General features: G+C 59.1%; 59 protein-coding genes and 1 other RNA gene (1 of these 60 running past the window's edge). 12 read left to right on the top strand and 48 right to left on the bottom strand.

Translation table 11 applies throughout. The features are described 5' to 3' along the window. Positions 1-272: the beginning of an NAD(P)H-dependent oxidoreductase gene (locus EV700_RS16655; protein ID WP_130415929.1), read on the bottom strand. It extends 439 nt beyond the left edge of the window; 272 of the gene's 711 nt are visible here — the first part of the coding sequence; it begins with the start codon at positions 270-272; the stop codon falls past the left edge of the window. A gap of 166 nt (positions 273-438) precedes the next feature. Here EV700_RS16655 and EV700_RS16650 point away from each other — a divergent pair, with 166 nt between their 5' ends. From EV700_RS16650 to EV700_RS16640, 3 genes are all read left to right on the top strand, one after another. Further along, positions 439-1,314 carry a crotonase/enoyl-CoA hydratase family protein gene (locus tag EV700_RS16650; RefSeq protein ID WP_130415927.1) on the top strand — a complete coding sequence of 292 codons (876 nt, stop codon included), beginning with the start codon at positions 439-441 and terminating at the stop codon, positions 1,312-1,314. Between the two features lie 96 nt (positions 1,315-1,410). Beyond that, a complete protein-coding gene (locus EV700_RS16645; RefSeq protein ID WP_130415977.1) occupies positions 1,411-2,742 on the top strand; it encodes a deoxyguanosinetriphosphate triphosphohydrolase in 1,332 nt (443 codons plus the stop codon). 101 nt (positions 2,743-2,843) lie between these two features. Next, positions 2,844-3,206, top strand: a complete 363-nt coding sequence (locus tag EV700_RS16640) for a response regulator (RefSeq protein ID WP_130415925.1) — start codon at positions 2,844-2,846, stop codon at positions 3,204-3,206. Here the strand turns inward: EV700_RS16640 and EV700_RS16635 are convergent. The 4 genes from EV700_RS16635 to EV700_RS16620 form a co-directional block, all read right to left on the bottom strand. Then, the gene (locus EV700_RS16635; RefSeq protein WP_242610303.1) at positions 3,192-4,142 is read right to left on the bottom strand and encodes a Nudix family hydrolase; all 951 of its coding nucleotides are present in this window, start codon (positions 4,140-4,142) and stop codon (positions 3,192-3,194) included. The genes EV700_RS16640 and EV700_RS16635 overlap by 15 nt on opposite strands. Positions 4,143-4,215: 73 nt before the next feature. Continuing rightward, positions 4,216-5,436, bottom strand: coding sequence for a bifunctional glutamate N-acetyltransferase/amino-acid acetyltransferase ArgJ (gene argJ / locus EV700_RS16630; protein ID WP_130415921.1), 1,221 nt, complete (start codon positions 5,434-5,436; stop codon positions 4,216-4,218). Positions 5,437-5,520: 84 nt separating this feature from the next. Continuing rightward, a complete protein-coding gene (gene secA / locus EV700_RS16625) occupies positions 5,521-8,247 on the bottom strand; it encodes a preprotein translocase subunit SecA (protein ID WP_130415919.1) in 2,727 nt (908 codons plus the stop codon). Positions 8,248-8,442: 195 nt separating this feature from the next. Beyond that, positions 8,443-9,345 (bottom strand): M23 family metallopeptidase, encoded by a 903-nt coding sequence (locus EV700_RS16620; RefSeq protein ID WP_130415917.1) that lies wholly within the window; start codon positions 9,343-9,345, stop codon positions 8,443-8,445. Between the two features lie 103 nt (positions 9,346-9,448). On the opposite strand from EV700_RS16620, the gene EV700_RS16615 reads away from it, so the two are divergent. Continuing rightward, positions 9,449-9,901, top strand: coding sequence for a DciA family protein (locus EV700_RS16615; protein WP_130415915.1), 453 nt, complete (start codon positions 9,449-9,451; stop codon positions 9,899-9,901). 41 nt (positions 9,902-9,942) lie between these two features. On the opposite strand, the gene lpxC is transcribed toward EV700_RS16615, so the two are convergent. The 17 genes from lpxC to rsmI all read right to left on the bottom strand — a co-directional run bounded on the left by lpxC (position 9,943) and on the right by rsmI (position 28,925). Next, on the bottom strand, positions 9,943-10,863 hold the full coding sequence (gene lpxC, locus EV700_RS16610) for a UDP-3-O-acyl-N-acetylglucosamine deacetylase (protein ID WP_130415913.1): 921 nt from the start codon (positions 10,861-10,863) through the stop codon (positions 9,943-9,945). 174 nt (positions 10,864-11,037) lie between these two features. Then, a complete protein-coding gene (ftsZ, locus tag EV700_RS16605; protein WP_242610302.1) occupies positions 11,038-12,255 on the bottom strand; it encodes a cell division protein FtsZ in 1,218 nt (405 codons plus the stop codon). A gap of 51 nt (positions 12,256-12,306) precedes the next feature. Further along, positions 12,307-13,554 (bottom strand): cell division protein FtsA, encoded by a 1,248-nt coding sequence (gene ftsA, locus EV700_RS16600; protein ID WP_130415911.1) that lies wholly within the window; start codon positions 13,552-13,554, stop codon positions 12,307-12,309. After that, complete coding sequence (locus tag EV700_RS16595) at positions 13,544-14,371, bottom strand: cell division protein FtsQ/DivIB (RefSeq protein WP_130415909.1); 828 nt, start codon at positions 14,369-14,371, stop codon at positions 13,544-13,546. Before EV700_RS16595 ends, ftsA begins: the two co-directional genes overlap by 11 nt. Before the next feature lie 5 nt (positions 14,372-14,376). After that, the gene (locus tag EV700_RS16590) at positions 14,377-15,303 is read right to left on the bottom strand and encodes a D-alanine--D-alanine ligase (protein ID WP_130415907.1); all 927 of its coding nucleotides are present in this window, start codon (positions 15,301-15,303) and stop codon (positions 14,377-14,379) included. Between the two features lie 27 nt (positions 15,304-15,330). After that, positions 15,331-16,788, bottom strand: a complete 1,458-nt coding sequence (gene murC, locus EV700_RS16585; protein WP_130415905.1) for a UDP-N-acetylmuramate--L-alanine ligase — start codon at positions 16,786-16,788, stop codon at positions 15,331-15,333. Between the two features lie 13 nt (positions 16,789-16,801). Then, complete coding sequence (gene murG, locus EV700_RS16580) at positions 16,802-17,878, bottom strand: undecaprenyldiphospho-muramoylpentapeptide beta-N-acetylglucosaminyltransferase (RefSeq protein ID WP_130415903.1); 1,077 nt, start codon at positions 17,876-17,878, stop codon at positions 16,802-16,804. Further along, positions 17,868-19,058, bottom strand: coding sequence for a putative lipid II flippase FtsW (gene ftsW, locus EV700_RS16575; RefSeq protein ID WP_130415901.1), 1,191 nt, complete (start codon positions 19,056-19,058; stop codon positions 17,868-17,870). The genes murG and ftsW overlap by 11 nt, the downstream gene beginning before the upstream one ends. Then, the gene (murD, locus tag EV700_RS16570; RefSeq protein ID WP_242610301.1) at positions 19,055-20,416 is read right to left on the bottom strand and encodes a UDP-N-acetylmuramoyl-L-alanine--D-glutamate ligase; all 1,362 of its coding nucleotides are present in this window, start codon (positions 20,414-20,416) and stop codon (positions 19,055-19,057) included. Before murD ends, ftsW begins: the two co-directional genes overlap by 4 nt. A gap of 9 nt (positions 20,417-20,425) precedes the next feature. After that, complete coding sequence (gene mraY / locus EV700_RS16565; RefSeq protein ID WP_130415899.1) at positions 20,426-21,508, bottom strand: phospho-N-acetylmuramoyl-pentapeptide-transferase; 1,083 nt, start codon at positions 21,506-21,508, stop codon at positions 20,426-20,428. Further along, positions 21,508-22,854, bottom strand: a complete 1,347-nt coding sequence (locus tag EV700_RS16560) for a UDP-N-acetylmuramoyl-tripeptide--D-alanyl-D-alanine ligase (RefSeq protein WP_165391534.1) — start codon at positions 22,852-22,854, stop codon at positions 21,508-21,510. Before EV700_RS16560 ends, mraY begins: the two co-directional genes overlap by 1 nt. Next, entirely contained in the window at positions 22,844-24,340 is a 1,497-nt protein-coding gene (locus EV700_RS16555) for a UDP-N-acetylmuramoyl-L-alanyl-D-glutamate--2,6-diaminopimelate ligase (protein WP_130415895.1), read from the bottom strand. Before EV700_RS16555 ends, EV700_RS16560 begins: the two co-directional genes overlap by 11 nt. Continuing rightward, on the bottom strand, positions 24,337-26,136 hold the full coding sequence (locus EV700_RS16550; protein WP_130415893.1) for a peptidoglycan D,D-transpeptidase FtsI family protein: 1,800 nt from the start codon (positions 26,134-26,136) through the stop codon (positions 24,337-24,339). The genes EV700_RS16555 and EV700_RS16550 overlap by 4 nt, the downstream gene beginning before the upstream one ends. Beyond that, positions 26,136-26,435 carry a cell division protein FtsL gene (gene ftsL, locus EV700_RS16545; RefSeq protein WP_207224715.1) on the bottom strand — a complete coding sequence of 100 codons (300 nt, stop codon included), beginning with the start codon at positions 26,433-26,435 and terminating at the stop codon, positions 26,136-26,138. The genes EV700_RS16550 and ftsL overlap by 1 nt, the downstream gene beginning before the upstream one ends. Continuing rightward, the gene (gene rsmH / locus EV700_RS16540) at positions 26,432-27,373 is read right to left on the bottom strand and encodes a 16S rRNA (cytosine(1402)-N(4))-methyltransferase RsmH (RefSeq protein WP_130415890.1); all 942 of its coding nucleotides are present in this window, start codon (positions 27,371-27,373) and stop codon (positions 26,432-26,434) included. Before rsmH ends, ftsL begins: the two co-directional genes overlap by 4 nt. 289 nt (positions 27,374-27,662) lie before the next feature. Continuing rightward, positions 27,663-28,016: RNase P RNA component class A (rnpB, locus tag EV700_RS16535), an RNA gene on the bottom strand. A 57-nt stretch (positions 28,017-28,073) separates the two neighbouring features. Beyond that, entirely contained in the window at positions 28,074-28,925 is an 852-nt protein-coding gene (gene rsmI / locus EV700_RS16530) for a 16S rRNA (cytidine(1402)-2'-O)-methyltransferase (protein WP_130415888.1), read from the bottom strand. Positions 28,926-28,943: 18 nt separating this feature from the next. On the opposite strand from rsmI, the gene EV700_RS16525 reads away from it, so the two are divergent. Genes EV700_RS16525 through EV700_RS16510 form a run of 4 tightly spaced genes read left to right on the top strand, consistent with a single transcriptional unit; the run spans position 28,944 to position 31,510 of the window. Beyond that, positions 28,944-29,996, top strand: coding sequence for a penicillin-binding protein activator (locus tag EV700_RS16525; protein WP_165391533.1), 1,053 nt, complete (start codon positions 28,944-28,946; stop codon positions 29,994-29,996). Next, positions 29,950-30,327, top strand: a complete 378-nt coding sequence (locus EV700_RS16520; protein WP_130415884.1) for a YraN family protein — start codon at positions 29,950-29,952, stop codon at positions 30,325-30,327. The genes EV700_RS16525 and EV700_RS16520 overlap by 47 nt, the downstream gene beginning before the upstream one ends. Positions 30,328-30,336: 9 nt before the next feature. Then, positions 30,337-30,933, top strand: a complete 597-nt coding sequence (locus EV700_RS16515) for a D-sedoheptulose-7-phosphate isomerase (RefSeq protein ID WP_130415882.1) — start codon at positions 30,337-30,339, stop codon at positions 30,931-30,933. Beyond that, positions 30,911-31,510, top strand: coding sequence for a BON domain-containing protein (locus EV700_RS16510; RefSeq protein WP_130415880.1), 600 nt, complete (start codon positions 30,911-30,913; stop codon positions 31,508-31,510). Before EV700_RS16515 ends, EV700_RS16510 begins: the two co-directional genes overlap by 23 nt. 10 nt (positions 31,511-31,520) lie before the next feature. Here the strand turns inward: EV700_RS16510 and EV700_RS16505 are convergent, their stop codons facing one another. The 11 genes from EV700_RS16505 to EV700_RS16455 form a co-directional block, all read right to left on the bottom strand. Further along, positions 31,521-32,003, bottom strand: coding sequence for a ClpXP protease specificity-enhancing factor (locus EV700_RS16505; RefSeq protein WP_130415878.1), 483 nt, complete (start codon positions 32,001-32,003; stop codon positions 31,521-31,523). Between the two features lie 30 nt (positions 32,004-32,033). After that, positions 32,034-33,524, bottom strand: coding sequence for a GGDEF domain-containing protein (locus EV700_RS16500; protein WP_130415876.1), 1,491 nt, complete (start codon positions 33,522-33,524; stop codon positions 32,034-32,036). Between the two features lie 69 nt (positions 33,525-33,593). Then, the gene (locus tag EV700_RS16495; protein ID WP_207224714.1) at positions 33,594-34,226 is read right to left on the bottom strand and encodes a glutathione S-transferase N-terminal domain-containing protein; all 633 of its coding nucleotides are present in this window, start codon (positions 34,224-34,226) and stop codon (positions 33,594-33,596) included. Positions 34,227-34,327: 101 nt separating this feature from the next. After that, complete coding sequence (locus EV700_RS16490; RefSeq protein ID WP_130415874.1) at positions 34,328-34,993, bottom strand: cytochrome c1; 666 nt, start codon at positions 34,991-34,993, stop codon at positions 34,328-34,330. Further along, positions 34,993-36,201, bottom strand: a complete 1,209-nt coding sequence (locus EV700_RS16485; protein ID WP_130415967.1) for a cytochrome b — start codon at positions 36,199-36,201, stop codon at positions 34,993-34,995. The genes EV700_RS16490 and EV700_RS16485 overlap by 1 nt, the downstream gene beginning before the upstream one ends. A 23-nt stretch (positions 36,202-36,224) precedes the next feature. Next, positions 36,225-36,809 (bottom strand): ubiquinol-cytochrome c reductase iron-sulfur subunit, encoded by a 585-nt coding sequence (petA, locus tag EV700_RS16480; protein WP_130415872.1) that lies wholly within the window; start codon positions 36,807-36,809, stop codon positions 36,225-36,227. 212 nt (positions 36,810-37,021) lie between these two features. Beyond that, complete coding sequence (gene rpsI, locus EV700_RS16475) at positions 37,022-37,414, bottom strand: 30S ribosomal protein S9 (RefSeq protein WP_130415870.1); 393 nt, start codon at positions 37,412-37,414, stop codon at positions 37,022-37,024. Positions 37,415-37,424: 10 nt separating this feature from the next. Beyond that, positions 37,425-37,853, bottom strand: a complete 429-nt coding sequence (gene rplM / locus EV700_RS16470) for a 50S ribosomal protein L13 (RefSeq protein WP_130415868.1) — start codon at positions 37,851-37,853, stop codon at positions 37,425-37,427. 128 nt (positions 37,854-37,981) lie between these two features. Next, the gene (locus EV700_RS16465) at positions 37,982-38,821 is read right to left on the bottom strand and encodes an EcsC family protein (protein WP_130415866.1); all 840 of its coding nucleotides are present in this window, start codon (positions 38,819-38,821) and stop codon (positions 37,982-37,984) included. 29 nt (positions 38,822-38,850) lie between these two features. Beyond that, positions 38,851-39,963 (bottom strand): cell division protein ZapE, encoded by a 1,113-nt coding sequence (zapE, locus tag EV700_RS16460; RefSeq protein ID WP_130415864.1) that lies wholly within the window; start codon positions 39,961-39,963, stop codon positions 38,851-38,853. Further along, the gene (locus tag EV700_RS16455; RefSeq protein WP_130415862.1) at positions 39,960-40,577 is read right to left on the bottom strand and encodes an alpha/beta hydrolase; all 618 of its coding nucleotides are present in this window, start codon (positions 40,575-40,577) and stop codon (positions 39,960-39,962) included. Before EV700_RS16455 ends, zapE begins: the two co-directional genes overlap by 4 nt. A 91-nt stretch (positions 40,578-40,668) precedes the next feature. Here EV700_RS16455 and EV700_RS16450 point away from each other — a divergent pair, with 91 nt between their 5' ends. The 3 genes from EV700_RS16450 to rlmM all read left to right on the top strand — a co-directional run bounded on the left by EV700_RS16450 (position 40,669) and on the right by rlmM (position 43,311). Further along, the gene (locus tag EV700_RS16450) at positions 40,669-41,115 is read left to right on the top strand and encodes a Z-ring associated ZapG family protein (RefSeq protein WP_165391532.1); all 447 of its coding nucleotides are present in this window, start codon (positions 40,669-40,671) and stop codon (positions 41,113-41,115) included. Between the two features lie 18 nt (positions 41,116-41,133). After that, positions 41,134-42,177 (top strand): 1-aminocyclopropane-1-carboxylate deaminase/D-cysteine desulfhydrase, encoded by a 1,044-nt coding sequence (locus EV700_RS16445; RefSeq protein WP_130415857.1) that lies wholly within the window; start codon positions 41,134-41,136, stop codon positions 42,175-42,177. 72 nt (positions 42,178-42,249) lie between these two features. Continuing rightward, positions 42,250-43,311, top strand: coding sequence for a 23S rRNA (cytidine(2498)-2'-O)-methyltransferase RlmM (rlmM, locus tag EV700_RS16440; protein WP_130415855.1), 1,062 nt, complete (start codon positions 42,250-42,252; stop codon positions 43,309-43,311). 3 nt (positions 43,312-43,314) lie between these two features. On the opposite strand, the gene EV700_RS16435 is transcribed toward rlmM, so the two are convergent. Further along, complete coding sequence (locus EV700_RS16435; protein WP_130415853.1) at positions 43,315-44,073, bottom strand: Nif3-like dinuclear metal center hexameric protein; 759 nt, start codon at positions 44,071-44,073, stop codon at positions 43,315-43,317. An 84-nt stretch (positions 44,074-44,157) separates the two neighbouring features. Between EV700_RS16435 and EV700_RS16430 the strand changes: the two genes are divergently transcribed. Further along, a complete protein-coding gene (locus EV700_RS16430) occupies positions 44,158-45,327 on the top strand; it encodes a trypsin-like peptidase domain-containing protein (protein WP_130415851.1) in 1,170 nt (389 codons plus the stop codon). A 45-nt stretch (positions 45,328-45,372) separates the two neighbouring features. Here EV700_RS16430 and hisC read toward each other — a convergent pair whose 3' ends face one another. Genes hisC through EV700_RS16360 form a run of 14 tightly spaced genes read right to left on the bottom strand, consistent with a single transcriptional unit; the run spans position 45,373 to position 55,730 of the window. Beyond that, the gene (hisC, locus tag EV700_RS16425; RefSeq protein WP_130415849.1) at positions 45,373-46,443 is read right to left on the bottom strand and encodes a histidinol-phosphate transaminase; all 1,071 of its coding nucleotides are present in this window, start codon (positions 46,441-46,443) and stop codon (positions 45,373-45,375) included. Positions 46,444-46,485: 42 nt separating this feature from the next. Next, positions 46,486-46,734 (bottom strand): hypothetical protein, encoded by a 249-nt coding sequence (locus tag EV700_RS16420; protein WP_130415847.1) that lies wholly within the window; start codon positions 46,732-46,734, stop codon positions 46,486-46,488. A gap of 1 nt (position 46,735) precedes the next feature. Further along, positions 46,736-48,040, bottom strand: coding sequence for a histidinol dehydrogenase (gene hisD / locus EV700_RS16415; RefSeq protein ID WP_242610306.1), 1,305 nt, complete (start codon positions 48,038-48,040; stop codon positions 46,736-46,738). 40 nt (positions 48,041-48,080) lie between these two features. Then, complete coding sequence (gene hisG / locus EV700_RS16410; RefSeq protein WP_130415843.1) at positions 48,081-48,722, bottom strand: ATP phosphoribosyltransferase; 642 nt, start codon at positions 48,720-48,722, stop codon at positions 48,081-48,083. Then, complete coding sequence (murA, locus tag EV700_RS16405) at positions 48,722-49,996, bottom strand: UDP-N-acetylglucosamine 1-carboxyvinyltransferase (RefSeq protein ID WP_130415841.1); 1,275 nt, start codon at positions 49,994-49,996, stop codon at positions 48,722-48,724. Before murA ends, hisG begins: the two co-directional genes overlap by 1 nt. 15 nt (positions 49,997-50,011) lie before the next feature. Continuing rightward, a complete protein-coding gene (locus EV700_RS16400; RefSeq protein ID WP_130415839.1) occupies positions 50,012-50,263 on the bottom strand; it encodes a BolA family protein in 252 nt (83 codons plus the stop codon). Positions 50,264-50,275: 12 nt separating this feature from the next. After that, the gene (locus EV700_RS16395) at positions 50,276-50,578 is read right to left on the bottom strand and encodes an STAS domain-containing protein (protein WP_130415837.1); all 303 of its coding nucleotides are present in this window, start codon (positions 50,576-50,578) and stop codon (positions 50,276-50,278) included. A 4-nt stretch (positions 50,579-50,582) separates the two neighbouring features. Then, positions 50,583-51,215: an MlaC/ttg2D family ABC transporter substrate-binding protein gene (locus tag EV700_RS16390; protein WP_130415835.1), complete on the bottom strand. Its 633-nt coding sequence runs from the start codon at positions 51,213-51,215 to the stop codon at positions 50,583-50,585. A gap of 11 nt (positions 51,216-51,226) precedes the next feature. Continuing rightward, positions 51,227-51,727 carry an outer membrane lipid asymmetry maintenance protein MlaD gene (mlaD, locus tag EV700_RS16385; RefSeq protein WP_130415833.1) on the bottom strand — a complete coding sequence of 167 codons (501 nt, stop codon included), beginning with the start codon at positions 51,725-51,727 and terminating at the stop codon, positions 51,227-51,229. Continuing rightward, the gene (gene mlaE, locus EV700_RS16380; RefSeq protein WP_423201221.1) at positions 51,727-52,506 is read right to left on the bottom strand and encodes a lipid asymmetry maintenance ABC transporter permease subunit MlaE; all 780 of its coding nucleotides are present in this window, start codon (positions 52,504-52,506) and stop codon (positions 51,727-51,729) included. The genes mlaD and mlaE overlap by 1 nt, the downstream gene beginning before the upstream one ends. After that, positions 52,502-53,314 carry an ATP-binding cassette domain-containing protein gene (locus EV700_RS16375; RefSeq protein WP_130415829.1) on the bottom strand — a complete coding sequence of 271 codons (813 nt, stop codon included), beginning with the start codon at positions 53,312-53,314 and terminating at the stop codon, positions 52,502-52,504. Before EV700_RS16375 ends, mlaE begins: the two co-directional genes overlap by 5 nt. A gap of 21 nt (positions 53,315-53,335) precedes the next feature. Continuing rightward, entirely contained in the window at positions 53,336-54,004 is a 669-nt protein-coding gene (locus EV700_RS16370) for an SPOR domain-containing protein (protein WP_165391531.1), read from the bottom strand. Between the two features lie 17 nt (positions 54,005-54,021). Further along, positions 54,022-54,771 (bottom strand): type III pantothenate kinase, encoded by a 750-nt coding sequence (locus tag EV700_RS16365; protein WP_130415825.1) that lies wholly within the window; start codon positions 54,769-54,771, stop codon positions 54,022-54,024. Next, on the bottom strand, positions 54,768-55,730 hold the full coding sequence (locus tag EV700_RS16360) for a biotin--[acetyl-CoA-carboxylase] ligase (protein ID WP_130415823.1): 963 nt from the start codon (positions 55,728-55,730) through the stop codon (positions 54,768-54,770). The genes EV700_RS16365 and EV700_RS16360 overlap by 4 nt, the downstream gene beginning before the upstream one ends. Between the last annotated feature and the right edge of the window lie 159 nt (positions 55,731-55,889).

Genomic DNA, 55,889 nt, shown 5'->3' with positions numbered 1-55,889 from the left:
GCGCGCTTCAGCTTTTCAATCTCGGCGGCGATGTCCGGCGCAATCGACCCGGACTCGTAGCCATGACGCTGTTCCAGCGCATAGGTCATGTACTCCGGATTCTTGCGGCCGGAAAAATCCGCGTCGGACGCCACCGGATTCCAGCCCATGGCATACAGATCCGACACTTCCACCGTATGTCCGGCGGCGGTCAGGGTCTCCGCCGCCAGCGACTTCATTGCTGTGTTGAAGGATTGGGGTTCGGGATGGGCATGCACAATCAGGACATTCATGGAATCGGCTCGGTCTTGTCAGTGAAGAATGGCAAGGATTTGACCACAAATGCCCGGCCCCGACAATTGACGGCAAAAAGAAGTCCGGACGACCCGAAATGCCATTTCCCGCCGCGCGCAACAATGCTAAACAGAAGCACCGCTTTCCGACCGAGACCATAAGATCATGGATTACCAGACCCTGCGCTACGAGACTGCCGACCGTATCCTGACCCTGACGCTGAACCGCCCCGACCAACTCAACAGCTTCACCGTCGAAATGGCGAACGAGCTGGAACACGCCTTCCGCCGCGCCAGCGAGGATGATGACGTCGGCGCGATTGTCGTCACCGGCGCCGGCCGCGCCTTCTGCGCAGGCATGGATCTCAGCAAGCCCGGCAATGTTTTCGGTCTGGATGAAAGCCAGCGCCCCACCGTCGCCGACATGCACACCCGGCTGGACGACCCCGCCATCCATGACGGCGTGCGCGACACCGGCGGCCGCGTCACGCTGGCCATTTACGATTGCAAGAAGCCGGTCATCGGCGCCATCAACGGCGCAGCGGTCGGCATCGGCGCCACGATGACGCTGGCCATGGATATCCGCCTCGCCTCGGAAAAGGCGCGGATCGGCTTTGTTTTCGGCAAGATCGGCGTGGTGCCGGAAGCCTGTTCCAGCTGGTTCCTGCCGCGCATCGTCGGCATCCAGCAGGCATTGGAATGGGTCTACAGCGGCGACATCCTTGACGCCCAGGAAGCCCTGCGCGGCAAGCTGGTCAAGGCCGTGGTGCCGCCGGAACAGTTGCTCCCGGAAGCCTACGCCCTCGCCCGCAAGTTCATTGCCAACCGTTCCCCGGTCGCCATCGCCTTCGCCCGGCAGATGATGTACCGCAACGCCGCGCAACCGCACCCGATCGAAGCCCACCGCATCGACTCGCTGGCGATGTTCTACACCAGTCTCGGTGATGGCAAGGAAGGCGTGCAATCCTTCCTGGAAAAGCGCGACCCGCAGTACACCGGCAAGGCCAGCGACATGCCGCCGGTCTACCCGTGGTGGAAATGATCGGAAACCCCGACCGGCGGGCGCCGCCTTGCTTGCGCCCGCCCCGAAAATCCCGACAATAGGCCGCAGCCCATTACCGGAATCCGCTCCATGCCCATGTCCTGGGAACGCCTGCTCAACCCCGCCCGCCTCGGCAGCCGCAAGGCGCATGATGAAACCGCGCGCAGCCCTTTCCACAAGGATTACGACCGCATCGTCTTCTCGGGCGCGTTCCGGCAGCTGAACCGCAAAACGCAGGTGCATCCGCTCTCGCTGCATGACACCGTCCACACCCGGCTGACCCACAGCCTGGAAGTGTCCTGTGTCGGCCGCAGCATGGGCATGCTGGCGGCGGAAAAGATCCGCGACCGCCTGCCCGAACGCATCAATCCGGCCGACATCGGCGCCATCATCCAGGCGGCCTGCCTCGCCCACGACATCGGCAACCCACCCTTCGGCCACGCCGGGGAATACGCCATCCGCGACTGGTTCCTCCACGCCGGGCAATCCTCGCTGATTGCGTGGCTGGCACCCGCCCAAGCCGCCGACCTCTGCCAGTTTGAAGGCAACGCCCAGGGCCTGCGCATCCTCACCCAGCTGGAATACCACCCTGGCCAGGGCGGCATGCGCCTGACCTACGCCACGCTCGGCGCTTACCTCAAGTACCCGTGGCTGTCGCAACCGCTGACCGGCGGCGTCGCCAGCCACAAGCGCGCCAAATTCGGCTGCTACCACACCGAAAAACAGATCCTCACCACCATTGCCGAACAGCTGGGATTGATCCAGCATGGCGAATACCGCTGGTGCCGCCATCCGCTGGCCTACCTGATGGAAGCCGCCGACGACATCTGCTACACGCTGATCGATCTGGAGGATGGCATCACGCTGGGCATGCTGCGCTACGAGGAAGTGGAACCCCTGTTCCTGCAACTGCTGGACGACCTGCCCTCGCCGCCGGAACTGCGCCAGCCCGGCTCACAGCCGCAGAAGATCGCGGCGCTGCGCGGCAAGGCCATCGAAAAGTTGGTCAATGCCGTCACGGACGCTTTCGCCGACAATCAGGACTTGTTGCTGGAAGGAAAACTGGAAGGCAGCCTGCTCGATTACTGTTCCCCGACACTGTCGGAGGGCATCAACACCGCCAAGCAGCTGGCGCGGGAACGCATCTTCAACCACCCGCAAAAGGCGCAACTGGAACTGGCTGCCTACGCCAGCCTGCATTCGCTGCTGGACTCCTTCTCGGAGCTGGTCGCCTCCGCTTACCGCCAGCAACCGTTGTCCTTCAAGCAGCAGCGCCTGCAGCAACTGCTGGGCGGCCACACCCTGCAACACGACGACCTCTACCTGGGGCTGATGCACATGCTGGACTTCATTTCCAGCCTGTCGGACCACCACGCCCTGACGTTATCGCAAAGCCTGCAAGGCATGCAGTCCGCCGCAAGCGGCTGATTCATCCGGTTTTTTGGCATGAGGCATTGAGAAAATACGCCGGGGTTACTAAGATGACTCCAACTACACAAAAACCACCTGCTGCGACTCACGAGGCAAACATGGCATGCGTTCTGATTATTGATGACTCTCCCACCGAACAGGTCGGCCTGAGCCAGATGCTCCACAAGCACGGTCACAGCTGCACTTTCGCCAGCACCGGCGCCGCCGGCATTAATGCCGCCAAAGCCAGCAAGCCCGATGTCATCCTGATGGATGTGGTGATGCCCGATACCAACGGTTATCAGGCTACCCGCAAAATCAGCACCGACCCGGAAACCAAGGATATTCCCATCATCATCGTCAGCACCAAGAACCAGCCCACCGACCGGGTCTGGGGCCTGCGTCAGGGCGCCAAGGAATACCTGACCAAGCCGGTGGAGGAGTCGGCGTTGATCGCCGCCATTGCCTCAGTCCTGAAATAAGCCGCGAATACCGGCTATGCCCTGGCCGCCGTACCGGTGGGCCAGGGTGACATCCTCCCGGCGCATGCCGCCCAAGGCATACACGGGGACTCCCGCCCCTACCGCCAGACTTCCCCAGCATTCCCAGCCCATACCCGGCATCCCCGGATGGGATGGCGTCTCCCGTACCGGTGACAGCGTCACCATATCCGCGCCCAATCGCCAGGCTTTATCCAGCTCTGCCTGGTCATGGGTGGAAAAGGACAGGTAATGCTCCGCGCCGATCCCTGAATCGCCTCGCCGCCATCCTTCCGGCAAGGCCTTGAGGGTCGAAGCGGTCAGATGCACTCCGTGTCCCGGCAATTGCGCCAACAGATCCGGGCGATCGTGCAACATCAACCGCGCCCCGCAGGCCTGACATAAGCCGGCAATTTCAGCCGCCAACCCGGCATACGACTCCGCGGACAGCGAGCGTGCGCGCAGCAATAGCCATTGGCCCTCCCGCAGGCGCGGCGTTAACCAACCAGGGAGGTCGCCGCCAATATCCAAAGGGTCGGGCGTAATCGCATAAACCTCCGGCAATACCGCCGCCTTCAGGATTGGGGTATTGGCAGCGGGAAAGTCGTATTCCGCCAGCCGCGCCGGCGGCACCCACGCCACCGGTTGCCCTTCCGCGCCGTGGGCCTCGCCGTCAAAGCCGGTTACCCGCCACACCTCCAGCCGCACCGACTTGTCCGGGTAGTGATGCTCCACGATCAGCAGCGGCCGGAATGACGTCGGGGTAATCCCCAGTTCCTCCTGCAGCTCGCGGATCAGCGCGTGCGCGGCTTCCTCCCCGTCCTCGAGCTTGCCGCCGGGAAACTCCCACAACCCGCCCTGATGCTTGTGCAAGGGACGACGGGCGATCAGGATTTCTCCCTGCGGATTATGAATGATAGCGGCAACCACTCTCAGCATGGCGATATTTCCAGCAAAGCCAAATGAAAACTCCCGCCAGAGCGGGAGCCGTCACAACAGAACATCTTGCGGATCAGGACCGGTAATCGGCGTTGATCTTCACATAATCGTACGAGAAGTCGCAGGTCCAGACCGTGTCGCTGGCCTGCCCGCGTCCCAGCACGATACGGATGGTGATTTCGGGCTGCTTCATCACCGCCGCGCCCAGTTCCTCGCGGTAACTGGCGGCCGCGCCGCCGTTCTCGCAAATGCAGACATCATCCAGATAAACGTTGATCTTGCTGACATCCAGTCCCGGCACGCCCGAGCGGCCGATGGCGGCGAGGATGCGCCCCCAGTTGGGATCGGACGCGAAAAACGCCGTCTTGATCAGCGGTGAATGCGCCACGGCATAGGCCACGTCACAGCATTCCTGGGTGTTGCCGCCCTCTTCCACCTTGACAGTAATGAACTTGGTGGCGCCTTCGCCGTCACGGACGATCAGTTGCGCCAGACGCAGGAAGACCCGGCTCAGCGCGGCGCTAAACGCTTCGTAAAGCGCCCCGGAGCGGCTGGTCAGCGGCGTATTGCCCGCCTTGCCGGTCGCCACCAGCACGCAGGCGTCATTGGTGGACGTGTCGCCGTCGATAGTGACGCGGTTGAAGGACTGTTCGGTGACTTCGCGCAGCAATTCTTGCAGGAAGCCGCGTTCCACGGCCACATCCGTCGCCACGAAACCCAGCATGGTCGCCATGTTCGGACGGATCATGCCCGCACCCTTGGAGATGCCGGTCAGTGTGTAGGTCACGCCATCCACCGTAAACTGCTCGGAAGCGCCCTTGGGCAGGGTATCGGTCGTCATGATGCCGGTGGCGGCGGCAGGCCAGTTATCAGCCTGCAACGCGGCCAGCGCGCCCGGCAGGCCCGCTTCCAGCTTGGCGATCGGCAACTGCTCGCCGATCACGCCGGTCGAGAAGGGCAGCACAGCCTCGGCGGGCACGTTGGCCAGCTCCCCCAGAGCGGCGCAGCTGCGCAGGGCGCTGGCCATGCCGGTCGGGCCGGTGCCGGCGTTGGCGTTACCGGTATTGATCACCAGATAGCGGGTCTTGGCGGCGGCCAGATTCTGGCGGGCCACCTGCACCGGCGCGGCGCAAAAGGCGTTGGTCGTGAAGACGGCGGCGGTCTCGGCGCCGTCGGCCAGTTCGAACACCACCAGGTCGCGGCGGTTCTTGTAGCGGATATAGGCTTCGGTAATCCCGATGCGCACCCCGTTCACCGGATGCATGACTGGCATGGACAAATCGCCGACGGCCATGATGACCTCCTCTCCTGGACTGAATGACAGAAGGCCACCCCCGGCATGCCGGGGGTGGCCCATGGGGTTAGCGAAAGCGACGGCTCAGGCGATCTGGCCGTGGCAATGCTTGTACTTCTTGCCGGAACCGCAAGGGCACGGATCGTTGCGGCCAACGCGGGCATCCGCGAACGGATTGGCGGAGGTCGGCTCTTCTGCCGGCTGCAGCGGCAGATTGCCGTCCTCGTCCGGCAAACCGGCAACCTGGGCGTGCTCGAAGTGCATGTCGATCCCGGCGGCTTCGGCGGCCTGCTGGGCTTCCATCATCGCGATTTCTTCCTCGGTAGGAATGGCGATGCGCGACAAGGTCTGGATGACTTCCAGGTTGACCGCGCCGATCAACTGCTGGAAGAGCTGGAAGGCTTCACGCTTGTATTCCTGCTCCGGGTTCTTCTGGGCATAGCCGCGCAGGTGGATACCCTGACGCAGGTAATCCATTGCCGCCAGATGCTCCTTCCAGTGACGGTCGAGGATTTGCAGCATCAGTTGCTTCTCGATGGAATCCGCCACCTCTTCGCCCATGCGGGTGCGACGCTCACGGTAATTCTGCTGGGCGCTTTCCGCAATACGCTTGCGCAGGCGCGTTTCCTCAAGGCTGGTATCCTGTTTCAGCCAGTCGGCAATCGGCAAGTCCAGTCCGAAATCCGCCTTCAGCGACTGCTCCAGACCGGAAATATCCCACTGGTCCTCAATGGTTTGCGGCGGAATGAACTCGGTAATGACCGTATTCATCACGTCTTCGTGCAGGAACTCCATGTAATCCACCAGCGTGGTCGAAGACAGGATGTCATCCCGCTGGCCGTAAATGGCGCGGCGCTGCTCATTGGCGACATCATCATACTTCAGCAGGTTCTTGCGGATATCGAAGTTGCGGGCTTCCACCTTGCGCTGGGCGCCTTCAATGGACCGGGTCACCCAGCGGTGCTCGATCGCTTCGCCGCGCTGCATGCCCAGGGAGCGCATCATGTTACGCACCCGGTCGCTGGCGAAGATCCGCATCAGGTCATCTTCCAGCGACAAATAGAAACGGCTGACGCCGGGGTCGCCCTGACGACCGGAACGGCCGCGCAGCTGGTTATCGATACGGCGGGACTCGTGACGTTCGGTACCGATAATGTGCAGGCCGCCGGATTGCAGCACCTGGGCATGGCTGGCCATCCACTCGGCCTTCAACGCCTCGATCTGCGCCTCGGTCGGGCTCTCCAGCTTGGCGGCCTCGGCTTTCCAGTTGCCGCCCAACACGATGTCGGTGCCGCGACCGGCCATGTTGGTGGCGATGGTGACCGTTCCCGGCCGACCGGCCTGGGCAATGATCTCGGCTTCCTGGGCGTGGAACTTGGCGTTCAGCACCCGGTGCTCGATTTTCTCACGGGTCAGCAGATGCGACAGGTACTCGCTGGTCTCAATCGTCGCCGTACCCACCAGGACCGGAGCTTTCTTGTCCTGGCATTCCTTGATGTCGCGGATGATGGCTTCAAACTTTTCATCCTTGCTCAGGTAGACCAAGTCCTCCAGATCCTTGCGCACCATCGGTTTGTGGGTTGGGATCACCACCACGTCCAGACCATAAATCTGGCGAAATTCCGGCGCTTCGGTGTCGGCGGTGCCGGTCATGCCGGACAGTTTCTTGTACAGTCGGAAATAATTCTGGAACGTCGTGGTGGCGAGCGTCTGGTTCTCGTTCTGGATTTCCACGCGCTCTTTGGCCTCAACAGCCTGATGCAGTCCCTCGGACCAACGACGGCCCGGCATGGTGCGGCCGGTATGCTCGTCAACGATGATGACTTCGTTATCCTGGACAATGTAATGGACATCGCGCTGGAAGAGCTGATGAGCCTTCAGCGCCGCCAGCACATGATGCAGCAACGCCAGCTTGCTGGCGGAATACAGGCTTTCGCCCTCGCCCAGCAGTCCCAGTTCGCCCAGCATGCGCTCAACGTTTTCATAGCCGGTTTCCGTCAGCTCGATCTGGCGATGCTTTTCATCCAGCCAGAAATCGGAACCGTCGGGAACCTTCTCTTCTTTCTGCCGAGTCAGCTTGGGGGCAATGGTGTTGATCATCTCGTACAGGCGGGAAGAACCTTCGCTGGCGCCGGAAATGATCAGCGGCGTGCGCGCTTCATCAATCAGGATCGAGTCGACTTCGTCAATAATGGCGAAGGCCAGACCGCGCTGGAACTTGTCTTCCAGACGGAAGGCCATGTTGTCGCGCAGGTAATCAAAGCCGAACTCGTTGTTGGTACCGTAGGTGATGTCCGCCTGGTAAGCGGCATGCTTTTCCTCATTCGGCTGCATCGAGCGGATGACACCCACCGACAGGCCCAGATATTCAAACAACGGGCGGTTCAGGTCGGCGTCACGGCGGGCCAGATAATCATTGACCGTCACCACATGCACCCCTTGCCCGGACAAGGCGTTCAGGTAGCACGGCAGGGTCGCCATCAGTGTCTTGCCTTCACCGGTACGCATTTCGGCAATACGGCCTTCATGCAGGGTCATGCCGCCGATCAGCTGCACATCAAAGTGGCGCATGCCCAATACGCGGCGGGACGCCTCGCGGCAGACCGCAAACGCCTCGGGCAGCAACTGGTCGAGCGTCTCCCCTTTCTGGAAGCGTTCGCGGAAATCGGTGGTCTTGGCGGTCAGCGCCGCATCATCCAGGCCTTGCAAACCGGCTTCGAGGGCATTGATCGCTTCCACGACCTTGCGCATCCGTTTCAGTTCCCGCTCGTTCTTTGTTCCGACAATTCCGCTTAAAAGGCGTGCAAACATAAAAGCCACTCAATCGATCAATAAGGCAGGCAGTGCGAATCTTGCTGTGGTGGGGACACGAGCGGCACTTTACAAGTCCCAGAAGAAGGACCGGCCAAAACGAGGGGCATTCTAACCTGAATCGGGGAGGGGAAAAATGGGGGATGACAAAAGAGAAAAGAAGAAGCCCGCCGCTGTCGCGGCGGGATACAGCGCTTACTTGCGCAGGGCAAGATGAACAAAGGTCGCCGGGTCGATCTGGCGGTTGTTCTGCAATACTTCGTAATGAAGATGCGTCCCGGTGGATCGCCCTGTATTACCCATCAAGGCGATCAGCTGGTCCTTGGCCACCCGGTCGCCGACACGCGCCAAGAGGCTGCGGGCATGGGCGTAACGGGTCACGTAACCGTTACCGTGATCAATCTCGACCACGTTGCCGTAACCGGTGCGTTCACCTGCATAAACCACCACTCCGGGAGCCACGGCATAAATATCCGTACCTTCCGGCCCGGAAAAATCCATGCCGGGATGGAATGCGGCATGACCGGTAAACGGATCGGTCCGATACCCGAAAGTCGACGTCACCGTACCCTGACGCACCGGCAAATTGCCCAGGTATTGGCGGTTGTCCTGAAGGCGCTTGCCCGCCAGGACGCTGTCCAGCGCCTGCAGTTGGTTTTCACGGCGCTCAATCTCGGAAGACAGCACCTGCAAGCGATCACGGATATCCGGGTGGCTGCCCATGACCGACAAGTCCTGGACCAAAGGACCGCCGGAAGGTCCCTTGGGATCAAAGTTGAACTCGCCGCTCTTGAGGTTGGCGGATTCAGCCAGATGCTGCCCCAACGCATCCAGGCGCATCATACGGGCCTGAAGCTCGGCAATCCGCTGGTTCATCACCTGGATCTGCTGATCACGCGCGACAGCCGGCGCCACGGCGACAGCTGGGATAACGGGTTTGGCGGCAGTGGTCGTATGGTGGGCGCCGACGGCATAGCCGATTGCCCCACCCGCGAGAGAAAGGAAAGCAAGAACCGTAGCAAAAGTGCCCAACGCGGCAGGCGTCAGCCGCAGCGTCAACGGTTTGATGGCGTATCGTCGCCAGGACGGGAATTTCACGGGTCGTGATCTCCTGCTGTTTGCATGGCTGCTGACAGTTCTCCTTGCCTGTCAACTCCGAGCAGAGTAGCCTTTTTACAAGACTTTCCACTTGGGGACTGCGATGCGCTATGGTCGTGCTGCCAGCAGCAACGAGATTTTCACCTCACCGCTGCTCCGGCAACTGCATGCGCAGGCCCGTTTGCTGGCCCGGCTGGACGCGATTGTCGCGGCCCGCCTGACCGTCCTGAAAAACGCCTGCCGTGTGGCAGCCTACAAGGAGGGCGTACTGACGCTAAGCACCGGCAACAGCGCCCTCACAGGACAGATTCGTTACATGCAGGCCAGCCTGCTGGCCAATTTGCGGCAAACACCCGAGTTCGCTGAAATCACGCAAATACGGGTTATCGACTGCGAACCGGCACCGGCCAGAAAACCTGCCAGGCCACCCCTTCCCCCGCTCTCCCACTCCGTCGGGACTCTGTTAAGGGAAACGGCTGACCTGTTGGACGATGCGGAGCTTAGCGAAGCCTTTCGGCGTTTGGCAAGCCATGCGTCGGACAAGCCGACAAGTTGACCGGACGTTCTCCGGCCTAGCATTCATGACAAGTTGTTGAATTAATGGGCGTCCCGCGGCGGCTGGGCGTTGATATACGCGATCGGAGCCTGGTTTTCGTCATCAAATGTCACAATTTCCCAGGCATCAGGCTGCTCAAGAAGGGCGCGCAGCAGGGCATTGTTCAGTCCGTGGCCGGATTTGTAGCCCTTGTATTCCCCGATGATTCCATAGCCCAGCAAGTAGAGATCGCCGATGGCGTCAAGCATCTTGTGGCGCACAAACTCATCTTCGTAGCGCAGTCCATCGGCATTCATCACGCCTTCATCATTCAGGACAATGGCGTTTTCCATACTGCCGCCGCGCGCCAGATTCTTCGACCACAGGTATTCGATGTCCCGCATGAAGCCGAAGGTACGGGCGCGGCTGACTTCCTTGACGTAGGCGGTGGTCGAGAAGTCCACGCAGGCATCCTTGTGGTCTTCATGAAAGGCAGGATGGTCAAAGTCAATGGTGAACGCGACCCGGAACCCGTTATAGGGCAAAAAGGCGGCGTATTTGTCGCCTTCACGGACTTCCACCGGCTTGAGTATCCGCACCAGCTTTTTGGGCGCGTGCTGTTCAATGATCCCGGCGGCCTGCAACAGGAACACAAACGGACCCGCACTGCCATCCATGATCGGGATTTCGGCGGCGCTCACTTCGACAACCGCATTGTCGATGCCCAGCCCGGCCATGGCCGACATCAAATGCTCCACGGTCCCGACTTTGACTCCGTCCTTGACCAGATTGGTGGACATGACGGTATCGTTCACCAGCAGCGCATTGGCAGGGATCTCCACGGGCGGATTGACATCCGTCCGGCGGAAGCGGATACCGGAATCGATTTCGCCGGGCTTCAAGGTCAGATAGACCTTATTGCCGCTGTGCAAGCCGATGCCGGTCGCGCGGATGATGTTCTTCAGGGTACGTTGACGAAGCATTGTGTCAAAATGTTTCAGGAGCAAAATCGCATAGTAACACGTCCCGACCAGAGTGCAAGGCTTGTTGGTCGGCCACTCGGATAAGTGACTGATTTAAAAGCCTTCACAATAATGTTTCCGGCCAAAAAAAAGGACGCCTCAGGGGCGTCCTTTTCGCAACCACCGACCGCGATGTTACTGGTCGGAGTTCTGCTGACGGCGCAGGAAAGCCGGCACATTCAGCAGGTCGCTGGTCTTGGCGCCCGGCGTCGCGGGCTTGGCGGCAGCGGGAGCCGGGGCGCGACGATTGATCGCGGGCTCTTCGTAGTCATCGTAGCTGGGGCGCGGCGCGGGCTGCGGAGCGACCGACGGAGCACCGCCCAGCGGCGCCACACGCGGACGCGACGTAGCGGCCGCCTGAGAACCGGCGACCGCACGGGGGGCGGTCTTGCTCAGGCCGGTGGCCACAACGGTCACACGGATTTCATCACCCAGATCCGGATCCAGAATGGTGCCGATGACCACATTGGCTTCGGAAGAGGTCAGTTGATTGACGATTTCACCCACCGTGTTGTATTCGTCCAGCCCCATGCTTTCGTTCGCGGCGACCGAGACCAGCAGACCGCGCGCGCCTTCCAGCTTGATGTCATCCAGCAGCGGGCTGTGAATAGCCAGTTCCGTGGCGATGCGGGCGCGGTCTTCGCCCTTGGCAGAGCCGGTACCCATCATGGCCAGTCCCTGCTCGGACATCACGGTACGCACGTCGGCAAAGTCGACGTTGATCAGACCCGGACGGGTGATCATGTCGGAAATGCCCTGCACAGCGTTCAGCAGCACGTTGTTGGCGGCCTTGAAGGCCTCCAGCAGCGAAACCTTGCCCAGAACGGTCAACAGCTTGGCATTGGGGATGGTGATCAGCGAGTCCACATGCTGGGCCAGTTCGTCGATGCCGTGCTCGGCCAGCTTCATGCGCTTGCCTTCGAACGGGAATGGCTTGGTGACGACGCCCACGGTCAGGATACCCATTTCACGGGCCACTTCCGCCACCACGGGAGCACCGCCGGTACCCGTACCGCCGCCCATGCCGGCGGTGATGAACACCATGTCGGCGCCGGTCAGCGACTCGCGGATGCGGTCACGATCTTCCAGCGCGGCCTGACGGCCGACTTCCGGTTGTGCACCCGCGCCGAGACCGCGCGTCAGTTCGCCGCCCAATTGCAACAAGGTGGGCGCATTCATCTTCTTCAGCGCCTGCATGTCGGTGTTGGCGCAGATGAACTGAACTCCCTTCAGTCCCGAACGCACCATGTGATCCACGGCGTTGCCGCCGCCGCCGCCGATACCGAAAACCTTGATGACGGCATTGCCGGTGAAGTTGTCGGCGTGATCGTCTGCCATTTGGAAAATACTCATTATGTTACTCCTGCCCAGGAATTATCTTGCCTCGCCCTGCCCCAGCCCACTTCAGAAATGCATTTCCAGCCATTGGCGCAATTTCTGAAACATACCGTTACCACCTGATGTGCTGCGCCGAGTCGGGAGCACCTCGCGCACTTCCAGCAGCTTTTGCTTGCCGAACATCAGGAGACCTACGCCGGTGGCGTAGACCGGATTCTTGAGAATGTCGCCCATTCCACCCGACTTAATGCCGTTGGGCATGCCGATGCGCACCGGCATGGCCAACACGGATTCCGCCAGCGGAGCAGCACCTTCGATTCGGGAGGCGCCGCCCGTCAGGACAATCCCGGCGCCCATGTGTCCCAGCAATCCCGCATGCACCAGCTCTTCCTGGACCATGCGGAAAATTTCCTCGTAACGCGCTTCAACCACGGACGCCAGGAAATGGCGTTGCAGTTTGCGCAGCGGGCGATCGCCCATGCCGGGAACATTGATCATGTCATCCCGGTTTACCAGGCGGGCTTGCGCGCAGGCATGCTTCACCTTAAGTTCTTCCGCTTCTGTGGTCGGCGTATGCAGGGTAATGGCGACATCATTGGTCACCTGGTCTCCCGCCACGGGCAGGATCGCCGTGTGACGCAGCGCGCCGTGGGCGTACACCGCAATATCCGTAGTGCCCGCGCCGATATCCACCAGGCAGACACCCAAATGCTTTTCATCTTCGGTGAGGACGGCATCGGCGGCGGCCAAGGGCTCCAGCACCATGTCGTCAATGCCGATACCGCATCCGCGCACGCACTTCTCCAGGTTCTGCCAGGCGTTCAGGGCGCAGGAAACCATATGGTGATGGCCTTCCAGCCGCACGCCGGACATACCCAGCGGATTACGGACATCGCTCTGCTGGTCGACAATGAATTCCTGCGGCAGCACGTGGAGCACCTTGTGGTCCGGCATGACCGCCCCGGTCTTGGCCGCTTCGAGGACTCGCTCGATATCCGACGGCGTCACTTCACCGTTAGGAATGGCGACAACGCCGTGCAGGTTGCGGCTCATGATATGCGAACCGGCAATACCGACAAACACCGAATGGATGCTGCAGTCCGCCATGCCTTCCGCTTCGCTGATAGCCGCCTGGATTGCCTGGGTGGTCTGCTCGATATTGACGACCATGCCGCGCTTCAGACCGCGCGAAGCTTTCTTGCCGATACCGATCACTTCAAGCAGGCCGTCCTGGGAGACCTGGGCGATCAACGCCACTACCTTGGACGTGCCGACATCAAGCGCCACGATCAGGTCTTGCTGATTATCTGCCATCTTGCGTTGCCACCTGTTCCAGCTTCTTTAATTGATTATTCACCACCGGTACGCTCATGCCGTCTTTCCACGACACGGCAAGCCCGTTCCGGTATCTCAGATCCACGCGGGCAATCCGATCCGCATAAGGTTTCAGTTGCTTTTCATACAACCAGAAGAAACGCTGCAGTTTGTCATTGAACTGGCTCTGGTCAATGATGATCTCCGTGCCGGACGCCAATTTCAGGAACCAGGTCATCCGCTCGGTCAAATGCAACTCGACCACCTGCTGCTTCAATGGCCGGAAACGCTCATTCAGGCTGCGGTACTGTTCCATGACGTATGCCGCTTTCCCGGTGGGTCCGAACAACAAGGGCAACCCGCTGTCGCTTTCACCCGGCTTGGGCTGGAATATCTCGCCACGGGCGCTAAGGTAATTCTTTTCACCCCATCGCGCTACTGCCTTTTTTTCAATCACCAATACCCGGATACCATCCGGCCAGCGCCGCTGCACCGACATGCTTTCCACCCAAGGAGAAGCAATCACGACATCACGGATGGCGACCAGGTCAGTACCGAAATAACTGCCGCGGACGGTCGCTTTCAAACGACGCGCCAATTCGTCCCGATCGGAGGAATTGATGTCCCCTTCCACTTGGATAATGGCCAACGGCGCCTTGTGTACGAGGACGGAATACAGGCCGAACATGCCCCAGAGCAGGGCAACCAGTCCCGCCAGCAGCCAGGCCAGACTGAAAAAGCGACCAAGCACGAGCACCCAATTCCGGAACGGGATGTTCCGGAACGGGTTGCGACTGGCCGGCGCTTGCGATTGCATGATCTTCAGACTCCCGCCCCGTCCAGGGTTTGCGAAAGGATGGCCAAGGCCAGGGTGCTGAAATCCAGACCGGCAGCCCGGGCCGCCATCGGCACCAGGGAATGATCAGTCATGCCGGGAACTGTGTTGACTTCCAGCAGCCAGAAATTACCGTCCTGATCCTGCATCGCGTCGATACGCCCCCAACCGCGCGCGCCAACGGCGGCGAAAGCCTCAAGCGCCAGGGCCTGAAGCCGCGCCTCATCCGCCTCCGCCAGCCCGCACGGGCACAGGTATTGGGTGTCATTGGCATGGTACTTGGCTTCAAAATCATAAAAGCCATGGCTTTGATGCGGTTGCAGGCGGATCACCGGCAGCGCCCGGTCACCCAAAATGACAATGGTGTACTCGCGACCGGTAATCCAGCGCTCGGCAATGATTTCATCATCGAACTGGGCGGCGAAGGTAAAGGCGGGCTGCAAGTCTTCCAGCACTTCAACCTTGCGCATGCCGATACTGGATCCTTCGCGCACCGGCTTCACCATCACGGGCAGCCCCAGCTCCGCAACGACGGCGGCCCAATCGGAGTCAGCCGACAGGCGGCGATATGCCGGGGTCGGCAGGCCGCAGCCCAGCCACAACTGCTTGGTCCGGGCCTTGTCCATGCCCAATGCTGACGCCAGTACGCCGCTGCCGGTGTAGGGCACACCCAGCAAGTCCAGCGCGCCCTGCATGGTGCCGTCCTCACCGCCGCGACCGTGCAAAACGATGAAGGCGCGATCATATGCCGTGACTTCAGCAATCGGGCGTTCGGCCGGATCAAAGGCTTCCGCATTGACGCCTGCGGCCCGCAACGCATCCAGAACGGCCTGCCCGCTGATCAGGGAAATTTCACGCTCTGCCGAGGTGCCTCCGAAAAGTACCGCGACACGTCCGAACTGCTCTTGCTTCACGCTTGCGCTCCTGTGGAATCGGCTGGATCAGGCCGGACGGCTTTCGCCGGCCTGCAGATAGAGTTGGTGGGTAGCCAGATCGGAAGCAATCGCTCCGACATTACCGGCGCCCTGGGTCAGCAGCAGATCATTCGACTGCAGTATCGCCTTAAGCACGGTCGGCAGGTCTTCATGCTGTTGGACAAAAACCGGATTGACCTGCCCCAGCAGGCGGATGCTGCGCGCCAGGGTTCGGCCGTCCGCTCCCGGAATCGGCTTTTCCCCGGCAGGATAGACATCCAGCAGCACCAGCACATCTACATCCGACAGCACCCGGACGAAGTCTTCGAAGCAATCGCGGGTCCGCGTATAACGGTGCGGCTGGAACAGCAATACCAGCCGACGGTCCGGGTAACTTTGACGCGCGGCCTTGATGGTTGCCTCGACTTCGCGCGGATGATGGCCATAGTCATCCACCAGACACACATCACCATCGTCACAGGCAAAACGCCCGTAATGCTGGAAGCGGCGGCCGACGCCCTCAAAGCGGACCAGCGCTCGCTGGATGGCTTCATCGCTGACGCCTTCATCCGTGGCGATGCTGATGGCGGCCAGCGAGTTCAGGACATTATGGAGTCCCGGCTGGTTCAGGGTGATCGCCAACGGTTCACGGCCGGGACGACACACGCTAAATCGGGTTTGCATGCCGTCCTGATGAATATCCACCGCCCGCACATCATTTTCCGCGTCAAAACCATAGGTGATGGTAGACCGACCGATACGCGGCAACAGCGAGCGCACCACAGGATCATCACCGCACACTACCGCCAAACCGTAGAACGGCAGGTTATGCAGGAACTCGATGAATGTGTCCTTCAGTTTTTCGAAGTCACCGCCGTAGGTGTCCATATGGTCGGCGTCAATATTGGTGACCACGGCCGCCATGGGCAGCAAGTGCAGGAAGGAAGCGTCGCTCTCATCCGCCTCGGCCACCAGATAACGACTGCCGCCGAGCTTGGCATTGGTTCCGGCGCTGTTGAGCAGACCGCCGATAACAAAGGTCGGATCCATGCCCGCTTCGGCCAGGATCGACGTTACCAGGCTGGTGGTGGTGGTCTTGCCATGCGTGCCGGCGATGGCAATGCCATGACGCCAGCGCATCAGTTCACCCAGCATTTCAGCGCGGCGAACCAGAGGGATACGCGCTTCGCGAGCGGCGACCACTTCGGGGTTGGCGTTGTCGATGGCGGTGGAAACCACCAGCACGTCCACACCTTCCACATGCGTTGCTTCATGACCAATGAAAATTTTGGCGCCCAGCTTCTGCAGGCGTGCCGTCGTTTCGCCATGCTTGGCGTCAGAACCGGATACCGCATAGCCCTGGTTCAGCAACACCTCGGCAATACCGCACATACCGGCGCCGCCGATACCGACAAAATGAATGCGGTTGACCCGGCGCATTTCCGGGATTTCAATCAAACGACCACGTCCGTTACCTTGGCTCATCTTCTTTTTCGCCTCATGCAGAAGGTTGCAGACAGCAGGCCGCCACGGTGGCGGTAGCCTCGGGTCGGGCCTGACCGCGGGCCTTGACGGCCATCGCGAGCAAGGCATCACGCTGCCAGACGGACTGTAGCGCTTGCGCAAGCCCCTCCGGCGTCAAATCTTTCTGCGGACAGAGCAACGCAGCGCCGGCATCCGTCAGATAACGGGCATTGGCTGTCTGGTGGTCATCCACGGCAAACGGGTACGGCACCAGAACCGAAGCCACGCCGACAGCCGCGATTTCACTGACGGTCAAGGCTCCCGAACGGCAGATCACGAGATCGGCCCAGGCATACGCCGCCGCCATATCGTCAATGAACGGCAGAACCTCCGCATCCACGCCGGCCGCCGTAAAATTGGCTTGAGTTGTCTCTACCTGCTTGCGCCCCGTCTGGTGGCGTAATTGCGGACGGCTTTCAGACGGCAACAAGGCCATCGCAGCGGGAATCAACGCGTTCAGGGCCACCGCGCCCTGACTTCCCCCCAACACCAGCACCCGCAAGGGCCCGGACCGACCGGCAAAGCGCTCCTCGGGAGTCGTAACCGCGCAAATCTCCGGACGCACCGGATTGCCGGTCGTGCGAACGGCGGGACCCGGCGGGAACGCGCCGGGAAACGCCTGCAACACCAATGTAGCGATATTTGACAGCATCCGGTTGGTGAATCCGGCAATGGCGTTTTGCTCGTGGATCACCAGCGGTTTGCCCAAAAGCCTGGCCGCCAGACCGCCCGGACCGGTCACATACCCCCCCAGCCCGATCACGCAGTCCGCCTGGACCTGACGCATGACGCGCATGGCGGCCAGGGTCGCGGCGATAATCTTGAACGGAGCCAGCAACAGCCGCGCCGCGCCCTGCCCGCGCACGCCCCTGACGTCCAGATACGTAATCGACAACTGGTTGCGCGGGACAATATCCGCTTCAATCCCCGCTGCCGTACCCAGCCAATGGATACGGATGCCCTGCTGCTCCAATTGCTTGGCTACCGCGAGCGCGGGGAAAACGTGGCCGCCGGTACCGCCGGCCATCACCACCACGGACTTAACGGCCATGCGCCTTCCCCTTGAATCCCTGACGGGTTTCCATATCAATGCGCAGCAAAAGACCCAGCATCGTGAACACGACAATCAGGCTACTGCCGCCATAGCTGACCATCGGCAGCGTCAACCCCTTGGTCGGGAAGAAGCCGGTGTTGACCCCGATATTGATGACGGCCTGCATGATGATCAGGAAGGAAATGCCGTACGCCAGATATGCCTCAAAAAAGCGACCGGTCTGCTCGGCGGCGCGACCGATGCGCAGCCCCGAATTGATCAGGATCCAGAACATCGACATCAGGAACAACACGCCGACCAGGCCAAACTCTTCCGCATAAACGGCAAACACAAAGTCGGTATGGGCTTCCGGCAAATAGAAAAGCTTCTGGACGCTATGCCCCAACCCCACCCCGAACCAGTCTCCCCGACCGAAGGCGATCAGGCTCTGCGACAGCTGATAATCCGATCCGTATTGGTCATCCCAGGGATCCGTAAACGACATCACCCGGCGGAGGCGATAAGGCTCGAAGACAATGGCGGCGATCCCCCCGGCAACCACGGCCGAAACCAGGCCGCCGAACTGGATCATCGGGGCGCCAGCGAGGAACAACATGCCCAGCACCGCCGTCATCAACACCAGGCTGGCGCCAAAATCGGGCTCACTGAGAAACAGCGCAATGGCCGTCCCGACAATCATCATGGCGCGCAGGAAGCCGCGCACATAGGTTGTCCGGACCTCTTCCTGACGACGCACCAGATAGCCCGCCATGAAGAGGACCACGGCAAACTTGCCGATTTCCGAAGGCTGGATCGTAAACGGCCCGACGCCCAGCCAGCGCGCACTGCCGTTAATGCGTTTCCCGATGTGCGGAATCAGCACCAGCACCAGCAGGACAAAGGCAAAAACCAGCAGGTGCCAACTGAAGCGCTGCCAGAAATGCATGGGAATATTGACGACAACAATGGCGGAAGAAACGCCCAGCAGCACGTACAGCAAATGACGGACGAAGAAGTAGAAAGGATGCCCGAAGGTAGCCTCGGCCACGCCCATTGATGCCGAAGCCACCATGATGACGCCGATACAGGCCAGCATGCCCGCGGACAGCATCAACAATCGGGCAGGCGTGAACTCCGCCTCCCAGTTCGGCACCACCCAGTGCCGTGGAATCGAGACGCGCGGCAAGGCGAACTTCATGCAGCCTCCACGTGACGGTTGACGGCCTCGACAAAGCGATGGCCGCGATCTTCATAACTACGGAACATGTCGAAGCTGGCGCATGCTGGCGACAACAGGACGGCGTCCCCCGGAACGGCATCCGCAGCCGCGAGGCGGATGGCCTCATCCAGCGTGCCGGCCTTGAAGCGGCGGATATCGGGAAACAGGGCCGCTTCAATCCTGGAGGCATCTTCACCCATCAGGATGACGGACTTGCCGAATTCGCGTAGCGCCGGCGCCAATGGCGAAAAATCCTGCCCTTTACCCTGCCCGCCGGCAATCAGAATGACCTTGCCGCTGATAGCGGGACCCAGGCCGCTGAGCGCCGCCAAGGTGGCTCCGACATTGGTGCCCTTGGAGTCGTTGTACCAGGCCACGCCCCCGGACCGGGTCACCAATTGACAGCGGTGCGGCAGGCCCCGGAAATCCCGAAGGGTTGACAGCATCACTTCCATCGGAATATTGACGGCATTGCCCAGCGCCAGAGCGGCCAGGGCATTAGCGATATTATGCTCGCCGAAAATACCCATTTCCGAGGCGCGCATCAGCTTTTCATGACCGTGGGCAAGCCAGACCGTATCGGCCTCGCGAATCACTCCCCAAGTAGACTGGTCGGGCATGTCAGTTCCAAAACTGCTGTGCGGCACGGATTCAGGCAATAACGGAACGGTCAGGTCGTCCTGACGGTTGGTTATATAAAACTGGCAGTTTCTGAAAATACGGTGCTTGGCGCGATGGTATTCCTGCATATTTTTGTAACGATCCATGTGGTCCTCGCTGATATTGAGAACCACGGCCGCCGCCGCCTTCAGGGAGTGCGTGGTTTCCAGTTGAAAACTGGATAATTCGAGCACATAAAGGGTATTTTCGGGTTTGAGTAACTCCAGCACCGGCGTACCCAGATTCCCACCGATTCCCACCGTGATCCCGGCATTTCCCGCCATGAGGCCCACCAGCGTCGTTACCGTACTTTTGGCATTGGATCCGGTTATGGCGACAATCGGGGCGGCGGCATAGCGGCAAAACAGCTCGATATCGCCAATGACCGGAATCCCGGCATTCATCCGGGCGGACAGGATTGCCGGCTCGTTAATCGAAATTCCCGGGCTGGCGACGATTTCTTTCGCTTGCAACAGCAGGTTCTCATCCAGACCGCCAAGGCTGTACTTCACTTCGGGGAATTCGCGACGCAATTCCTCCAGTCCGGGCGGCTGGGTCCGGGTATCGTTCACGGCGACGGAATAGCCGTGGCTGCGCAGGAAGCGCACGCACGACAAACCGGTTTTACCCAGACCGATGACCACCCGTAATCCTTCGTGCTGCATGCTGTTTTCCATGGTCTTTTCCTAACGGATCTTCAAGGAAGCCAGTCCCAGCAGAACCAGGATAAAACTGATAATCCAGAAACGAACCACCACCTTGGTTTCGGGCCAGCCTTTCAACTCATAATGATGGTGAATCGGGGCCATCCGGAAAATGCGTTTCCCGGTCAGTTTGAAAGAGCCGACCTGCAACATTACCGAGATCGTTTCCAGCACAAAAACACCGCCCATGACAAACAGGATTATTTCCTGACGGACGATAACCGCAATAACCCCCAACACTGCCCCCAAGGCCAGGGCACCGACATCCCCCATGAAAACCTGGGCCGGATAAGCGTTGAACCAGAGAAATCCCAGCCCGGCGCCGATAATCGAACCGCAGATCACAATCAGTTCACCGGCACCGGCCACATGGGGAATATGCAAATAGGTCGCAAATTTATAATTGCCGGACACATAGGCGAAAATCGCGAGCGCACCGGCAACCATTACCGTCGGCATGATGGCCAGCCCGTCGAGGCCGTCCGTCAGATTGACGGCGTTGCTGCTGCCGACAATCACCAGATAGGTCAGCACGATATAAAAAACGCCCAACGGAATAACCAGATCCTTGAAAAAGGGGAAAATCAGACTGGTTTCCACCGGCGTGCGGGCGATGTAATACAGGAAACCCGCCGCACCGAGGCCGGCCACGGACTGCCACAAATATTTCCATTTGGCGGGAAGACCACGGGAATTCTTTTCCACGACCTTGCGGTAGTCATCCACCCAGCCGACAGCGCCAAATACCGCCATCACGGCCAAAACCACCCAGATATAAGGGTTCGAGAGGTTGCCCCACATCAGGGTGCTTGCGGCGATGGCCACCAGGATGAGCGCTCCGCCCATGGTCGGGGTGCCGGATTTGACCAGATGACTCTGCGGACCATCCGTACGCACAGCCTGCCCGAACTTCATCACGCGCAGCTTCTCGATCATCCAGGGCCCCAGCCACAGGGATATTCCCAGCGCCGTCAGGACGCTCAGAATGGCGCGGAGGGTCAGATAATGAAAAACCTGAAACGATTTCAGGTATTGGGCAAGAAAATCCGCCAGCCAGACGAGCATCAGCGTCGCTCCTCAATCAATTTTTGGACGACCCGCTCCATGCGGGCGCTGCGAGAACCCTTGACCAGCACGGTCGCCGGTCCGGAAATGATGGCCGGCAGGGCCGCCAGCAACTCATCCTGCGTGGCAAAGCCCTGGACAGCGCCTTCACCAAAACCACGGAGGGTATGTTCATGGAAATGACCGACCGCAAGCAGGAGGTCAAGACCTTGTTCGCGGGCGTAACGGCCGACATCCGCATGCAACTCGGGCGCACCGTCACCCAGCTCGCCCATGCCGCCCAGAATGGCGATGCGACGGCCATCGCAGGCCGCCAGCATGTCAATCGCTGCTTTCATCGATCCCGGATTGGCGTTGTAGGTATCATCAATCACGGCCAGATTGCCGCAGGTATGCAACTCCAGACGACCGGGCGCGGCCTTGGCATCTTCCAGACCGGTGCGGATTTTCTCGGGAGGAATACCGCAAGCCAGGGCCAGCGCAGCCGCCGCCAAGGCATTGCCGACATTGTGACGGCCCAGCACGCACAAGGCGACCGGCAACACCTGGCCATCCAGATGAAGATCAAACGCCCAGGCGCCGCCCGGCAACATCCGGGCACCTGACGCCGTGACATCCGCGGCGTGATTGACCGAGAACGTCAGAATGCGGCGACCCGTATTCAGGGAACGATGGTAATCGGCAAAATCGTCATCCAGATTGATGACCGCCACGCCTCCCGGCATCAGCCCGCTGAAGATTTCTCCCTTGGCCTCGGCGATCCCCTGCCGGCTGCCAAAACCCTCAAGATGCGCGGTGCCGACATTGTTGATCACGGCGGCATGCGGCTGCACCAGACCACTGGTGTACGCAATCTCACCACGATGATTTGCACCCAGCTCGAACACGCCGTACTGATGCCCGGCCTGCAGGCGGAGCAAGGTCAACGGCACCCCGATCTCGTTATTCTTGTTGCCCAGCGTCGCCAGCGTTTCGCCCGCCTGCCGGAAAATACTTGCCACCATTTCTTTCGTCGTGGTTTTCCCGCTGCTGCCGGTAATCGCCACCCGAACCGGATCAAATTGCTCCCGCCAGGCGCGAGCCAACCGCCCCAGGGCCTCGCGAGTATCGGTCACCACTATTTGCGGCAGGGGGACATCCGGCGACAAGCGCGACACCAGCGCACCACTGGCTCCCTGCTCCGCCGCCTTGAGCACAAAGGCGTTGGCGTCAAAATTCTCACCGCTCAGGGCCACAAAAAAATCACCGGCGGACAACTGCCGGGTATCCGTCGAAAATGTTGTGGCGTTTCCATCCTGACCACGCAGGATCCCGCCGGTGACATCGGCTATCGTGCTAAACCGCATTTGCGCCCCCTGAGTCATTATTATTGTCAGGCATCAAGCCCAAGCCGCGCCGAACCTCCTCCGCATCATCAAAGTGATACCGGACGCCCTTCACTTCCTGATAGTCTTCGTGCCCCTTGCCAGCCACCAACACCAAATCGCCGGGCGCGGCTTCGCGCAATACGGCGGCGATCGCAACACGACGGTCGCCGCACACCTGGACGCGCGGGCGGTCACCTTCCCCAATGCCGCTGACAATCGTTTCGATAATGTCATCCGGGGACTCACTGCGCGGGTTGTCGGACGTTACCATCACCCGGTCGGCCAACCGGGCGGAAATGGCGCCCATCATCGACCGCTTGCCGGGATCCCTGTCGCCGCCGCAACCAAAGACACACCACAGCTGTCCCTGAACATGTTCACGCAGGGTCAGCAGCACTTTTTCCAGGGCATCGGGAGTATGGGCGTAGTCAACGACGGCCGTTATACCCCTGGCGCTGAAGCATTCCATGCGTCCCCGCACAGGCTGGACAGCCTCCAGGGCAGCGGTGGCGGCGGGCAGCGCGATATCCAGGCTCAGCAACCCCGCGAGCACTGCCAGCAGATTGCTGACATTGAAGCGACCCAGCAGACGCGTCTTCAGCATCACCTCGCCTTGTGGGGTCGACACCCGCAGCTGCAGGCCTTCCAGAGAAGGCATGACCGAAAGCGCCACAAAATCCGCCAGCGCATCCGGGCGTTGACTATACGTCCAGACACGGACTCCGGGCGCCACCTGTTGCCGGTAAAACGCCGACACCGGATCGTCTTCGTTAAGAATCACGGTGCGCAGACCGGGCCAGCGGAACAGCCGCGCCTTGGCATCCCGATACGCCGTCATATCCCCGTGGTAATCCAGATGATCGCGCGTGAGATTGGTAAAAATCGCCGTTTCTATGGCTGTGGCGTTCAATCGTCCCTGCTCAAGCCCGTGCGAGCTGGCCTCCATGGCGACCACGTTCGCCCCAGCATCCCGGAAGGACGCCAACTTGGCCTGTAACTGCAAGGCATCCAGGGTCGTATGGGTAGAAGGCTCGACAGATCCGACCAGACCGTTGCCCAACGTCCCGAGGACGCCGGCTCGTATTTGCAGCGCCTCACAGGCATGGGCCAGCAATTGGGCGGTGCTGGTCTTGCCATTGGTCCCGGTCACCGCCAGAACCCGCAGTGACTGACTGGGGTGACCGAAAAAGCGCGCGGCGATTTCGCCCAAGCGGATGGACAGATCAGTAACGCCGATTACCGGGACGCCGGCCTCCACGCTGTCACCGTGCCCCTCGGCCAGAACGGCCGCAGCCCCTTGCGCGACCGCCTGGGGAATGAAGGCGCGGGCATCATGCTGCAGCCCCCGGAGCGCCAGAAAGACGGCGCCGGGCGTCACTTTGCGACTGTCCGCCGTCAGGGCAAGCACCGGGATCGCATGGTATTGCGCGGGCGCTTCCGGAAAGAGGTCTCCCAGACAGATCATGTTTTCCCCCGCACCGGCGGCAGGTCGGAAGGCAGCGAGCGCTCCGCAGGGACAGGAGGCGGCGGCTCCAGAGGCTTGTCTGTCGGAACATTCATCAGACGCAGGGCTTCCGCCATGACCTTGGAAAAGACCGGGGCCGCAACCAGACCGCCGTAGTAAGAACCCTTGGTGGGATTATCAATAATCACCGCCATCACCACTTTCGGGTGCGAAACCGGAGCCACCCCCACGAACAGGGACATGTAATCGTTCGCCGCGTAGCCGCCGCCGGTAGCCTTGTGCGCGGTGCCGGTCTTGCCCGCCACACGATAACCGGGGATAGCCGCCTTCAAGGCCGTACCATCCGACGAAACGACCGACTCCATCATCGGCAAAAGCTCGGCGGCGATCTTTTCGCTCAGGATGCGCTTGCCCGGCACCACACCACCCACCTTCTTGAAGCTGACCGGTCGCTCAATGCCCCCGGCCGCAACGGTGGCGTAGGCATGCGCCAACTGCAGCGCGGTGACGGTTATGCCGTAACCGTAGGACATGGTGGCGATTTCAACCGGATTCCAGCGCTCGGGCGGCTGGATGCGGCCGCGACTCTCGCCGGGAAAGCCGCTGCCGGTCACGCGGCCAAATCCGAATCGGTCGAAGAAGGTCGGCAGGGTCTCGCGCGGCAGCGACAAGGCAATCTGCGCCGCCCCGACGTTACTGGATTTGGTAATGATGGTGCCCATATCGATGACACCATAGTTTTCATGATCACGGATGGTCTTGTTATAGACCGTATATGTGCCCGGATTGGTATTGAAACGGCTGGACGGCGTGTACTTGCCGCTTTCCAGCCCCGCCGACACCGTGAAAATCTTCATGGTGGAACCCGGCTCGAACATGTCTGTCGCCGCACGGTTGCGCAGGCTGTCCACCGCCACCCCCATCCGGTTATTGGGGTTGTAACCCGGCAGGTTGGCCATCGCCAGCACCTCGCCGGTCTCCACATCCAAGGCGACGGCAATCCCCGCCTTGGCGCCATGCTCGGTCACCGCCGCCGCCAGCTCACGGTAGGCAATGTACTGCACGCGCGAGTCAAAGCTCAGCTCGATATCCTTGCCGGGAACCGCAGGGCGGACACGGGCGATATCCTTGACCTTCTGGCCCTTGAGATCACGGAGCACCAGTTGCTGGCCTGGCTTGCCCTGCAACTCCTGCTCCAGCGCCAACTCCAGGCCTTCCTTGCCGTGGTCATCCAGATCGGTAAAGCCGATGATATGGGACGCGCTCTCCCCTTCGGGGTAATAGCGCTTGTATTCGTTCATGCCGTAGACACCGGGAAAGCCCCGATCCAGCACGACTTGCGCGACATCCGGCGCCAAATGGCGCTTCAGATAGAAAAACTCCTTGTTGGCATTCCGGTCCAGCTTGTCCTGCAGCGCGCCGGGCTCCATGCCGATGGCCCGCGCCAACTCCGCCACATCCAGGATACGCGGCTTTTGCCGGGGATTTGCCGGATGCTCCAGCTCCTTGAGGTCCTTGGGGTTGACCCACAGCGACACCACCGGCGTGCTTACCGCCAGCGGGACGCCATTACGGTCCATGATCATGCCGCGATGGGCTGCCAAGGTTTCCTTGCGCAACATGCGGGCGTCGCCCTGACGCTTCAGGAAATCCCGGTCAATCACATGCAGGTAGACCGCACGCACCACCATGCCCAAAAACAGGACGCCAAGCATCCAGACCAAGACCTTGTGGCGGCCGGGAAAGCTGACATCCGCAGCGACCGGGGAACGGGCCGAAGCTTTGCTGTTCTTCATTATTGCTGCACCATGACCACGGTCTGGGGCGGCGGCGGAATCATCTGCAACTCTTCCGCCCCCAGCTTGCCGATGCGACCATAGGAGCCCCAGGCGTGCTGCTCCAGCAGTAACTGGCCCCACTCCACATCGAGACGGTTCTTTTCTTCATCCAGCCGCTGCAGGTCCTGCAACTTGAGGCGGGCATGGTGAACGCTGTAGGCCACCGAGACGGCGGAACCGACCAGACCGACCACCAGCGCCGCCACGACAATCGCGCTGAAATTCGGCTTGAAACTGCGCTTCAATAATTCGATCACGACTGGGCCTCCAGCTTCAGCGCCACGCGCAGGTGTGCGCTGCGGGCGCGCGGATTCTGCATGATTTCATCCCTGGGAGGATCGATCTTGCCCAACAGTTTCGCGAGTGGCTGAAAATCGGCCACACGAATGGGAAAGTCACGAGGCAAGTCATCTGCCTCTCCCTTGACCAACCGACGGAAGAACTGCTTGACCAGCCTGTCCTCCAGCGAATGGAAGCTGATGACCGCCAGTTTGCCGCCAGGCTTCAATGCTGACATTGCATCCGGCAGAAAGGCCGCGACATCATCCAGCTCGTGATTGACTGCTATCCGGATCGCCTGAAACGTGCGGGTGGCGGGATGCTTGTGCCGCTCCCACGCCGGATGCGCGGCGGCGACCAGCTCCGCCAACTGGCGAGTGGTCTGCAATGGTTCGGGGCTTTGCTTGATGGCGCGGGCGATGCGGCGACTGTGGCGCTCTTCGCCATATTGATAGATAACGTCCGCCAGCTCCTGTTCTCCGACCGACGCGATCCACTGCGCGGCGGAAAGCCCTGCCTGGGGGTTCATGCGCATGTCCAGCGGACCGTCACTCATGAAACTGAAACCGCGCGAGGCATCATCCAGTTGCGGCGAGGAAACGCCAAGATCCGCCATGATGCCGTCAATCCGGCCCGTCAGGCCGCGCGCCTCAACAACCGCCGCCAAGTCTGCGAAGCTGCCGTGCACCATCACCAAACGAGGATCAGCGCCTGCCATGGCCTGACCGCAGGCTATGGCTTCCGGATCCTTGTCAAAGGCGATGAGTGTGGCTATCGGGGACAAGCGGGAGAGCAATTCGCGGGAATGACCGCCACGACCAAACGTGGCGTCGATATAAACGCCGTCGGTGGCGCCGAGCACAGCCTGTACGGTCTCTTCCAGCAAAACGGTTTGATGTACGAAAGGGCTGCTCATAGTCGCGCCAAAAGTGCGGGGGCTGGCACAAAAAATAGAAAAAACGCCCCGGTCCGAACCCTGCCTGACCGAAGAGCTGAATTTTTCCGACAAGCGGCAAACTATAGACAGACGACAGAACAGCGTCAAGCGCCGTACACACAAGTATTGTGCTGAATTTTCAGCGACTTATGTGAACTACATCAGACCCCGGAAACTAAAAACAAATGCATGGCGCGATTTGTTGAGAAAGCACTTTAAGTCCCGGGGTTTGTAACGATTTTGTCACGGTTTTTTCACAACGGAATAAGGTCCGAGTCGGTCTGTAAGCCGGGTTCTGTCGAGGACGGTCATTCCTCTAGGCGCACGGTCACCCGTGCGCTCCAGCAACCTACCCGCATCCAGCGCGGGCCACGCCATTGGATGCCTATTTGGTCTTGCTTCAAGTGGGGTTTACCCTGCCGCAGCCGGTTACCCGGTGCGCGGTGCGCTCTTACCGCACCTTTTCACCCTTACCTGCACGGTTTCCCGTACATCGGCGGTTCAGCTCTCTGTTGCACTTTCCGTCGGCTCACGCCGCCCAGGCGTTACCTGGCACTTTGCCCTGCGAAGCCCGGACTTTCCTCCCCCTGCTTGCGCAGGCAGCGACCGTCCGACCGACTCGGACGCGCAGAATATCAGGATCCGCCGCAATGGCAAGGGCTTTCCACCGGGATGCGCGTCATTCCGACTGGAGGTTGCGCTGCAGCACCAGCGCCCGGTCATACAGTTCGTTCTTGCGGCGTCCGGTCAGCTCAGCCGCCAATTGGGCGGCCTGTTTCACGGGAAGATACTTCAGCAATCGGCCCAGCATTACGTCGGCCTCGACGTCGCCCGCCTCGCGGTTCGACTCGGGCGCCCCTTCCACCACCAACACGATTTCACCACGCTGCTGGTTCGTATCGGACTCCACCCACGCCAGCATCTGTGCGGCCGGTAATTGGCGGATGGTCTCGAACGTCTTGGTTAATTCCCGGGCCAGGGTAATCCGCCGTTCGGGCCCCAGGATCTCCGTCATGTCGCGCAGGCACTCGACAATACGGTGCGGCGCCTCATAGAACATCAGGGTCCGGGGCTCAGCGGCCAGCGCTTCCAGGCGCGAGCGACGGGCGGCGGATTTGGCTGCCAAAAAACCCTCAAATACAAACCGGTCGCTGGGAAGGCCGGCCGCGGACAAGGCGGCAACCGCCGCGCAGGCTCCCGGCACCGGCGACACTGCCATTCCGGCCGCCTGCGCGGCGGCGACCAGCCGGTAACCGGGATCGCTGATCAATGGGGTTCCGGCATCCGAAATCAGCGCAATCGACTCTCCGGCCGCCAAACGCGCCAGCAGCCCGTCTATCTGCAGCTGCTCATTATGGTCATGCAGCGCCTGGCAGTGCGTGCCGATATCAAAATGTTGCAGCAGGCGGGCGGAATGACGGGTATCCTCGGCGGCAATCAGGCTGACCTGCTGCAACACCGTCCTCGCCCGTTGCGACATGTCGTCCAGGTTGCCAATCGGGGTCGCCACCACATAAAGTACGCCGGTCATAACAGGGGTTGCTCGGGAATGTCGGTTATTCGTTCGGGAATCATGCTGGCCATGCTGCTGGCAGGCTCCGCCAACGCGGAGGAAATCGCCATCCTGCTGCCGCAAAGCGGTCCGGCCGCCAAGGCGGGCATGGCCGTCCGCGACGGCCTGCTGGCGGCATTCTATCAATCGGATGGCGCTCACAGCGGCGGCCCGAGGCTCAACTTCCGCGACAGCGGGGCGATGGTACAGGTTTCTCCCGCTCTTGACACGCTGCTGACACCGTCGACACGCCTCCTGATCGGCCCCTTGCTCCGTGATCAGGTCGCGGAACTGCTGGCCGCTCCTCCCGCCGTACCCGTCCTGGCCCTCAACCGCATTCCCGGCAAACAGGTTCACGGCATCTGGCAGTTTGCCCTGTCCCCGGAAGACGAAATTGCGCCATTGATCGGCCAGTTGCGGCAGGATGGCGTCCAGCGTGTCCGCATCCTCCTGCAGGCCGATGACGCCGACGAGCGGCTGCGCTCGGCTTTCGAGACGGCGTGGCTGGCCCAGGGAGGGCAACTGCTGCCCGCTTATGCCCTGCAGGAAAGCGAACAGGGCGGCATCAGCGCCAGCCTGCGCCAGTTGCTTGCCGAGCCGCAAACCAACCGCACTCAGGCTTTCTTCCTGGCCTCACCTTCGCTTGCTGTCCAGGTGATGCCGCTGCTCGCCTTTTACCGCAAGACGCCGATCCCGGTCTACAGCGGCTCGCTCGCGTTTGATGAAATTGCGCCTATGCTGCAAAAGCGCGATCTCGACGGTCTGCGCTTTTGCGGCACGCCCTGGATACTGGAAAATCACTGGCCGGAGCAACCGGTGATCAACGCCGTCAGTCCTCCGGAGTCCGGCAGTTTCAACCGTCTTTATGCTTTCGGAGCTGATGCCTGGTTCATCCAGCAACTTCTGCCGATCAACAAAAGCATTACCCCCGCGTTAAGGACCGGGCATATCCACCTGGATGAAGAAGGCCTTCTGCGTACCCCGACTTGCATGGAGATCCAGGATGGAATCCCCCACGCCCTTACACCTGGCGGCCGGACAAGCCGCTGAAGACGCCGCCTGCGACTTTCTGGCTCGTGAAGGCTATCACCCGCTGTACCGGAATTTCCGCTCCCGCCGCGGGGAGATCGACATTATCGCCATCCGCGGTGACCTGCTGGTCTTTGTGGAAGTCCGCTACCGGGCCAGCGACAGCTTTGGCGGAGCCTTGGCTTCGGTATCCCGGAGCAAGCAACAAAAAATCATTGCGACCGCCCGGTATTTTCTGCACCATCGACCCCGGTTTTCGGATCGCGCCGTCCGTTTCGATGTGATTGCGATCACCGGAAACCCCGGACACTGGCAATTCCAGTGGATTCCGGCCGCCTTCCTTGCCGAGTAAGACCGACAAATGATTGATGTCATCAGTCACCGAACCGAAGCGCATTACACGGCCTTGAGCCAGTTGATTGAATTGCACACCGAGACGATCAGCCACTTCTCCAACTTGCTGATTGAAGCGCTGATGCAGGAAAAGAAGATTTTCTGCTGCGGCACCGGCGTCAACTCCTATAACGCAAACACTTTCGTGGCGCGTTTGATTGACCGCTTCGATTGCGAACGGCCGGCTTTTCCCGCAATCGCCCTCACTCCCGGCAGCGCACTGGTCAGCCCCTTCGTGCCGTCCAACCCAGACGACCTGCTCGCCCGTCCGTTGCAAGCCCTGGCCAACCCCGGCGACATTGTCTTCATCCTGGCGAACACCGATAACTCAAGCCTGCAGGCAGCCATGGCCACCGCACGGGAACTGCAATGCCAAGTCCTGGTCCTCACGGCAGAGGGCGGCCTGCGCGCTCCGGACTTCATTGATGCCGACACCGTCCTGACCATCCCTGCCTCGGAGCCTGCCCTGGTTCACGAGTTGCAACTATTCGTCCTGCATTGCTGCTGTGACCTAATTGATAACGCACTGTTTGGCGTCCACGATGAAGAAAATTTTGACACCTAAGCTGCTGTTAATACTCGCCTTTTCAATTACCGTCCCCGGCTGCGCCCGCTTTCTGGCCGCCGCCTCCGGCCCCGAGCCGGTAGGCGTCCCCGAAGGGGAGCGCACGTTGAGCCAGCGCGTGGAAGACATGAGCATTGAACGCACGGCCTCCATCAATCTCTACAAGCTGAATCCGGAGTTTGCGCAATCGCGCGTGCTGGTGATGAGCTTCTACAGCAACGTGCTGCTGGCGGGTCAGGTCAGCAACGAGTCATTGAAGCAAATGGCCGGCGATTACCTGAAGAGCTTGCGGGAAGTTGAATCGGTCCATAATGAGCTGATCGTCGCCCCGGTCACGCTGCCCTACATGACCCGCGCCAAGGACAGCATCATTTCCGCCCGGGTGCGCAGCGCGCTGACCTTCGCCAAGGGCTTTCCCAGCAGTCAGTGCAAGATTCTGGTCGAGGATGGCGTTGTATATCTGATGGCCAAGCTGGACAAAGATCAGGCAGACTTGGCCATCCGCCTGATCCGGGATATCCCCGATGTCCGCAAGATCGTCAAACTGATCGATTACCTGCCGGATACCCGGGGCTAGACTTCGCCAATCATTTCACGACCCGAAGGCTGGGCCGCCCTCCTCCCGCCGGACGCGGGCGATCTCCCCCGCCCTCATTTTCCTCGGCGTCATCGGGCGTTTGCGGCACCGCCGCCAAGGCCATGGGTGCTGGCGATGCCTCGGCGGGGACCGTTGAGTCCCCTGCATCCTGAGTTTCAAACTCCTCATTAGCGTCAAAAAACATGCCCTGACCGTTTTCACGGGCATAAATGGCCAGCACCGCCACCATGGGGGCTTCGACTGTCATCGGCGAGCCGTTAAAGCGCGCGGAAAAGCTGATCCCGTCATTGCGGATGAACAGGTCCTTGATTGCGTGGGGAGCAATATTCAGGACAATCTTGCCATCCTTGACATATTGCAGCGGGACCCTGATGCCATTGGCCTCGGCATCCAGCAGCAGATACGGAGTAGCCTGGTTATCCACCAGCCACTCGTAAATGGCGCGGACAAGATAGGGCCTGCTCGGAGTCATGACGCGTTCCTTTCTGTTGAAAACAAGGTTTTATAGTGTAGCGCATCCATCAGCAGCAACCGATTGTCGATCGACGAACGTCCGGTTACGACCGGACTGCTTGGCGCTGTAGAGGGCCTGATCCGCCGAGTCCAGCAACTCCCCGGACAGATCACCCCGCGCCGGGATTTGTGCGGCAATACCGATACTGACAGTCAGGCGACTCATCACCGGCGAGGCGAGGTGCTCAATCGGGTTGGCGGTCAGCGTATCGTGCATCTTTCTGGCGACGCATTCCGCTCCGTCGATCGTGGTTTCCGGCAGCAACAGCACAAACTCCTCACCGCCGATCCGGGCCGCCAAGTCGCCTTCCCGACCAATGATGCGCTGAATCCGCGCCGCCACCTCGGACAGACAGGCGTCTCCGCGAATGTGACCATAGTGGTCGTTAAAGCGCTTGAAATGATCAATATCCAGATAAAGCAGCGCCAATGGCTGACGCGTGCGCATGGCACGTCGCCAGGCCCGCTTGAACTCCTCTTCAAACGCGCGTCGATTGTGAAGCCCGGTGAGCGCGTCCCGGCGCGATAACTCACGCAACCTTTCGGCCAAGGCATCCTTTTGGGACACCGCCTCCTTCAGTGAAGTCACCGCCAGCTTCAATTGATGTTCTTTGAAAAAGAGGCGGCGGGCCACATGCAGGATTACCGGCAGTTGTAGAATGATATTGGCGACGACCAGCAGAGCCAACGCCGAACCTGGGCCATAGCGCGCGTCCCAGTTCAGGCTGGAGACCAACCAGCCGAGCATCACCGGCAAGCCGCCCAACGACAGCAACAACAGCGCTACCGCGCCAAAGGAGGAAAACTGTCGAACCGGGACGGATAGAAAGATATCCCGGCCTGCATTCACCATGAAACCGCCTCCCAGACAGAACAAGGCGATAGCGGCGGGAAGAGGCATTCCGGCCGAAGACCCGGACAAGACGCCGAAGCCCATGAGCACCGGCGAACGCGCCTCCAGCAGATGTCCGACAAAGGCAGACAGCGCGATCACCAACACGATCAGGCTCGCCACCTGAATAACCATCAACGCCCAAATTCGTTGATAGGTGGCCGCAAAAGCCGCAAGAAAGAGCAATAACAGGCAAAGCAGCGTATGCGGCAGCGGCAAGGCACTCGGGGCCGGTATTTGGTGAAATCCTCCCGCCACTCCGATCAGGACCACGCCGGAACCAATCAAGCCCATCAGGGATATCGCCCGGATCAGGTGTTTTGGAAGCAACCCCAAATCCACTTTAGCCACCTGCAACCGAATGACCGGATCCGACTGTTCGTTCTGCAATGCGATCGGCTTGTCCGTGACCTGCACCCGGATAGTCAGCGCCAGATACCGCTCGATGGCCAACAACAGGGAAGCCAGCAAGAGGATCAAGGCGGAAGCTACCGGCGACATGACAGGACGACCTTCGCCCCACTGCGCCAGTTCCGGCCAACCGAATACTTTCCCCAGCAAGGCGGGCAACGCCACCAGCAGCGCCATGCCGGCCGACGCGTAAACCAGACGCCGTCCCCGGGAATGCACGTCAGCGCTCCCTGTCCGCCAAAACCATTACGTGCTCTCTTCCAGACGACGGCAGGGCTGGACACTTCGCTTGAATCCCTCGCGCGCCAACAGACGCTCACGATAACGCATCAGCCCTCGGCAAGGCTTCTCAGGCAAATCCAGTCCCAATTGGGGCAAGCGCCAGATGACAGGCGTAAGCATGCAATCCAGCAATGTGAACTCCTGGCTCATGAAGAATGGCAACTCATTGAACAGCGGGCTGACGGTAATCAGGCTGTCCCGCAAGTGCTTTCGACCTCGCTGTATGGCGGCGGCATCACGATTCAGCAAAATGACTTCAGCAGGCAAGCACCATTCCCGCTCAATCCGTCCCGCCATTTGCCGGATGCGCGCATGTTCAACCGGCCCTGGCGGAATCAAGGGCGGCTGGGGAAAACGCTCCTCGATATATTCCAGCGCCACGCGAGGATCATGCAGGCAGACCTCGCGATCAACCAGCACCGGTAATGTTCCGTAGGGATTCAGCGCCAGGATATCCTCTGGCAGGGCTTCAACCACCGTTTCGAAAATATCAACCTGCACGCGTTTTTCCGCAAGCGCCAGCCTCAGCCAGTGGCTGCGGATATCAGCACCCGACACATACAACGTCAGGGTCAGGCGGGAACTGGCGACACTCATGCAATAGCTCCGCGGGCAAAGAAAAAGGGCGACACCGCACGGTGTTGCCCTTTTTGGAAGGCATGGGGCTTACACCCCGTCACGAAAGAATCGTGACCGCCTTATTTTACATCTTTCCAGTACTCTTTGTTCAGCAAGTACACAGGCACAAACAGCAGCGCCAGGAACAACAACACAAAGACACCCAGACGCTCACGCTCGTTGTGGATCGGCTCGGCCATATAGGTCATGAAGTTGGTCAGATCGCCAACCGCCTCTTCATAACCTTCGGGACCCAACTCTTCCTCAAGATCGCCCAGCACATGCGGCATGGCCACATCTTTGAACACCCGGTTGTTGACACCCCAAGGGCGCTTGGCATCCGGATAGAAGTTCAACAGGTAGGTATAAACCCAGTCAGGGCTGCGCAGGCGGGTTTCCAGCGACAGATCAGGCGGGGCATTACCGAACCATTTTGCTTGGTCCTTACCATTGAACTTCGGATCAATGGAGTCACCGATCTTGTCGGTAGTGAACATCATGTACTCGGATACCAGCTTCGGATCGATTTGCAGATCCTGCGCCATGCGCTCAAAGCGCAGGTACTTGGCCGAATGGCAACCCGTACAGTAGCTGATGAACAGTTTGGCGCCCTTCTGCAGGGATTCCGTGTTCTTCAGGTTGATCGGCGCCGGGTGGCAGTGCGGCAGTTCGCCACAGCCAGCACCGGAAGCCTGTGCGAGAGTCGGGCTCAATGCGAGCACCAACAGCATGAACAGTTTTTTCATTAGTGCGCCCCCCCCGTGACTCGCGCCGGTGGCCGCTTACAGGTCTCGATCGAGGTGTAGAACGGCATCAGCAGGAAGAACAGGAAATAGAGGATGGTCAGGACTCGCGAGATGATGGTCTTCACCGAATCTGCGGGAACCGCACCCAGATAGCCCAAGCCGACAAAGCTGATAGCAAAAATACCCAACCAGACCTTGCTCATCCAGCCCTTGTAGCGAATGGACTTGACCGGGCTGCGATCCAGCCATGGCAGCACGAACAGGATGGCAATGGCGCCGCCCATGGCTATCACACCGCCCAATTTGGAGGGCACTGCGCGCAGAATGGCGTAGAACGGTGTGTAGTACCAGACCGGAGCGATGTGCGCCGGGGTCTTCAACGGATTGGCCGGTTCAAAGTTCGGTTTTTCAAGGAAATAACCGCCGCCGTCCGGGAAGAAGAAGATCACCGTGGCAAATACCGCCAGGAACACAACGATGCCGACCAGGTCGTGGACCGTGTAGTACGGATGGAACGGAATGCCGTCCAGCGGCTTGCCGTTGGCATCCTTGTTCTTCTTGATTTCAACGCCGTCGGGATTGTTCGAGCCCACATGGTGCAAAGCCACCAGATGAATGAAAACCAGACCACAGAGAACCAGAGGGATGACCGCCACGTGAATGGCGAAGAAACGGTTCAGGGTTGCGCCGGAGATGAGGAAGTCGCCACGGACCCAAGTCACCAGCGAATCACCAACCACCGGAATGGCGCCCACCAGATTCAGAATAACCTGGGCTCCCCAATAGGACATGTTGCCCCACGGCAGCAGATAACCGAAAAAGCCTTCCGCCATCAGGCAGAGATAGATACCCATGCCGATGATCCACACCAGCTCGCGCGGCTTCTTGTACGAGCCGTAGAGCAGGCCGCGGAACATGTGCAGGTACACCACGACAAAGAACGCCGAAGCGCCCGTGGAATGCATGTAACGGATCAGCCAGCCATACTCGACATCACGCATGATGTATTCGATGGAGTCAAACGCACCTTCGGCGGTCGGACTGAACATCATGGTCAGCCAGAAACCGGTCAGCAACTGGTTGACCAGCACAACCATCGACAGCACGCCGAAGAAGTACCAGAAGTTAAAGTTCTTCGGAGCATAGTACTCGGACATGTGGTATTTGTAGGTTTCCGTCGCCGGAAACCGGGCATCCACCCAGCCCATCAAGTTCGTCAGCAACTTGTTCATCAGGCAGACTCCCCAATGGTAATGACAGAATCGCTGTCAAACCGGTAAGGCGGCACCTCAAGGTTCAATGGAGCCGGTACGCCCTGGAAGACACGTCCCGCCATGTCATAGATGGATCCATGGCACGGACAGAAAAAACCACCAAGGAATTTGGCGCCCAGATCGGCTGGCGCAACCTCCGGCCGATACAGCGGCGAGCACCCCAAATGAGTGCAAATCCCCACCAGCACCAGGATTTCGGGCTTGATGCCGCGATGATGCTTATCGACATTTTCGGGTTGAACCGACTCGGCAGAGGCCGGATCGCGCAGATCCCCTTCCACCTTCTTCAGGTTCGCCAGAATTTCCGGCGTACGACGCACCACCCACACGGGCTTGCCACGCCACTCCACCGTCATCTGCTGGCCAGGCTCCAGTCTGCTGATATCCGCGGTCACCGGGGCGCCGGCGGCCTTGGCCTTGGCGCTGGGATTCCAGGACTTCACGAACGGGACAGCCGCCCCTACCACCCCGACAGCCCCTACGGCTGCGGTGGCGCCGATCAGCATCCTTCGGCGGCTATGATTAACGCCGTCAGTACTCATTCACGCACTCCCCAAACAAGCACAACAGGGCCGTGCAGCCAGTCGCCGCAAAGCCCGCCAAAAAACCACGCAATACTAAATAAATTAACGTGTTGTTACAAGGAAAAAGCCTTAGACAGGCAAGGGAATTAGTAACCGCCCTTGCCAACTCTTTTGCCTCCCCGAAAACGACAATCCCCGGCAAGCCGGGGATTGAAGATACATCCAGCGAATTAACGCTTGGAGTATTGAGGACGTTTGCGCGCCTTGCGCAGACCGAGCTTCTTGCGCTCGACTTCGCGGGAGTCGCGGGTCACAAAACCGGCTTGGCGCAGAGGAGACTTCAAGGTCTCGTCGTACTCCACCAGAGCGCGGGTGATGCCGTGACGAATCGCACCAGCCTGACCACCGATACCACCACCGCTGACAGTGACGTACACGTCAAACTTGTCGGCGCCTTCGATCAGCTCAAGCGGCTGACGAACGATCATGCGGGCGGTTTCGCGGCCAAAATAGGTATCCAGGCTGCGATTGTTGATGGTAATGGTGCCGGTACCGGCCTTCAAGAACACACGGGCGGTAGCGGTCTTGCGACGGCCGGTGCCATAATTCGTTGCTGCAGTCATGGACTACCCCTTAAATATCCAGAGCCTGAGGCTGCTGGGCAGTATGCGGATGCTCGGCGCCGCCGTAAACCTTCAGTTTGCTGAACATGGCATAACCCAGGGGGCCTTTCGGCAGCATGCCCTTGACAGCGTTCTCGATAACCAGTTCCGGCTTGCGGACGATCAACTTGTTGAAGTTGATGCCCTTGATGCCGCCCGGGAACTCGGAGTGACGATAGTACATCTTGTCTTCGCCCTTGTTGCCGGTGACAGCAACCTTGGCGGCATTCACGACGATGATGTAGTCGCCCGTGTCCACATGCGGTGTGTATACGGGCTTGTGCTTGCCGCGCAGACGGCTGGCAATTTCGGAAGCCAGACGACCCAGCGTCTTGCCGGATGCGTCAACCACATACCAGTCGCGCTTGACGGTTTCTGGCTTGGCACTGATCGTTTTCATGTTACAACGCCTTTATGCAAGTGTGTACACAGAGCGTAATCGCCCTGCTAAAAATAGGGTGTGAATCTTACTCAACCCCCGCTACTTTGACAACAGCTGACAGCACTCTATTTCGCGAATAACGCAAATTAAATTCCGTCGTTCGCTACCGACAGCCTGGAATTCCCCGGGACGCCGGCGGTGCCGGCAAAGGTTCCCTCCATCCACATCGCCTGAAAAGTCCGCCGCGCCGCCCATCCGACATCCCGAAGAAAGCCGGCATTGACGGCCGCGCCAACCGCCGCGCCAATCACGGGCATGATGCCCATCGCCTTGCGGCGACTCAGGTTGACACCCAATTGCCGCGCCGCTTCCTGCAAGGCACTGACAACGGCATCGCGGCCAAAGGCCGTGGCAGCCGAGTGGCGCAGATGGAGCAACGACGGCTGAAGCAACCCCTGCCGCAGGGCAGCCAAGCCCAGCAGGGCCGCTTCCTTTTCCTTGACGGTATTGGCGCTGGCCAGGCCGAAGATGCGCAAAGCCAGATGCCTTCCCGTCTCACCCTGCAGTTCAAACCCGTAACACAGGCCGACCTGGTAGATCGTGCGCAGCGCCAACGTCAGCAGCCCGGGAATATCCAGCACCATCCCGGCCATACCGGTGGCGCCGGTGAGCCCCCCTTCCGCCGCCGCCATGGCGATGGCGCGGTTATGCGTCCGTCCGGCCAGGCTTTCGCACAGCTCCAGACTGCTGTCGCGCAAATCAGAAATCCTTGCAACGCCGGCCTGTCGGAGAAGCGGCTCAGGCGAGGCCAGGCGTTCGCCTAACTTGCAGGCGCTTTCCAGCATGATCTGCAAGGCCGGCACCGGCATGGCCTTTTCTGCCAGTGACACCACCGGCTCGAGCCGCTTGCCCCCAACCAGACGGACGGGCAAGCGAGAACGCAATACAGCCATCGCGTCGGAATGTATATCCGGGTGCTGCGCCATGAGGCCCTCCGAATCAAACTGCCGCCGACTCAGGGCAGATGCGGCAGTTGCAGGTATTCCAGGGACTGCATTTCCTGTAACCGGCTTTGTGTCCGGCGGATCTCGAAATTCAGCCGCCCCTTGGTATAGATTTCAGCAATCGGCACTTCAGCCGACAGGATTACCTTGACCTGACGGTCATAGAACTCGTCAATCATGTTGATGAAACGCCTGGCGGCGTTATCACGCAACTCTCCCAGTTGGGGAACATTGCTGATCAACACGGTATGGTATTCACGGGCCAGCTCGATGTAATCCTGGGCGCTGCGCGGTTTTTCGCACAGCTCGTCAAACTCGCACCATAACACGTCATCGGTACGGGCGCGCACTTTTACCGGACGATCGTTAATCTCGAGATCGCCTTCATAGACGTGGGCGCCATGCGCCAGCTCACCAAAACTGCGCTGCAGACTGGCCTCCGCCTGGGCATCCAGGGGGCAGTGGTACAACTCGACATGCGTGAGAACCCGTAACCGATAGTCTATGCCGGAGTCCACGTTCAACACCCGGCAATGCTGCTTGACCAGCCCGATAGCCGGCAGGAAGCGGTCACGCTGCAGCCCGTTTTCATACAACCGGTCAGGTATGATGTTGCTGGTCGCCACCAGCGTCATCCCCCGCGCAAACAATGCCTCAAACAAATTCTTGAGAATCATGGCGTCGGTGATGTTGGACACGAAAAATTCGTCAAAACAAATAACCACGGCCTCGGCGCGAATCCGGTCAGCGACCTTTTCAAGCGGGTCCGCCTCACCGGACAGGGAACGCAGCTCTTGATGCACCCGCTGCATGAAACGGTGGAAATGCATCCGCATTTTGCGCCGGAAGGGCAGAGAGTCGCAGAACAAGTCCATCAGATAGGTTTTGCCGCGCCCGACCCCCCCCCAGAGGTAAAGCCCTTCCACCGGCTGCTGCATCTGCCGGGCCAGTTTCCGCCGCCCGAATCCCCTCGCCGTCTGCGCGGATTCGTAGCGCGCAACCAGCGACTCCCAGATACGCTGCAGCTCCTCAACCGCCGCGGCTTGCGCCTCGTCGGGCCTGAACTCACCGCTGGCGACATCGGCCAGATATTTCTCACGCGGGGTTGCCAATGACTCACTCATGAAAGTTTTTCCACGACAATCTGCTTCAGTTCGGTCAAGCGACCGTGAAAGAAATGGCTGCAGCCGGGCAGGCGGACAACTGGCAGCCCCGCCTGTTCCGCCCAGACGAATACAGCCTCGGGCGGCACCACCTCATCAGCCTCCCCTTGCACGACCAGGGTTTCTGGCGGTAACGCCAACGATGTAAACGGATAGTGATGAACCGGCGGCGCGATCAGCATCAACTGCCGCAAGACCTGACCCGGCGGCAAGCGGCTGCTGGCCGCTGCGGCGATGTAGGAACCGAAAGAAAATCCGGCCAGCACCACCTGGTCAGCGCCGGTTTGCTGCGCCGCCCAGTCAATCACCGCCAGACAATCCCCGACTTCCCCCACCCCATGATCATGCACGCCGGCGCTTGCCCCGACGCCGCGAAAGTTGAACGTGACAACCGGCAGCCCCCGCTCAAGGCAAGCCCGGGCGAGCGTACTCACCACCTTGTTATCCATGGTGCCCCCATACAAAGGGTGTGGATGACAGATGACCGCTACTTGCCCCTTCTCAGGTTTCGGTGGTAGGGTGAGACGGGTTTCCAGCGGGCCAGCAGGCCCCGAAGCTTGAGTTGTTTCAGGCATTACGGACTCGATAATCAACTACAGTGCGAATGTTATAGGCTTGGCGCGCCAATCGCCAACTAAACACACTGGCTGCATGGGAGGGGGAGTCATGGTTTGGCTGGCGTACGTGGCCGTGTTTGCGCTGGGCTTCGGGCTTGGTTATGCCTTTTTATTCTACCGGAATAACGACAACCGTGTCCGCGAGCTTGAAAATCATCTGACTGCGCTGCAAGGCAAGTACGAAAGCTACCAGCAGGCGGTCACCGGCCATTTTGCCCAGTCCGCCCAACTGGTCAACAACCTCACCAACGCTTACCGTGATGTGCATGAGCACCTGGAGCGCGGAGCCCGCGACCTCTGCGCGGACAATCAGCGCCATACCGGCGCCAATCCGGCCAATGCCTTCATCGCCTTGAGCGCCCCGCAGGAAAACTTCCCGCATCCCGCCATGTTGAATGACGACAAATTCCTCGCCAGCGTCATGCCTCCGCGGGACTACGCCACCAAGAGCCCGGAAGACAAGGGTACGCTTGATGAAGAGTTCGGCCTGAAATAGCCACGGAAACACCCGCCCATGCGTCCGCTGTTCGCCCGTTACCCGTCCCTGACGGATGTCCTGCCCTGCGCCGAGTTCGCCGACCTGCCCACACCCGTTGCCGCGCTTGGCAACGATGGGCGGGGCTGGATCAAGCGCGATGATCTGACCCATCCTGTGTATGGCGGAAACAAGATCCGCAAGCTGGAATTCATCATTGGCGAATGGCGGCAACAACAGGTTCGCGAGGTCATTACGTTTGGCGCAACCGGCACCAATGCCGGGCTGGCCACCGCTCTCGCCTGCCAGCAGGAAGGCATTCCCTGTCGGGTGCTCCTGTTCGATCAGCCGGTTAGCGCCACGGTGCGGGCCAACCTGCAAGCCATGCAGCAACTGGGCGCCCGGCTCGATTACTGCGGCAGCCTGTTCCAGACAGCCCTGCGCTATTACCTGCACCCCTTGCGCCTGCAACGCGGCCGTTACTTCCTGTTTGCGGGCTGCGCCAATCCGGCCGCCACGTTTGCCTACGTCAACGCCGCTTTCGAACTGAAAGCGCAAATTGACGATGGTGTTCTTCCTGAACCCGTGGAAATCGTAGTTCCGGTCGGCTCAAGTTCAACATTGGCGGGTTTGACGCTTGGTTGCCGTCTGGCCGGGCTGAAGACTGCCGTCATTGGCGTGCGGGTAGCTCCTTCCCATCTCGGCCTAATCCCCGCCTGTACCCCTGCAACGGTTTTCAGCCAGATTCGCACGGCGCACGCTTTCCTGAACCGGCATATTCACGGCGGGCTGTCATTCCCCGCTCCACGCCCCATCCTGCTTGACGACTACTATGGCCCCGGCTATGGCGAGTCCACCCCCGAGGCCCTGAGCGCTATCGGGTTGTTTGCAGAACAGCACGGCATCAAACTGGAGCAGACATACAGCGGCAAAGCCGCCGCGTGTTTTATCGACCGGATGCGTAACTCCGCAGGCCCGGTGCTTTTCTGGAACACGTTCAATTCGCGCCCCGCAGGCAACCTGCCGACCGCGGCCGTCCGCTATCCCCTGAGTCCTCCGCTGGCTCGCCTGCTGGATGCCTAAACGCCGCCGCACCCTTGCGGCAAACCGGAAAGCCAGCAATCATTAGCGCCTTTCCCGCTCGGACTCCGGCACATGGCCAACGCTTACCTGATTTACTGTCGCCCCGGCTTTGAAAAAGAAGCGGCGGCTGAACTGCAGCATCATGCCGAGCGGCATGGCTGGAACGGCTATGCCAAGGGAAAGAGCGATAGCGCTTACGTGGTGTTCTGTGGCGAGGATCTGCCCGAAACCGGCCCCTATGCGCCACGCTGGGACGATTTGGTCTTCGCCCGGCAATTAGTCATCCTGCCGGAAAGCGAAGCACTGGCTCTGGATCCGCAAGACCGGATCACTCCGCTGGTCGCCCGGCTGGCCGGACAAACCTTTCGCGATCTGGTGCTGGAGAGCCCGGACACCAATGAAGGCAACTCCCTGAGCGGCTTCTTCAAAGCCTTCGGCAATACCTTGAAATCCGTCCTCGACAAGCGCGGCATTCTGCGCAAGAAGGCAACGCGCACCCTCCACCTTTTTTTCCTGGACTCGGCAACGGTCTACCTGGGCTACAGCACCCCCGAAAATGCTTCTCCCTGGCCTCAGGGTATCCCGCGCCTGAAATTCCCCCGGGAAGCCCCCAGCCGCTCCACACTCAAGCTGGAAGAGGCCTTTCTGACATTCCTGAGCGAAAGCGAACGCCATGAATGGCTTCGCGAGGGCCTGACCGCCGTCGACCTGGGCGCGGCCCCGGGCGGCTGGACGTACCAGTTGGTCAAGCGGGGGCTGCAAGTTACCGCCATTGACAACGGTCCCATGGACAGGAACCTGATGCAAAGCGGCCAGGTGGAACACTTAAAGGTTGACGGGTTTCACTACCGCCCTCCCCGCAAGGTGACCTGGCTGGTGTGCGACATGATTGAAAGTCCGGCCAAGGTCGCGCATACCATTGCCGGCTGGATTGCCGACGGCGATGCGCAGCGCGCCATCTTCAACCTTAAATTGCCCATGAAGAAGCGTTTCGAAGAGCTGCTGCACTGCCAGGAGGTCATGGATGACCTCCTGAGGCAAAAGCAGGTGAAATATCGCTTGCAGATCAAGCAGCTGTATCACGACCGGGAAGAAGTCACCGCCTATCTGATCCGTGAAACAGGGCCTGCATAGCCTTCAGACCGGGTTCGGAATATCAATGAAACGGTGCTTGATCCCCAGCTTTTCAGCCAACATCGCCCCGACTGCATGTACGCCATAGCGCTCGGTGGCGTGATGACCTGCGGCAAAATAGTGCACCCCCATTTCGCGAGCGGTATGCACCGTCGGCTCGGAAATCTCGCCGCTGATGTAAGCATCGCACCCCATCAAAACCGCCTGTTCGATATAGCCCTGCGCGCCGCCGGTGCAAAAGCCGATGCGCCGGATCAGTCCCGCCCCTCCAGAGACCCACAGCGGCTGCTGTCCCAACACCCGACACAGCCGTTCGGCCAGATCGTCTCCGGTCAGGGGCTCGGCGAGATCGGCAATATTACCCACCTGGCGCGGGTTATCCGGAAACAGCGGCCCGGTCAGGGGTAACCCCAATCTGGCCGCCAACTGGGCGTTATTGCCCAGTTCCGGGTGCGCATCCAAAGGCAGATGATAAGCCAGCAACGACAGGTCATGCGCCAACAGGGCTTTCAACCGGCTTTTCTTCATGCCGGTGATGCATGGATTCTCCCCTTTCCAGAAATAACCGTGATGCACCAGAATCGCATCCGCATCCAAGGCAATTGCCTCATCAATCAGCGACTGGCATGCCGTCACCCCTGAGACGACCAACCGCACCTCTTCGCGGCCCGCCACCTGCAATCCGTTGGGGCAATAATCCTGAAACAACCCGGGCTTGAGCGTCTCCTGTAACAGATTGATTACTTGCGTTAACGTTGCCATACGATTTCCTGATAGAAGCATTGCAAAGGCGGGAGCTGGCCCTAAATATAATTCACTCAGCTAACCGCCGACAGGACTCGTGTCATGAATACGCACCGCACCCGCATCATTTTCACCGGAACGGCCCTGGTCATTGCCCTGGCTGGCTGCCAACCCAAAGACAAAACCGAAAAGGACACGCCGCCGGCCCAGATATCACTCAGTCAGGAGCGTCCGGTCGCCATTCAGGGCAATGCACAAGGCGTCATCGCCTCCTACGCGGATACGGTCAAGATCGCCGCTCCCGCCGTCGTCAATATTTACACGACCGAAACCGTCCGGCAGCAACGCCATCCCTTCATGGATGACCCTTTCTTCAAACGATTCTTTGAAAATCGCGGCGGCGGCGATGAGCCCTCCGAAGCCCGCGCCGGGCTCGGCTCCGGCGTGATTGTCTCGAAAGACGGCTACATCCTGACCAACAACCACGTCGTTAATCAGGCCAGCCAGATTATTGTGGCGCTACAGGACGGCCGCAAGGCCAAGGCCAAGGTTATCGGCACCGATCCTGATAGTGACTTGGCCGTCATCCGCATCGATCTGGACAATCTGCCCACGCTGCCGTTCAAAAGCTCACCCAATCAGGTCGGTGATGTTGTGTTGGCCATCGGCAACCCCTTTGGCGTTGGCCAAACGGTTACACAAGGCATCATTTCCGCCCTGGGTCGCAATGGCCTTGGCATCAACACCTATGAAGACTTCATCCAGACGGATGCCGCCATTAACCCGGGAAACTCCGGCGGCGCACTGATTGATGTGGCGGGCAATCTTGTTGGCATCAACTCCGCCATTTACTCTCGCTCGGGCGGCTCCATGGGCATCGGGTTCGCCATTCCCGCCAAGCTGGCACAGCAGGTCATGCTGGAAATCATCCAGCATGGCCAAGTGGTGCGCGGCTGGCTGGGGGTGGAAGTCAAGCAAAGCGATGGCAATTTCAATGCCGACGGCAGTCTGAACAACAAAACCCCGGAGGGAGTGGAGATTGCGGGCGTGGTGCGCGGCGGCCCGGCCGCGGAAGGAGGTATTGAACCGGGTGATATCATCCTGAGCGTTGATGGACAGACGGTGAACGAGGCCAGTCAGCTTATCAACCGAATCGGCACCATCAAGCCGGATACACGCGTGAAAATACTGGTGAAACGTAACAACCGTGAGGTTGAACTGGCCGTCAAGGTTGGCAAGCGCCCGAAAGCGGAAAGCCAACCCGAAGAGTGACGTCTGCGGCTCCGGCGGTGCGTCACTCGCCGGAGCCTGCCTTGTTCAGCGCAAGCCCTGGAGCGCGGCCAGGACCGCATCATTCTCCTCGGGCAAACCGACCGTAAAGCGCAGGCAATCCGCCAGCAGCGGGTGCGCGCCATCCAGAATCTTGATCAGGATTCCCTTGGCTTTCAGCCCCTCAAAAATCGCCCGGGCGCGGCCGGCAGGTACGCGGGCCAGCAGGAAGTTGGCCTCGGAAGGATAGACTGTCCACGACGGTTGCCGTGACAGCCCCTCAAAAAGCCGTGAACGCTCGGCGCGGATATGTTTTGCCTGCGCCTCAAACACGCTGTAGTGAGCCAGGGCGAATTCTGCGCTAGCCTGACTGAGAATATTGATGTTGTAAGGCAATCGTATCTTTTCGAGCTCCCCCAGCACATCCGGACGCCCCACCAGCAACCCCAGACGCAACCCGGCCAAGCCGACCTTGGATAAGGTCCGCATCACCAATACATTAGGGTACTGGCGAAGCAGGTCCATGGCGTCCCCATCCGTGAAGGGCAGATATGCTTCATCCATCACCACAAATCCCGGAGCGGCTTCGATAATGGCGCAGACTGTTTCGCGGTCATACTTGTTGCCCGTCGGGTTATTCGGCTCCGCCAGGAAAATCACGGCCGGGCGATGCACGGCAATCGCCGCGAGAATCGCCTCGCGATGCAGGCTGAAATCCTCATTCAACGGAACTCCGACATATTCCATGCCGGCGAATTTGGCAATAAACCGGTACATGACGAAACAGGGTTCCACCGCCAACACGGTTGCGCCAGGCAAGGCCAGCGCCATCAGCAGGATTTGCAGGATTTCGTCCGAGCCGTTACCCAGCATTACCTCCATTTCGGGAGGAATATCCATCACCGCACGCAATCCGGCCTTGACGGCGGGTGCGTGCGGGTGCGGATAGCGGTTCAGGTTGACGGTCTTCAAATGCTCAAGCCAGGCCGCGCGCAACCCCTCATCCCAAACATAGGGGTTCTCCATGGCGTCCAGCTTGATCATGCCGGCGGCATCCGCCACATGATAGGCGCTCAATTGGCGAATTTCGGGGCGAATCAAGGTAAGCAGTTCAGACATGAACAGACACTCCGGGAGAGGGAGGAAGTGCGGGAATAAGAATCAGCCCGGGGGCAGGGTAAAGCTCTGCCAGGACTGTAGGCGCGTGTCCCAATAGGCCAGGGATGACAGGTCAATCTCGCTCAGCTGAACCCAGTTATCCTTGCCTGTTTCACCGGCTCCGGTACTGATCAGCAGCGAATCTTCCGTTATCTCCATAATCCAGCCCTGCAGGACTGCACCGCTCTGCAGCACCAGTCTTTGCTGGTTTCCGGCTTCGGCAAAGGCAACAAAACGGTCAGCAAGCGACATGTCAGGCCTCCCGATCCAGAATACGGTATTCCGCCGAGCGGGCATGGGCGGTCAGGCTTTCGCCCCGGGCCAGCACGGAGGCGACCTTGGCCAGCTCGCTGGCGCCGGAAGCCGAGCAATAAATCAGGCTGGAACGCTTCTGGAAATCATAAACCCCCAAGGGCGATGAGAAACGCGCCGTACCTGAGGTTGGCAGCACGTGATTGGGCCCGGCGCAGTAATCACCAAGCGCTTCCGGGGTGAACCGTCCCATGAAGATCGCCCCCGCATGACGAATTCTTGGCAACAAGGCGGCGGGATCCTCCACGGACAGCTCCAGATGCTCGGGAGCGATATGATTGATCAGGTCCAGCGCCTCCTCCCGATTTTGGACATGGATCAGCGCACCGCGCCCGGCCAGAGACGTACGGGCAATTACCTCACGCTCCAGGGTCGGCAGCAATTTTGTCAGCGAAGCCTCTACGGCATCGAGAAACGAGGCATCCTCACTGATCAGGATGGACTGCGCCATTTCATCGTGCTCGGCTTGTGAGAACAGATCCATGGCGATCCAGTCTGCGGGCGTCTTGCCATCGCAGTAGACCAGTATCTCCGAGGGACCGGCGATCATGTCGATACCGACCTGGCCAAATACCTGGCGCTTGGCGGTTGCGACAAAGCTGTTCCCGGGTCCGACAATCTTGTCCACGCGCGGAACGCTGGCTGTGCCATATGCCATGGCTGCCACGGCTTGAGCGCCGCCCACGGTAAACACATGAGTAACTCCGGCCAACCAGGCGGCAGCCAATACCAGATTATTGGTTTCTCCACCCGGAGTCGGAACACACATGATGATTTCGGCTACACCCGCCACGCGGGCCGGAATGGCGTTCATCAGCACCGAGGAAGGATAACTGGCCTTGCCGCCCGGCACATAGATGCCAACGCGATCCAGCGGCGTCACCTGTTGCCCCAGGCGTGTCCCGTCAGCCTCTTCGTATTGCCAGGATGAAGCCTTCTGGTGTTCGTGATAACGACGGATACGATCCACCGCGACATTCAGAGCATTCTTTTCCGCGGCGGGGAGGCCATCATACGCGGCTTCCAACTGCTCGGGAGACAGAACCAAATCGCGGATGGATGTAGCGGAAAGCCGGTCAAAACGTACCGAATATGCCAGCAGTGCCTCATCCCCGTCTGTACGGACTCGCCGGATAATCTCATCCACAGTCTGTTGCAGAGAGGCGTCACTGACTGCTTCCCAAGCCAGCAAGGCATCCAGGGCAGATCGAAAATCGGACGAGGCCGACTCAAGACGGCGAATGATCATGACGACAAACCTGTATTAACGGGGGTCAATCGGAAAGTCAGGACACGCGCTTGCGCGAAACGGCGTCAGACAACTGCTGGATCAGGGGTTGCACGAGATCGGCCTTGCGCTTGAAGCTGGCCTTGTTCACGATCAACCGGGAGGACACATGCGCAATCAGCTCCATCGGTTCCAGACCGTTCTCTTTCAGGGTCTTGCCGGTATCCACCACATCCACGATCCGATCCGCCAGCCCCATCAGGGGCGCAAGCTCCATTGAACCGTAGAGCTTGATCACTTCAACTTGTTCACCCTTGGCGGCATAAAACTGCCGCGTGAGGTTCACAAACTTGGTGGCCACGCGTAACCGGCCATCGACACGCGGGGCATGTATAGGCCCGGCCACCATCAGGCGGCACTTGGCGATATCCAGATCCAACGGTTCATACACGCCGGCAGCGCCGTGCTCCATCAAAACATCCTTTCCTGCGACGCCCAGATCGGCAGCGCCGTTCTCGACATAGGTTGGGACATCCGTCGCACGGATAATGACTATTTGTACTTCCGGATGCGTCGTGGGGAAAATCAGCTTGCGGCTTTTTTCAGGGTCCTCAAGCAGCTCGATCCCGGCCTCACGCAATAGCGGCAGGGTGTCCTTGAGAATACGGCCCTTGGAAAGGGCTATGGTCAGTCGCGACATCAGTTAGCACCACGATTGGAAATTCGACGAATCTTCGCGCCCAGCAGCGCCAGTTTTTCTTCCACGCGCTCATAACCGCGATCGATATGATAAATCCGGTCGATCAGCGTCTCCCCCTCCGCCGCCAGGGCCGCCAACACCAGGGACATGGACGCACGAAGATCAGTTGCCATCACCGGCGCTCCGGACAGCCGTTCAATCCCGCGCACAACCGCCAGGTGACCATCCACCTGGATATTCGCCCCCATGCGATTCAATTCCGGGACGTGCATGAAGCGGTTCTCGAAGATTGTTTCGGTGATGGTGCCAGTACCTTCCGCTACCGCCAGAATCGCCATGAATTGCGCCTGCATATCCGTCGGGAAGCCGGGATGGGGCGCCGTGCGGAAGCTGACGGATTGCGGGCGACGCCCCTGCATATCAAGTTCAATCCAGTCCGAACCGGTCTGCACCTTGCCGCCCATTTCGACAAACTTCTGCAACACGGCATCGAGAGGTTTGGGGTCGGTATGTGTTGCCCGCACGCAACCGCCGGTCACGGCCGCAGCCGCCAGATACGAACCGGTTTCGATGCGATCGGGACATACGCTGTAGTGGCAGCCTTTCAGGCTTTCCACTCCGTCAATAACCAGCGTATCGGTGCCCGCCCCTTCAATCTTGGCGCCCATCGCGATCAGCATGTTGGCCAGATCAACGATCTCAGGCTCACGGGCGGCATTCTCAAGGACGGTGCGGCCTTCAGCCAATGCCGCCGCCATCATCACATTTTCGGTTCCGCCGACGGTCACCATGTCAAAGACAAAGCGCGCCCCCTTCAGCCGTCCATTCCGCTTGGCATGCACGTAGCCCTTCTCCACCACGATTTCCGCCCCCAGGGCAGCTAAACCTTTCAGGTGCTGGTCAACCGGGCGGGAACCGATGGCGCAGCCACCGGGAAGGGAAACCTGGGCCTCGCCAAAGCGTGCCAGCAGCGGACCCAGAACAAAAATGGATGCCCGCATGGTCTTGACCAGCTCATAGGGAGCAATCGGACTGGCCAAGGTATTGGCATTCACCTCGACATCGCACTTTTCATTGATGCTGACTGTCACGCCCATGCGCCCCAGCAACTGGATCAAGGTTGTGACATCCTGCAGATGCGGGACATTCGACAGCGTTATCGGGGTTGTCGCCAGCAGAGTGCCAGCCAGCAAAGGCAATGCCGAGTTCTTGGCGCCGGAGATCCGGACCTCGCCTTCCAGGCGGTTTCCGCCAAGAATGAGCAACTTATCCATCGAGACTTCTCCTGATCAGCCGAAAAGGCGCATCTTTCGCCATTCCTCAGGCGTCAGTGTCTGCATGGAAACCGCATGAATTGCCCCGCTTGCAATGTGCTCATTCAGGGGAGCATAGATTTTTTGCTGCTTGGCGACGGGACGCATACCGACAAACATCTCGCTGACCACAATGACCTGAAACTTGCCGGAATCACCGGTAACCTGGATTTCCTGTGCGTCAGGGAACGCCGCAACCAACAGGGCGCGAATTGCATCGGGATTCATATCGGGTATCCGTTACTGGTTTACTTGGGTCAAGACATCACTCAGGCCGCTGACCCGTATGATCGCCTTGAGCTTTGCGGAAGCATGATCAAAGCGTAATTGCTTACGAGCCTCGATCGCGGCTCGCAGCCATTGCATCAGGATGGCAACATCTACCGTGCCGCCGCTTTCCAACTCGCGCAGATCCACCACGATGTCACTGCTGGCCTGACTGATCAAGGTCAAGCCTTCCTTGCAAATGGCGTCTGCATTCTCAAAATGGATAACGCCTCCCAACCGGAGGCGTCCATCCTGCAACCTGACTTGTGCACTCATGCAATCACTGCCCTTTTTTGACAGCCTCTGCCGCAGGGATGAAATCAACAATGGCCTTATCCAGATTGCCTCGACTGGACTCAACCGTTGAAGCAAACTGGTTGCGGAAGGTCAACCCAAGGTTCATGCCGTTAATGATAACATTTTTGACCTTCCATTCATCCTTCGCATTCAGCACCAGCTGATAGGTCACCGGCACCGCACCATTGCTGGCCGTCATGATATCCATATCCACCTGCGCCTTCTTGGGGTCATCACCGGGCGCATAAGGCTTGAATACAATTTTCTGGTTATCGTAGGCGGCCATGCCATTCGCGTAGGTACGAATCAGGCTCTTGCGAAAGGTCGTCGTGAACTGGGCGCGCTGGGCATCGGACGCCTGGCGGTAGTATTGCCCCATGACGCCTTTGGCAAAGCCTTCAAAATCAACATACGGCTCAATATTTTTCTCGACAATGTCGTAGAGAACCTGAGGGTCGCGCTTGTACGCCGCTTTGTCCTTGACCAGACGATCAAGCAAAGCATTGCCTGCTTTTTGCAGCATATCCCGCGGGTTTTCAGCTGCCATGGCCGACTGCCCCACCAACAACATGACGGCCGCCATAAAGAAAAACATCGCGCTTCTGAACTGTTTCATCACACACCTCACTAGAAATCGTCTTTCCCGCTCTTCGGCGTCTCGGCAGGCTTTTGCTCCGTCGCCTTATTGAACAGGAACTTGCCAATCAGATCTTCCAGCACCAATGAGGACTGTGTCTGTTCGATTTCGTCACCTTCCTTGATAAATGTGTCATCGGCACCGGGAACAATGCCGATGTATTTCTCACCCAACAGCCCCGCTGTCAGAATGCTGGCGACCGCATCGGTGCTGATTTCATTCACCTCCTTGTTGATCTCCAGCGTTACGCGGGCATTCAATCGCTTGCGATCCAGCTCGATGGCTGTCACCCGGCCGATATTGACTCCGGCCATGGTTACTTTGGCCCGCAGTGTCAAACCGCCGATATTCTGAAAATGGGCGTAAACTTTATAACTGGGTTTACCGGTTTCATCGCTCAGGCCACTCACCTTGATTGCAAGGAAAAACAAGGCGGCAACGCCGGCAACAATAAAAGCCCCAACCGCCAACTCAAGGGTACGGGTACGCATCAAAAGCCTCCAAACATGACAGCGGTCAGGACAAAGTCCAACCCCAGCACCGCCAGGGATCCAAAAACGACGGTGCGAGTAGTTGCCACCGAAATACCTTCCGAGGTCGGCTCGCAATCATAACCCTGAAAAACAGCAATCCAGGTCACCACAGCGCCAAAAACAACACTCTTGATAATCCCATTCACGACATCATCCATAAAGTCGGTAGAGCGCTGCATGTTGGACCAATAGGAGTTGGCATCAATCCCCAGCCATTCCACACCCACGATCATTCCCCCCAGAATCCCTACCGATGAGAAAATGACCGCCAGAATCGGCATACTGATAAAACCGGCCCACCAACGCGGGGAAATGATCCGGCGCAGCGGATCAACACCAATCATTTCCATGCTGGCCAATTGCTCCGTGGCCTTCATCAGTCCGATCTCCGCCGTCAACGCCGAGCCGGCGCGACCGGCAAAAAGCAGCGCCGTAACAACCGGTCCCAACTCACGAATCAGGGTAAGCGACACCAGCGATCCCAACGCCTGCTCACTGCCATAGGAAATGAGGATATTGAATCCTTGCAAGCCCAGCACCAAACCGATAAACAAGCCTGAAACCACAATGATGGCAAGTGAGAGCACCCCTACGGAATACAATTGCTTAAGCAACAGGGGAAATCCGGTCGTTATATTGGGAATGGCAAACAATGTTTGCCACAAGAACACGCCCGCAGAGCCAATCGACTCCAATCTGTCCAGCGCTCTGGCTCCAACCCGCCGAATGAACTCAATCATGGCGGCCTCCAAACAACTCTTCGCTATATGCCTTGGCAGGATAATGAAACCTGACCGGTCCGTCATGGCGACCATGCAGAAACTGATACACGAAAGGCGAGTCCGAATTCTTTAACTCTTCAGGCGTCCCCTCGCCGATAATCTGATGATTGGCCACAATATAAATATAATCAGCAATATCCAGTGTTTCCGGCACATCGTGCGAAACAATAATACTGGTCAGCCCCAGAGCTTCACGCAAAGTTCGGATCAGATTAACCAAAACACCCTTAACAATCGGATCCTGTCCGGCGAAAGGTTCATCGTACATGATCAGCTCCGGATCAAGAGCTATCGCACGCGCCAGTGCAGCCCGACGATTCATGCCACCAGAAAGTTGAGCAGGCATCAGATCGATGGCGCCGCGAAGTCCGACTGCCTCCAGTTTCATCAACACTATTTCGCGAATAAGACGTTCTGACAGGCGAGTATGCGCCCTGAGTGGAAAAGCGACATTCTCGTATACGGATAAATCCGTGAAAAGTGCACCACTCTGGAATAGCATACCGATTTTTTCACGGGCCCTGAACAACTCGGATCGTCCCATATCGGGGACATTACGACCATTTAGCAGGACTTGACCAGAGTCAGGACGTATCTGACCGCCAATAAACCGCAATAACGTTGTCTTTCCGCAGCCGGAAGGCCCCATGATGGCAGTAACTTTGCCCTGTTCGACGCTCAATGAAACGTTGTCGTAAATCACCCGATCGCCACGGGAAAAGGACAGACCCTTCACCTCAACAAGGTTGGGATTTTCAGACATGCTGTAAGCCTTAGTGAAGATTTAGGTTTCGCATGAGGCGGGCTCGCGTCTCAAACGCGGTGTTCCCGAAATGATCCGGTCGATCTGGGTTTTGGCAGAACTGCCAACACTATCCACCTTTAGCCATTGCTCATGACGCGTATCCAGAGTCTGGCGAGTTTCCACCTGATACCCTTGATCCTGTAGTTTGGATTTGAGCGCATCCGCTTTCTGCTGTGAGTTGAAATTGCCCAGCATGACAGCTGTTGCAAATTGCGGGTCATTCATGACCTTGGCTTCATACCCTTTGGCCAGCAACTCCTGCGCCATCATTTCAGCTTTATCTTTGGATGAAAGTGGCGGGATGTAAACGATGTATCCCGCCACATCGTCGGAAAGGGACTCGACCTTAACCTCGAAACCACTGTTTACCAAGGCATTCTGCAATTGCGTCAGCATGTCATTACCCGTAATCGGGCCAATACGGTAACAAAAGCTTGCGGCATCTTGTGAGACCTTCGGCGCAGTGACCATGGCGCTGCCAGACTCATCCTTGTTCGCACTGACCGGCTGTTCGGACAACAACATCAGCCGCTTGCCCGACAGTTCGGCATGAACAGCAACAGACTGGGATGTGTTTTGTTTCTCAAAGAACTGCCATGCCAGAAAAACAGCATTGAGCATCACCAGTAGTCCGAAAAGCAGCGGCATGTCCTTACCTCTTGTCATTATGTCGACATTGCACAACCAAAGTAGCGCTGGAGCCCCACCAGAAGCAATTCAGGGATAATATCATGCGATACAGACAAGTGTGGCCCTAATTTTCCAGCCTCACCGCCCGTCAGAACCAGTGAACAAGCCCGGCCCTCAGCCTTCTCGAAATCAGAAATAGCCTTCTCCACCGCACCCACCAAGCCGATGACGATACCTCGATGAACCGCTTCTGTTGTGGACACTCCCGGCGCCAACTCTATTGTCTTTCCTTCATCTGGACGAACACGTTTGGTACCATGGATCAATGCGTTCAACTGCATTGTATAGCCAGGTAGAATAAAGCCGCCGCAATGCCGCCTGTCAGCAACAAAATCAATGGCGAGGGCTGTCCCGCAACTAACAACACAGCAACAAGGGCGATCGGAAACTGCGATGACATTAACCCAACGATCCACGCCCAGTAGCCGGGGGTCGGCATATCCGTTATATACACCTGCAAACTCTTTCTGGCTATTAGCCCATTGCGGACTCACAGCCCAAGTCATAAACGCGACTCTTGCAAATGCATTATTACTGTCGTCATCCAGGACAGAAGCCACCCCAATGAAATCAACCGCCTTTTTGAAGTCAGCCGGCAAAGCAGGGATCAGCTCTTCCATTGCCATCTGGTGGGGAATATTAAATCGCGACAGCACTTCCCCATGGCGACATAGCCAAGCCTTAACCCTTGAATTGCCAAAGTCAAAAAATATCTGATTACTCATGATGTTATCTGCCGCAATGATATTTCACCACCACTGAAGGCATGAATACCATCTGACATCTCGATAAGGATCGCACCATTTTGATCGACCCCCCTTTCATTTCCTTGAACGAGTACATTATAGCCCGTCAGCCGAACCTCTTTACCCGCATAGGCATCCATGTCCATCCAGGCTTGCCGCCAAAATGAAAAACCAGTATTTACATAATTATCCAACAGCTTTGCCACTGCCACGAGCACAGCCAATGTAATCTGGCTTCTTGATGCGCATTTAATCTCAGACTCACTTTGGATTAGTGCGTCAACAGGATTATCCTGAACCCCCAAAGGCATATAGATATTCAGCCCTATGCCAACCACCACCACGCTTGGTCCGCTAATTTCACCAGACAACTCTATCAATATTCCACCGACTTTTCCTTTATGAGTAACAATATCATTGGGCCATTTAAGCCCGAGCCCCTCAAAGCCCAGTGATTCCAATGCCTGAACCACCACCACACCCACCGCCAGACTTAAGCCCTGCAGAGCCCCGACACCCGCATTAATTTTCCAACCAAAGGAACCGATAAATCCGCCAGCAGGAGCGGATACCCATTTTCGCCCTCGACGTCCTCTCCCAGACTCTTGATATTCAGCAAGGCATATAACAGGACTTGAAGCTTGAGACACATGCGTCATAGCTGTATCGTTTGTTGACTCAACGATGTCCGCCACTTGCAGTTCTATATTTCTTTCAGGAAATTCTTTTTCCAGTTCTTTCTTTATTTGTTCAATCTCAAGAAACTCAAGCCGTTGACTCAGTCTGTATCCCTTGCCCGTTACTATCTCAATATCAACGCCTTTCGCTCGCCATGCGGCAATTCTGTTGGAAACAGTCATCCGGCTAACCGCTAATGCCTCGGCCAATTCAACCCCCGAATGGAGAGCCCCATCCGCCAATAATCGCAGTAACCTCATCACTCACCTATTGATTATCCACCGTCTTGATTCGCTTAGCATACCGCGGATTTTCTTATCCCCCAAAGCAAAACCCCCTTGCTGTTTCCGGCAAGGGGGTTTTGGTGTTAAGTGTCTGGCGATGACCTACTCTCACATGGCGAATGCCACACTACCATC

Origin of the sequence: Fluviicoccus keumensis (genome assembly GCF_004217445.1) — a bacterium.
GTDB classification, from domain to species: Bacteria; Pseudomonadota; Gammaproteobacteria; order Pseudomonadales; family Moraxellaceae; genus Fluviicoccus; species Fluviicoccus keumensis.
This window is presented reverse-complemented; position numbering and strand designations above follow the sequence as displayed.

Bases quoted from the DNA above. Each gene is read 5' to 3' on its own strand.
- EV700_RS16370 (WP_165391531.1), bottom strand. From the start codon at position 54,004: ATGCCGCTGCTTTTCGGACTACTGGTGATGCTCAATGCTGTTTTTCTG.
- EV700_RS16430 (WP_130415851.1), top strand. From the start codon at position 44,158: ATGAATACGCACCGCACCCGCATCATTTTCACCGGAACGGCCCTGGTC.
- EV700_RS16595 (WP_130415909.1), bottom strand. From the start codon at position 14,371: ATGCAATCGCAAGCGCCGGCCAGTCGCAACCCGTTCCGGAACATCCCG.
- murA (WP_130415841.1), bottom strand. From the start codon at position 49,996: ATGGATAAGTTGCTCATTCTTGGCGGAAACCGCCTGGAAGGCGAGGTC.
- EV700_RS16400 (WP_130415839.1), bottom strand. From the start codon at position 50,263: ATGAATCCCGATGCAATTCGCGCCCTGTTGGTTGCGGCGTTCCCTGAC.
- EV700_RS16615 (WP_130415915.1), top strand. From the start codon at position 9,449: ATGCGCTATGGTCGTGCTGCCAGCAGCAACGAGATTTTCACCTCACCG.
- EV700_RS16445 (WP_130415857.1), top strand. From the start codon at position 41,134: ATGCGTCCGCTGTTCGCCCGTTACCCGTCCCTGACGGATGTCCTGCCC.
- argJ (WP_130415921.1), bottom strand. From the start codon at position 5,436: ATGGCCGTCGGCGATTTGTCCATGCCAGTCATGCATCCGGTGAACGGG.
- rpsI (WP_130415870.1), bottom strand. From the start codon at position 37,414: ATGACTGCAGCAACGAATTATGGCACCGGCCGTCGCAAGACCGCTACC.
- EV700_RS16495 (WP_207224714.1), bottom strand. From the start codon at position 34,226: ATGAGTGTCGCCAGTTCCCGCCTGACCCTGACGTTGTATGTGTCGGGT.
- EV700_RS16555 (WP_130415895.1), bottom strand. From the start codon at position 24,340: ATGATCTGTCTGGGAGACCTCTTTCCGGAAGCGCCCGCGCAATACCAT.
- EV700_RS16485 (WP_130415967.1), bottom strand. From the start codon at position 36,201: ATGGGCTGGGTGGATGCCCGGTTTCCGGCGACGGAAACCTACAAATAC.
- EV700_RS16510 (WP_130415880.1), top strand. From the start codon at position 30,911: ATGAAGAAAATTTTGACACCTAAGCTGCTGTTAATACTCGCCTTTTCA.
- EV700_RS16500 (WP_130415876.1), bottom strand. From the start codon at position 33,524: ATGGCGCTGCTGGTGGCGTTGCCCGCCTTGCTGGGGAAAGTATTCGGT.
- murC (WP_130415905.1), bottom strand. From the start codon at position 16,788: ATGAGCCAAGGTAACGGACGTGGTCGTTTGATTGAAATCCCGGAAATG.
- EV700_RS16365 (WP_130415825.1), bottom strand. From the start codon at position 54,771: ATGAGTAATCAGATATTTTTTGACTTTGGCAATTCAAGGGTTAAGGCT.
- murG (WP_130415903.1), bottom strand. From the start codon at position 17,878: ATGGCCGTTAAGTCCGTGGTGGTGATGGCCGGCGGTACCGGCGGCCAC.
- murD (WP_242610301.1), bottom strand. From the start codon at position 20,416: ATGGAAAACAGCATGCAGCACGAAGGATTACGGGTGGTCATCGGTCTG.
- EV700_RS16465 (WP_130415866.1), bottom strand. From the start codon at position 38,821: ATGGCGCAGCACCCGGATATACATTCCGACGCGATGGCTGTATTGCGT.
- EV700_RS16395 (WP_130415837.1), bottom strand. From the start codon at position 50,578: ATGAGTGCACAAGTCAGGTTGCAGGATGGACGCCTCCGGTTGGGAGGC.
- zapE (WP_130415864.1), bottom strand. From the start codon at position 39,963: ATGAGTGAGTCATTGGCAACCCCGCGTGAGAAATATCTGGCCGATGTC.
- EV700_RS16520 (WP_130415884.1), top strand. From the start codon at position 29,950: ATGGAATCCCCCACGCCCTTACACCTGGCGGCCGGACAAGCCGCTGAA.
- petA (WP_130415872.1), bottom strand. From the start codon at position 36,809: ATGAGTACTGACGGCGTTAATCATAGCCGCCGAAGGATGCTGATCGGC.
- EV700_RS16525 (WP_165391533.1), top strand. From the start codon at position 28,944: ATGTCGGTTATTCGTTCGGGAATCATGCTGGCCATGCTGCTGGCAGGC.
- EV700_RS16560 (WP_165391534.1), bottom strand. From the start codon at position 22,854: ATGCGGTTTAGCACGATAGCCGATGTCACCGGCGGGATCCTGCGTGGT.
- EV700_RS16490 (WP_130415874.1), bottom strand. From the start codon at position 34,993: ATGAAAAAACTGTTCATGCTGTTGGTGCTCGCATTGAGCCCGACTCTC.
- EV700_RS16455 (WP_130415862.1), bottom strand. From the start codon at position 40,577: ATGCCTGAAACAACTCAAGCTTCGGGGCCTGCTGGCCCGCTGGAAACC.
- ftsZ (WP_242610302.1), bottom strand. From the start codon at position 12,255: ATGAGTATTTTCCAAATGGCAGACGATCACGCCGACAACTTCACCGGC.
- EV700_RS16550 (WP_130415893.1), bottom strand. From the start codon at position 26,136: ATGAAGAACAGCAAAGCTTCGGCCCGTTCCCCGGTCGCTGCGGATGTC.
- mraY (WP_130415899.1), bottom strand. From the start codon at position 21,508: ATGCTCGTCTGGCTGGCGGATTTTCTTGCCCAATACCTGAAATCGTTT.
- rsmH (WP_130415890.1), bottom strand. From the start codon at position 27,373: ATGAGCAGCCCTTTCGTACATCAAACCGTTTTGCTGGAAGAGACCGTA.
- EV700_RS16505 (WP_130415878.1), bottom strand. From the start codon at position 32,003: ATGACTCCGAGCAGGCCCTATCTTGTCCGCGCCATTTACGAGTGGCTG.
- EV700_RS16645 (WP_130415977.1), top strand. From the start codon at position 1,411: ATGTCCTGGGAACGCCTGCTCAACCCCGCCCGCCTCGGCAGCCGCAAG.
- EV700_RS16435 (WP_130415853.1), bottom strand. From the start codon at position 44,073: ATGGCAACGTTAACGCAAGTAATCAATCTGTTACAGGAGACGCTCAAG.
- hisG (WP_130415843.1), bottom strand. From the start codon at position 48,722: ATGTCGCGACTGACCATAGCCCTTTCCAAGGGCCGTATTCTCAAGGAC.
- mlaD (WP_130415833.1), bottom strand. From the start codon at position 51,727: ATGCGTACCCGTACCCTTGAGTTGGCGGTTGGGGCTTTTATTGTTGCC.
- rsmI (WP_130415888.1), bottom strand. From the start codon at position 28,925: ATGACCGGCGTACTTTATGTGGTGGCGACCCCGATTGGCAACCTGGAC.
- hisC (WP_130415849.1), bottom strand. From the start codon at position 46,443: ATGTCTGAACTGCTTACCTTGATTCGCCCCGAAATTCGCCAATTGAGC.
- rlmM (WP_130415855.1), top strand. From the start codon at position 42,250: ATGGCCAACGCTTACCTGATTTACTGTCGCCCCGGCTTTGAAAAAGAA.
- ftsA (WP_130415911.1), bottom strand. From the start codon at position 13,554: ATGGCAGATAATCAGCAAGACCTGATCGTGGCGCTTGATGTCGGCACG.
- EV700_RS16390 (WP_130415835.1), bottom strand. From the start codon at position 51,215: ATGAAACAGTTCAGAAGCGCGATGTTTTTCTTTATGGCGGCCGTCATG.
- EV700_RS16420 (WP_130415847.1), bottom strand. From the start codon at position 46,734: ATGTCGCTTGCTGACCGTTTTGTTGCCTTTGCCGAAGCCGGAAACCAG.
- EV700_RS16450 (WP_165391532.1), top strand. From the start codon at position 40,669: ATGGTTTGGCTGGCGTACGTGGCCGTGTTTGCGCTGGGCTTCGGGCTT.
- EV700_RS16640 (WP_130415925.1), top strand. From the start codon at position 2,844: ATGGCATGCGTTCTGATTATTGATGACTCTCCCACCGAACAGGTCGGC.
- EV700_RS16360 (WP_130415823.1), bottom strand. From the start codon at position 55,730: ATGAGGTTACTGCGATTATTGGCGGATGGGGCTCTCCATTCGGGGGTT.
- EV700_RS16635 (WP_242610303.1), bottom strand. From the start codon at position 4,142: ATGCTGAGAGTGGTTGCCGCTATCATTCATAATCCGCAGGGAGAAATC.
- secA (WP_130415919.1), bottom strand. From the start codon at position 8,247: ATGTTTGCACGCCTTTTAAGCGGAATTGTCGGAACAAAGAACGAGCGG.
- EV700_RS16375 (WP_130415829.1), bottom strand. From the start codon at position 53,314: ATGTCTGAAAATCCCAACCTTGTTGAGGTGAAGGGTCTGTCCTTTTCC.
- lpxC (WP_130415913.1), bottom strand. From the start codon at position 10,863: ATGCTTCGTCAACGTACCCTGAAGAACATCATCCGCGCGACCGGCATC.
- rplM (WP_130415868.1), bottom strand. From the start codon at position 37,853: ATGAAAACGATCAGTGCCAAGCCAGAAACCGTCAAGCGCGACTGGTAT.
- EV700_RS16650 (WP_130415927.1), top strand. From the start codon at position 439: ATGGATTACCAGACCCTGCGCTACGAGACTGCCGACCGTATCCTGACC.
- EV700_RS16515 (WP_130415882.1), top strand. From the start codon at position 30,337: ATGATTGATGTCATCAGTCACCGAACCGAAGCGCATTACACGGCCTTG.
- ftsW (WP_130415901.1), bottom strand. From the start codon at position 19,058: ATGAAGTTCGCCTTGCCGCGCGTCTCGATTCCACGGCACTGGGTGGTG.